Source organism: Vibrio kyushuensis (genome assembly GCF_050337325.1).
In the GTDB taxonomy this organism is placed as follows: Bacteria; Pseudomonadota; Gammaproteobacteria; order Enterobacterales; family Vibrionaceae; genus Vibrio; species Vibrio kyushuensis.
This window is the reverse complement of record NZ_JAKJSV010000007.1, coordinates 113,731-169,628: the sequence shown is the minus strand read 5'-3', so window position 1 is coordinate 169,628 and position 55,898 is coordinate 113,731. Positions and strand designations below refer to the sequence as shown.

Genomic DNA, 55,898 nt, shown 5'->3' with positions numbered 1-55,898 from the left:
GCGCCAACCTGTACCATTCCAACCTGTGCCATTACTCCAGTTACCGCCACCCCAAACGTTGCTGTACATCATCTCACGCATTAAAAATGCGGTTTGTTCAGAAAGAACTTGAGGTGCATATTGCGGCTCTTGTGGGTCAAGACTTGGTTCAACATCTTGCTCCATAAACTCATTATCACTGACATCGGCTTGATGTTGAGTCGGAATATCACAATCTTGACGGCATATGACTTTCGGCGTTGCTTGCCATTCAATGTCACCAAATCGGCTCTCTACTCGGCTGATGTAAAACGGGTCAACGTAGTATCCGCCATTGGCAAAGACAGAGTAACCTTGAGCCATTTTAACCGGCGTTAAGCTACCTGCACCCAGAGCGATGGTTTCAGAACGAGGAAGCTCATCAATTTCAAAACCAAACCGAGTCAGGTACTCTCGCGTCTCATCAAGCCCGACAGCGCGCAGTACACGTACTGCCATGACGTTCTTAGATTGAGCTAAACCAATACGAACACGAGTTGGACCAATATACGTTGGTGGCGAGTTTCTTGGGCGCCATGCAGTACCTTGGCTTTTATCCCACTGGTTAATAGGGGCATCGTTAATCAGTGTTGCCAGTGTCATGCCTTCATCCATCGCCGCAGCGTAGATAAACGGTTTGATGCTCGAGCCTACCTGACGTACCGATTGAGTAGCGCGGTTGAATTTGTTATGAACAAAGTTAAAGCCACCGACCAATGACAAGACAGCACCATTTTCAGGATTCATAGCAACAAAAGCTGTGTTGGCATTAGGAACTTGGCTTAGTCGCCAAACTGCACTCGCTTTTTCAGCTTCTTCTTGTGCTTCTAACTCTTCTAATGTGAGTTCGTTATTTGTTTCAGTACTAATCGCTTCTTCATCTTGAACAGCAATATTACGAACCCAGATTTGTTCACCAATCGCTAAAACATCACTAGCTTCTTTTGGTTCAGGACCTTGACGGTCATCGGTCAAGAAACGGCGAGCCCAGCTTATCTCTTCCCACTTTATCTCTTGTGGACCATAGTTTTTGACCCACACATAAGCCGTGTTATCACGGATATCAGTCACGATAGCTGGAAGTAGAGAACCATACGACGGCTCTCTTGAAAGGTGACGGTTAAACTCTTTTTCAGTAGAAAGTGTTTGTTCATCAGTCCAGATTACTTTTTCTGCACCACGGTAACCATGTCGTTCGTCGTAGGCGATGAGATTATTAATCGCTGCTTCGTTAGCTGCGGCTTGAAGCTTAGAATCTACCGTGGTGTAGATGCTCATGCCTTGTGTATAAGCATCTTCGCCATGTTGCTCAACCATCCAAGCACGTGCCAATTCAGCGACGTATGGTGCTCTTAGCTCTATTTCGGCGCTGTGATAGCGTGATTCAATTTCTTCAGCACGAGCGTCATCAAACTCAGCCTGAGTGATGTATTGCTCATCAAGCATTCGACGAAGAACAACATTACGACGGTGTGTTGCACGTTCTAGTGAATAAATAGGGTTCATGGTCGATGGTGCTTTTGGCATGCCGGCTAAGGTCGCCAATTGACTCAGTGTCAGCTCATCAAGGTTATGACCAAAATAGGTTTGAGCGGCAGCGCCAAAGCCGTAAGAGCGGTGACCTAGGAAGATCTTATTCACGTAAAGCTGCATGATCTCCTGCTTGGTCAAAGACTGCTCAATGTGAAGCGCCAATACGATCTCTTTAACTTTTCGGATGATCTTTTTTTCGTTCGATAAGAAAAAGTTACGCGCAAGCTGCTGCGTAATAGTACTTGCACCTTGCTTCGCTGAACCAGACATGGCGACCACGACTGCAGCACGAGCAATACCAATTGGGTCTATGCCGTAGTGGCTGTAAAAGCGGCTGTCTTCGGTGGCGATAAGCGCTTCGATAAGATGCTGCGGAATTTCATCATATTCCACTGGCACTCGACGTTTTTCACCAAATTGGGCGATGAGTTTGTTGTCTTGGCTAAACACCTGCATTGGCGCAGCGAGTTCAATGTGGCGTAACTTTTCCACATCGAACAACTTATCTTTGATTAATTCATTTTTTGCATAGTAATAGACGCCAACAATCGTACTGACCCCAAGAATCGTGCAAACCAATGTGAATATAAATAGTCGCTTTATGAACTTCACCGAAGAATCCCTGATTAGTAGAGGTGGCAACTATGCAACCCCTTGTATTCTAAAATAAAAAATAACTTAAATTTTAAGTGATGGTGCTAAGGCTAGCAACGAAGTCTATTGATAGCAATGAAACCTATTAATAGTAAATAAAGTCACTGGAGCAAAACACATGGGTAAATCATTAATAACTGGTATAGATATTGGTCACTATAGTATTAAAGCCGTAGTCTTAAAGCCAGTGAGTGATGGATATTCACTAATTAGTTTTACAGAACTACCAATTTCAACAAGCGTATTCTCTGATAATCACACAGTTAATTATCATGAAATTGTAAAGAAACTAAAAGAACTAAGAAAGGCTCTCCCTTTATTTAGTCGTCGTGTCGCGATCGCTATCCCTGATAACGCAGTGATCAGCAAGGTTCTACAGATTGATAGTGACCTTGATGAACGAGAAACTGAATTTGCTATCTATCAAGCGTTTTCCCATCAATCTCCCTTTCCTATTGAAGAGCTTAGTCTTGATTTTGTCCGTAGTGATAAGGCAAGCAAAACGCCAACTGTTGCCTATCAAGTCTATGCCACTAAAAAAGAGGTGATAGATAGCCGCTATAGCGCAGCAAAAAAAGCAGGCTTCACTCCCGTTGTATTTGATGTGCAAGCGCATAGCTTAGTCAGCATGTGGCAACTGGCTGCAAGCCAATCGAATAATCATGATTGGTTGTTGGTTGATATTGGCTATACCCAAACCTCTCTGTGTATGGATTTTTCGAATAAGCCCCCGTTTAGTAAAGAGATCGCGCTGGGGACTCAGTTTATGGATTTAGAGCCCTCCTCAATGAATGCGCAGATTGAAAATAGGAGTGAGCAGTTTATTCAGCTGGTGATTGAAAGGATTCAAAGACAAATGCAGATGTTGTTATCAGTGAGTGGATTACCTGCTGTTCAGGGCATTTGGCTATCGGGTGGTGGCGCTGCAACGCCCAATTTAACGGAAGAGATTGCCCATCGTTTAAAAATCGAGTGCCAGGTTTTTAATCCTTTAAGTTTATTTAGCGGTAAAACGCCTCGAAAGTCCCATCGTCATAATGATCTCAATTGCTTTAGTGCGGCTGCAGGCATTGCGATAAGAGCTAATGACTGGTTGGAGACGACTCATGTTGCATAGTGTGAACCTATTATCTTGGCGAGATGAGAAGCGCGAGAAGCATAAAAGACGCTTTGTAAGCCTTGTCATTTTAGCGCTGTTGATTGCCTTTTTACTCCAATACGCTGTTGGTTGGTATTTCAACGGTGAGCTTCGCAAGCAGCAAGGAAGAATCAACTATTTCACTCACTATATTGAGCAGCTAGATCGGCGTATTGATGATCTAAAGCTAACCGAGCAAGATCATAGCGCTCTGTTAACCCGCTTATCTGTCGTTGAACGTTTGCAGCAGTCACGCAATAAAAGCACCGACTTCATGATTGAAATACAAATGCTTGTGCCAGAAGGGGTGTACGTAGACAAAATAAAACTGAATGGTGATGAAATTGAAATGAAGGGGATCAGTGATAGCACTGCTCACCTTGCGACCATGTTAGATAATTTAGAAAAGTCGTCATTTCTGTCAGATGTTGAGATGCACTCTATTGTTCATGATCAGAAGCGTTTTGAACAAAACTTCCATACCTTCAAGGTCTCGTTTCGAATTGCTGTTAACCCTGATCACCCAGAAGAGGACAATGTGAAGTTAAGTGCTCGGTTATATAACGGTGCATTGTTGAAGAAAGAAGAACGGTTGAGAATGAATCCATCATTAAGGAGGGTACATGGCTAATTTTAAAGATCTTGATATTGATGAGATTGCCGAGTGGCCTTTGATTCCGCAGTTAGGGACGTTAGTGCTGTTGATTTTAGTTTTTCAGGGGGTTGGTGGCTGGTTCTATGTTTTGCCAAAACAAGAGAGTCTTGATGAGCTGAAACGACAAGAGCAAATACTGAAATCCACGTTAAGAATCAAAGCGAATAAAGTTGCGACACTGCCCAAGTTAAAGGTTCAACTTGATGAGCTTCAAGAGCGATATGACTACTTAATGCGGCAATTACCTGAGCAAAAAGAGCTGGCGAGTATGCTGGCATCTGTTAACGAGTTTGGATTAAAGAATTCGCTCACTTTTACTCGAATAGACTGGGGACAGAAACAAAATCAAGAGTTCCTCTATCGTTTACCGCTCAACATCGAATTGACAGGAAGCTACAACAATATCGGTCAGTTCTCAGAAGCGATTGCCAACCTGCCCCGCATTATCGTGTTAGAAGATATTGATTGGCAGCGAGTGAGCCAAGAGAGCAGCACGCTTCACTTTCGAGTGCGCGCTTACACCTACCAATTTAAATCGGAGGTGAAAGATGAAGGTTAACTCATTCTGTTTGTTATTGGGCGCGACTCTACTTGTCGGCTGCAATGCTAATCAAGAGTCTATTGATGAGTATATTCAGACGGTTGAATCTCAGGCTCGTATCGATGTTGAACAGCTCACGCCGATTATCACTTTCCAAGCATCACCCTACCAAAGTAGAGGTCTTCGCGAACCTTTTATTCTTCCCATTGCGGCGCTTGTGCAAGAGCAACCCATCGCTAAAAAAGATTGTTGGCAGCCAAGTAAACGCAATAAGTCTGGGCAGCTCGAACGTTACCCCATTAGCAAATTAAAGCTAAAAGGGGTGATGGGGAGTTCCGGCCAGATCTCGGCCTTAATACAAACCCCAAAAGGTCAGGTGGTTAAGGTTGGTAAAGGGCAGTTTGTTGGCTTGAATAATGGCCGAGTAACAAAGGTTACGTCGAAATACTTACTGATTAACGAAACCTTGCCCGATGGACTTGGTTGTTGGAACAAGCGCAACGTCAGGCTTGCTCTTAAATAGAATTACTTGTTTTGAGATATCATCATGATTAAAGGATTAACGATTAAAATGGCTACAGTTCCTCGTCAGCTCCTATTTGGCTTGTTGGTTATAACATCCATGTTATTTGGTAGTGCCTTAGCAGCAGAAGCCAATCAACTAAAGAACATCGATTTTCGCGTTGATGGCGATAAAAACGCTCGAATTATTATTGAGCTTGCATCGCAATCTTCTGTAGTTGATGTACAAAAAGTACAGGAAGGATTAAGCATTGAGTTATTAAAAACAGATGTGAGTGATGCCCAGCTCTATCTGCTCGATGTGAAAGACTTTGCGACATCGGTTGAAAGCGTTGAAGTGTTTCGCAAAGAACCAAGCACTTTACTGGTGGCATCCATTATCGGTGACTATGACTACAACTACAGTTTGAAAGGCAAATACTTAGAAATAGTGATCAGCCCGTTAAAGGAAGAGCAGGCACCTAACAAGGCGAGCTTGCTTGAAAGAGAAGGCAAGCTAATCTCAATCAACTTCCAAGATATTCCTGTGCGTAATGTGTTGCAGCTTATTGCGGAATACAATGAGTTTAACTTGGTGGTGTCTGATTCGGTCACTGGTAATCTGACATTGCGTCTTGATGGTGTTCCATGGCAGCAGGTGCTGGATATTATCTTGCAAGTTAAAGGGCTGGATAAACGAGTCGATGGCAATGTTATTTTGGTTGCTCCAACCGCGGAGCTTGATTTGCAAGAGCAACAGAAGCTAGAAAAATCTCGCCTAGCAGAAGAGTTAGGCAACCTCTCTTCCGATATTATTAAAATCAACTTTGCCAAAGCATCAGATATCGCCGATATGATTGGCGGTGATGGCACTGTGAGTATGCTCTCTGATCGAGGTTCAATCACAGTTGATGAAAGAACAAACTCACTATTAATGCGTGAACTACCAGAAAACATCGAGATCATTCGAGAGATTATTGCTTCACTGGATATTCCTGTTAAACAGGTTCAAATAGAGGCAAGAATTGTAACGATTAATGAAGGTAATATGGATGAACTAGGCGTACGTTGGGGCTTTACTAATACGAATGGTGATAACACTGTCGGAGGGTCTATTGAGAGTAATTTATGGCAAAAAGGCTTATTAGCAGGGGATGAGCTACCCATTGATGACTTTCTTAATGTGAATTTAGGAGCGACATCAGCCAATGCCTCTTCAATAGCTTTTCAAGTGGCAAAGTTAGGATCGGACATGCTACTTGATTTAGAGCTATCTGCACTGCAAAGAGAATCCAAAGCCGAAATTATTTCCAGCCCACGTCTTATTACAACCAATAAAAAGCCGGCTTATATTGAGCAAGGTACAGAAATTCCCTATTTGGAATCGTCTTCAAGTGGAGCGACGACTATCGCCTTTAAAAAAGCGGTATTAAGTTTAAAGGTGACACCCCAAATAACACCAGACAATCGATTAGTGCTGGACTTGAGTGTGACTCAAGATAGACCGGGAGAAGTTGTTAAGACGGGAACAGGAGAGGCTGTGGCTATCGATACACAGCGAATTGGCACGCAAGTATTGGTTAATAATGGTGAAACAGTGGTGCTTGGGGGAATTTATCAACACAGCACAACGAATTCTGTTGATAAGGTTCCACTACTTGGTGATCTCCCTTTATTAGGGGCTTTATTCCGCCGAACTTATGAGCAAAAAGGCAAAAGCGAGCTGTTAATTTTCGTCACTCCGAAAGTAATTCTTCAGTAGTGGAGAATAAATAATCGCGATCAACAAAAAATAAAGTTGCATTAGTGGCATCAGATCTAGATAATTTCGGGTCTTATCACGAAATATCTGTGAGGAATAGGTGCCACAAGCAAATATAAGGCCTGAGAATATCGGGTTACTCTTGTGGCGATGTCATTGAATTAACGATGTAAAATACTCCTAAAAACATGGCTGAGAAACGCAATATCTTTCTTGTCGGCCCAATGGGCGCCGGCAAAAGTACAATTGGTAGACACCTTGCACAACAACTGCATATGGAGTTTTTAGACTCTGATACAGTTATTGAAGAACGCACAGGTGCTGATATCGCATGGGTTTTTGATGTTGAGGGCGAAGAAGGCTTCCGTACGCGCGAAGAATCTGTCATTAACGATCTAACTGACAAGCAAGGCATTGTTCTTGCGACAGGGGGCGGCTCTGTAAATAGCAAGGATAACCGTAACCGTCTATCTGCACGAGGCATTGTTGTTTATCTTGAAACAACAATTGAAAAGCAACTTGCGCGTACTAATCGCGACAAGAAGCGCCCGCTGCTACAAACAGACAATCCTAGAGATGTATTAGAATCTTTGGCTGGTGAACGTAATAACCTCTATGAAGAAGTAGCGGATTATACGGTTCGTACCGATGACCAGAGTGCAAAAGTAGTAGCCAACCAGATCGTAAAAATGCTAGAAGAACGTTAAGTCGTTTTTTATCGGAGAGCAAACCATGGAACGGATTACGGTCAGTTTGGGCGAACGAAGCTACCCAATCTCTATCGGTGCCGGATTATTTAATAATTCGGCACAACTTTTTTCTTCTTATCTCGATCAAGAATTTTCTGCTTATCAGAAAGTAGTGGTTATCAGTAATGTGACCGTTGCTCCGCTTTATGCTGATCAAATTCTGACTAAGTTTAAAGAGCTTGGTTGTGATACGTCACTATTGGAATTACCTGATGGTGAACAATACAAGAGTCTCGATACCTTTAATCAAGTGATGAACTTCCTACTGGAAGGGAATTACAGCCGCGATGTCGTTGTGGTTGCGCTTGGTGGTGGGGTTATTGGTGATCTTGTTGGATTCTCGGCTGCGTGCTATCAGCGCGGAGTTGATTTTATTCAAATTCCTACCACATTACTTTCTCAAGTTGATTCTTCTGTTGGCGGCAAAACCGCTGTGAACCATCCACTTGGTAAAAATATGATTGGTGCATTTTACCAACCTAAATCCGTCATTATTGATACCAATTGCTTATCGACGCTACCTGAACGCGAGTTTGCGGCCGGCATCGCAGAAGTGATTAAGTACGGTATTATTTATGATGAAGCATTTTTCGTTTGGCTAGAAGATAATCTAGACAAGCTCTATGCTCTTGATAACGATGCACTAAATTACGCTATCTCTCGCTGCTGTGAAATCAAAGCGGAAGTTGTCGCTCAAGATGAAAAAGAGTCAGGCATTCGTGCTTTATTGAATCTAGGTCATACATTTGGTCATGCCATTGAGGCTGAACTAGGGTATGGTAAATGGTTGCATGGGGAAGCAGTTGCATCAGGTACAGTGATGGCCGCAAAGACAGCGCAGCTACAGGGTTTGATCTCTGAGCAGCAAGTTACGCGAATTATTTCTATACTGAAAAATGCCAAGCTACCTGTGCATACTCCTGAAAACATGGCTTTCAGCGATTTCATGAAGCATATGATGAGAGACAAAAAAGTATTGGCCGGAGAGCTTCGACTAGTATTGCCAACCAGTATTGGTACTGCAGACGTTGTTAAAGGCGTTCCAGAGTCTGTGCTTGAACAAGCCATTGATTTTTGTCGTAGCGTATAATTTTATTTGTAGACAGTGATCTGTCAGTAGGACGGCCTAATGAGTTTAACGCATGAATCCCGTGTGTTGGAATTAGAGTCTCAAACCGAGTTACTTGAGCGTTTACAGCTGTTGACTAATTTTGGTTCTAATCTTGTCACCGTTGGTGGTGAGATTGGCGCTGGAAAATCTTGGTTAGCGCAACGTTATTTAGAAGCTTGGGCGCAAGATAAAAATCAGTCGTTATTGATGTGTCATCCTAATCAAGATGATGCACAGCGCCGTTCTACTATTTTAAACCAAGTCATCTCTAATCCCCTTTTTAGTCCTCAAGATTCACTTGTTGATAGCCTGAAACAAATTCTCGACGGTGAGCCCTGTGATCTCGTTATAGTGGTTGATGATGCTCATCAATTAACAGAGTCTTTAATTTCCGAATTGTGGATGCTGGTGCTTGAAGCGCAAGGTAATCCTCATTGGAGTATCAATGTCGTTCTTTTTGCTAAATCCAATAGCATAGAGGGGCTTCTAACTCGTTTAAGTTACGGTCAAGAGCATAAACCTATTGAGCTAGAGGTTGATTCACTTAGCTCTGAAGAAGCAGATCGATTTTTTGAGTTTCTCGTTATTCGTTATGTGGATGACGATTTAGAGAAACGAGTTCGTCAGGTGTATAAAAAGGTGTCACCTTTACCGGGTGCAATCATGGCATTAGGGGATCATAAAGTGGAAAAACGCATCATCATCCGTTCAATTGTTGGCTCTCCTACAAAAATAGCGGCGCTGGTTATTCTACTGCTACTTATCATTGGTGGTGGTTACTACTGGATGATGGGGCAGCCCTCGCCAGATGAAAAAGCCCAGCAGATCACTGATAACCTTGAGCAAACTGTGATTCCAACATTGCCGACGGTCGCTTCTTCGGCAGAATCAAGTCAAGCCACTGGTATGGATGGTCAAGAGTCCGAAATGCTTGACCCAAGTTATCAAGGGGCGGATGACGACAGTATGTCATTACCACAAGATGTGATTGATGAAACAGCCAGCGTAGGTTCAGCCGATGATAATCATCAGCGAGTGGTGATCACTTCTGATGTTGTTGATGCGCTACTCGATGATAAACCAGTCGATACTAGTAGCATTGATAATGCGATTGCAGATGCAAAGCAGCAAGCGTCTGATGTTGTCGAGCCTGAAGCGGCTATTGAAGTAGAAGCGGCGGTTGAAGAGCAACAAGCCCCAACAGATAAGCCCATTACTTTCTCCTTCGCTCGAGAAGCACTACAAGCATTTTCTCCTCGTAGCTACACACTTCAGTTAGCGGCAATGAATTCACTATCTGAAGTCCAAGAGTTTATTGAAAAATACGACCTACACCATAAGGTGCGTGTTTACCCAACCACTCGAAATGAAATCGAATGGTACATCGTGACTTATGAAAACTATCCAACCATTCAAATTGCACGTGACGCAGTAGAAACGCTACCAAAAGCACTAAGTGAGTTAGGTCCATGGGCGAAATCGATGAGTCAAGTGCATCGGGAAATTGAACGTGCGAAATAAGACTGAGGTTAGCGTGAAAATGTGTTACATTCCGCAACCTTATTTTGTGGTGGATAGACTGAGCAGTAGATGAAAAAGCAGCGCGCCTTTTTAAAATGGGCTGGTGGAAAATATGGCCTAGTTGAAAATATTCAACACCACCTACCTCCTGCTCGAAAATTGATCGAACCTTTTGTAGGGGCTGGTTCTGTATTTCTCAATTCAGAATTTGATCATTACCTGCTTGCGGACATCAATCCAGATCTGATCAATCTCTACAACCTACTGAAAGAAGAGCCCGAGCTTTATATTTCAGAAGCTAAGCGTTGGTTTACCCCTCATCATAATCAGAAAGAGGTTTATCTGGACATACGTGTTCAGTTTAATGCAACGGATGACATCATGTACCGTTCATTAGCTTTTCTGTATATGAACCGATTTGGTTTTAATGGCTTGTGTCGTTATAACAAAAAGGGCGGATTTAACGTACCATTCGGGTCTTATAAAAAACCTTATTTTCCTGAAGCTGAATTAGAATTCTTTGCTCAAAAGGCTAAGAAGGCGACGTTTATCTGTGAAGGGTATGTCGAAACATTCAAACGAGCTCGTAAAGGCAGTGTCGTCTACTGCGATCCTCCTTATGCGCCACTGTCGACAACCGCAAACTTTACCTCTTACGCTGGTAATGGCTTTTCACTGGATGATCAAGCTGCGCTAGCGGATGTTGCTGAAAAAGCCGCTTATGAACGTGGCATTCCTGTTTTGATTTCTAATCACGACACAACACTGACTCGCCGCCTTTATCATGGCGCGGAACTTAATGTTGTGAAGGTGAAGCGGACCATCAGCCGAAATGGCGCAGGACGAAATAAAGTCGACGAATTGCTCGCACTATTTTATGACAAGCAAAATCAAGTCACAGACAAATCACTTTAAACACTAGCCTCGCTTAGGTAGAATTGCGCGCGAAACTTGTTCAATGCCAATTTTATTAAAATAGCTGTGCTCGGTTTTTCATCTACCTGAACAGCTGTTTATCCATTTAAGCACTTACTCATTAAAGCTTAATCCATTACAGCTTTATCCATTAAAGAAATAGCACAGAGGCTAGGTATGAAAGATTTTCTTATCGCTCCATCCATTTTATCTGCAGATTTTGCTCGCTTAGGCGAAGACGTTGAGAAAGTACTCGCGGACGGTGCTGATGTTGTGCACTTTGATGTAATGGATAACCACTACGTACCAAACCTAACGTTTGGCGCGCCAATCTGTAAAGCCCTGCGTGACTACGGAATCACAGCACCAATCGATGTACACCTAATGGTGAAGCCAGTTGATAGCATCGTTCCTGAGTTTGCAAAAGCGGGCGCATCGATGATTACTTTCCACGTAGAAGCTTCAGAGCACATTGATCGTACGCTTCAGCTTATCAAAGAGAACGGTTGTAAAGCGGGTGTGGTTCTAAACCCGGCAACGCCATTAACGTGTCTTGATTACATCATGGATAAAGTAGACATGATTTTGCTGATGTCGGTAAACCCTGGTTTTGGTGGACAATCTTTCATTCCAAACACATTGGATAAACTGCGTGCGGTTCGTAAGTTGATTGACGAATCTGGCCGTGATATTCGTTTGGAAATTGATGGTGGCGTTAAAGTCGATAATATTCGTGAAATCGCCGAAGCGGGTGCGGATATGTTTGTAGCGGGTTCAGCTATTTTTAACCAACCAAACTACAAAGAAGTTATCGACGAAATGCGTGCAGAGCTTGCGCAAGTTAATAAGAAGTAAACGCTCAAGTATAATAAGATAGATGTGATATTAAGGGGCCATGATGCCCCTTTCTTTATAAGTATAAGAGTAGGAAGAAAGATGTCGTTAAGCTCAATAAAACTGATTGCCTTCGATTTGGATGGAACTTTGCTAGACAGTGTGCCTGATTTAGCGGTAGCCGCAGATCAAGCGGTTCAAGAATTAGGTTTTCCATCAGTAACGGAAGAGCAAGTTCGTGATTACGTAGGTAACGGTGCCGATATTTTAATTGGCCGCGCGCTAAGTCAAAACTTAACGGTGGACCCTGAACTGAGTGAAGAGACTCGCAGTAAAGCTCGAATCTTGTTTGATGACTTTTACGAGCAAGGCGGTCATAAACTGAGTCACCTCTATCCATCAGTAAAAGAGACGTTAGCAGAATTAGATAAAGCTGGCTTTACGATGGCATTAGTAACCAACAAACCAACCAAATTTGTCCCAGATGTATTAGCTCAACATGATATTGCTAAGTATTTTGTTGATGTGATTGGCGGCGACTCTTTCCCAGAAAAGAAACCCAACCCAATGGCACTTAACTGGCTACTAGAAAAGCATAACGTTAAAGCTGATGAAATGCTGATGGTCGGAGACTCGAGTAATGACATTAAAGCGGCGAAAAATGCAGCTTGTTACTCGTTTGGTCTGACCTATGGCTACAACCATGGCGAGCCAATTTCAGACTCAAACCCTGACTATGTCGCAGATGATATTTCACAATTACTAGAAGTTGTCCTAGTTTCAGCGTAAAGCTCTTGGTTTCAGAACAAAGCATCGAAAACTTACAGAATGCCTCTGGTAATATACTTGCCAATGAGTACACTGCTAAAACCGTATTGATAAATTCGATGCGGTTTTTTTAATCGAATTATATAAGAAGTCAAAGGAATCAGAAGCATGAGCAAACCCATTGTATTGAGTGGCGTTCAACCGTCAGGTGAACTTAGTATCGGTAATTACTTGGGTGCTCTACGTCAATGGCAACAGATGCAAGATGACTACGATTGCCAATATTGTGTTGTAGACCTTCATGCCGTTACGGTTCGTCAAGATCCTAAAGCATTGCATGAAGCCACTCTTGATGCATTAGCAATCTGCCTTGCGGTTGGTGTTGATCCTAAAAAGAGCTCTCTATTTGTTCAGTCACACGTACCAGAGCATGCTCAACTTGGCTGGCTTCTTAACTGCTATACCCAAATGGGTGAACTGAGCCGTATGACTCAGTTTAAAGACAAATCACAGCGTTACGCAAACGACATCAACGTTGGTCTATTTGATTACCCTGTATTGATGGCGGCAGATATCTTGCTATACGGCGCACATCAAGTACCGGTAGGAAGCGATCAGAAGCAGCACTTAGAGCTAGCGCGTGATATTGCAACTCGCTTTAACAATATCTACAGCCCTGAAGCGCCTATTTTTACTGTGCCAGAACCTTACATTCCAACAGTGAATGCACGTGTCATGAGCCTGCAGGATGCAACTAAGAAGATGTCTAAATCAGATGATAACCGTAAGAACGTTATTACTTTGCTTGAAGATCCGAAATCAATCCTGAAGAAGATCAACAAAGCGCAAACTGACGCTGAAACTCCACCACGCATTAAGAGTGATTGGGAAAATAAAGCGGGTATCTCAAACTTGATGAGTTTGTATTCAGCGGCAACAGGCAAGACATTTGAAGAGATTGAAGCGCAGTACCAAGGCGTGGAAATGTACGGCCCATTTAAGAAAGATGTTGGTCAAGCCATTGTTGCAATGCTAGAGCCTGTACAAGCCGAGTACAAGCGTATTCGTGATGATCGTGCGTATCTAGACTCAGTAATGAAAGCGGGCGCTGATAAAGCGTCTGAGCGCGCTGCTGTGACGCTGAAAAAAGCGTACGAAGCGGTTGGTTTTGTTACTCGTCCATAGTAGCGAATAGAGTGGGATGACGTCAGTCTGAGTACTCTTTGTTCTATCTATTTGTAAAGCCCTTAGCGCCAGTTAAGGGCTTTTTCTATTTATAAATCCATCAGTTAGTGCCACTGATAACTCCACCATACTTCTTCTGTTTACTCTGCTTGTTGAAAGTATGCGCCTCATTCAGCTATTTGATTTAGTAATGAGATCGCGATCTCGATATGTCATGTGAATGTTTTTATAACTTACATAAAAGTCCAACACTGAACGCGCAAAATAAAAACGACAATTCAATTAATGTGATATGGAACGCCTTCTGGGATGCAAAGCGACATTTGAGAGGGCATTAGAGGTGGATAATGGAAACCAAATTTACGCGTAACTTGCTTGCCCTTGCAATGAGTTCAACGTTAGCAGCTCCAGCACTGGCCGATGTGGTTATTTCTCAGTATGTCGAAGGTGGTAGTAATAACAAAGCGCTAGAGATCGCCAATACGGGCGATACAGCCGTTAGTCTAGATAACTTTCAGTTGGCGAAATCAAGCAACGGTGGAGGCAGCTGGGATGCCTTGTTACCATTGTCGGGGCGAGTTATTAGTGCGAATGAAGTACTGGTATTTTCGAATTCAAGCGCTTCTCAGGCCATTCTGGATGTGACTGATACAACAAACACTACAGTGATTAATTTTAACGGTGATGATCCGGTTGCTCTGCTTAATATTGATGGCAGTGTTCACGATATGATGGGTGTCATGGGTGATGTTGATTGGGGCAAAGACGTAACCTTAGTTCGCGCTGACTTAACGCCATCATCAAGCTACCAAGCTTCTCAGTGGGTAGCATTAGCCAAAGACAATATCGAAGGATTAGGTTCGTTAGATATTATTGAACCCCCACAACCGTTCGCTTGCAGTCAAGATGGTGCTAATCCTGTCTTCACCTCTATTAAAGAAATCCAAGGCGAAGGTGATACCTCGCCATTTATTGATGGCTACCCATACATTACCGATGAAGAGTACTTTGTTGAAGGTGTTGTAACAGCAGTCACAACAGGGCTAACCAAAGGCTTTTATCTTCAAGCATTAGAGGGCGACTACAATTCAAATACCTCTGATGGTCTGTTCGTTCACACCAACCTTGCTCAGTCAGACCTAGTACCGGGTGACGTCGTCTGTGTGAAGGGGAAGGTTCAAGAATATTACAGCTTAACTCAGCTTAAAGCCGAGAATAACAACTGGGTGAAGACGAGCGAACAAGCAGTGCCAGAAGCTGTCGATATTGAAATACTCGATAGCGATGAAAACTTCGAGCAGACGCTGGAGCGTTACGAAGGCATGCTGGTAAGAACAACTGAAGAGCTTGATATGCGTGTCACGCGCACCTTTGGTTATGATTACTCAGGGCGTCGCAACAATATGGTACTGGCGCAGGGCGAAATAAACATGCAGCCTAACCAACTGTTTGTTGCAGGATCAGAAGAAGCAAAAGAGCAGACAGAGAAAAACAAACTAGCACGCCTATTTGTCGAAACGGATCAAAAAGCACCGAATGGAGAAGTGCCTTATTACCCTGATTTTGGTCGTACTGACATCGATCAAAACGGTTCAACAGAAGATTACATCCGTGTTGACGATACTATTGTCGGATTAGAGGGCGCATTGAGCTACAGCTACAACGAGTATCGCTTAATCGCGACGAATCAGCTGACTAACAAGAACTTTGTTCGCAACTCACCACGTACAGATCGTCCAGAGATGAATCGTGGTGATCTGCGTATCGCTACATTCAATGTTCTTAACTATTTCAACTCGCCATTCGGTGGTGATTCCAACTTGCATGGCGGTAATCGTGGTGCTGACTCGTATGAAGAGTTTGAAATCCAGCAAGAGAAAATCGTTAATGCAATCTTGCTTCTTGATGCTGACATCGTTGGCTTAATGGAGATAGAGAATAACGGTTTTGGTGACAGTGGTGCGATTACTCAGCTTGTTGATCAAATAAATCTACGTATTCCTAAGAAGAAAGATCAGTACTCTTTCGTTGCGGTAGATTCAAATCAAGATGGCGAAACCAATCACTTAGACTCGATTGGCACCGATGTGATCACGACAGGTGTTATTTACCGAGCGAAGGTTGTGAAGTTAAAGACTAGCCGTGTTATCGCGATGCCAAGCCAGCTAGCGCCTGAAGTTATCGATGATGACGGCAAGGTGATTGAAAGTGGTAAAAACTACCAACGTGACTCTTTAGCGCCAACGTTTAAAGTGAAAGGCACTAAAGAGAAAATTACGGTGGCGGTAAACCACTTTAAATCGAAAGGTTCAAAATGTTGGGAAGATGCAGCGCCAGTTGAGCAAGGTGGTCAGGGTGGTGTTGATGCGGATAAACAGGGTTCATGTGAAAACTTTCGTGTTGCTGCAGCCGTTGCACTTGGCGATGCACTGAATGAGATCAAAGGCCATAAGGTAATCCTTGGTGATATGAACTCTTACGGTATGGAAGATCCGATGCTGGTTCTGACGGATTACAGCGCTGAGAAATATGGTAAAGAGATCAAAGCGGCGCGTAATACCTTTATTGCAGGTGAGCCTCAGTTTGGCGATGATGGCGCGGTTATTACTGATAACTATGGGTACATTAATGCTGTTGCAATGATGCACCCTAAAAGCTGGAGCTACTCGTACAATGATGAAGTGGGCGCGTTAGACCACCTACTGATCAGTGAGAGCTTAGAAGATAAAGTGGTTGATGCAACAGATTGGCACATCAATGGCGGTGAGTCGACTCTGTTTGATTACAACGAAGAGTATAAAGGCGACCTGCCGAAGTACCAAGATCACTACCGCTCTTCAGATCATGATCCAGCAGTACTTGAGCTGCAAATGGGTGGTTCGTTTGGTTTAGGGGCACTTATGTCGATGTTTGGGCTTATGATGTGGCGTCGACGTCAATAAGACGAGTAAAGCTAATAACGTCAGTGTAAAAGTAAAATAATAACAACTCGTGTAAACCAATAAGACCAGCAACAGCTGGTCTTATTTTTGTCTTTTTCAGAGTTAATACTTGCCTTTCACTCTTGGTATTGCACAATACCGCCCTCTGAGTGTTTCAATGTTTTGAGCTGTATTGTTGCCATGCTATTGATTATCGATAATTACGATTCATTTACCTATAACCTATACCAGTACTTTTGCGAACTGGGTGTAGAGGTTAAGGTTGTGCGTAACGATGCCATTGATATTGCAGGAATTGAAGCGCTTGATCCAACCCATCTTGTTATCTCCCCTGGACCTTGTACACCCAATGAAGCGGGTATCTCTTTAGCCGCCATCAAACACTTTGCAGGTCAGCTTCCTATTATGGGCGTCTGTCTTGGTCATCAAGCCATTGCACAAGCCTTTGGTGCAAACGTGGTGAAAGCTAGGAAAGTGATGCATGGGAAAACCTCGCCAATTGTTCATACCAATCACAGTGTATTTCAAGGTTTAAATAATCCATTAACAGTGACCCGTTATCACTCCTTAGTCGTGCAAAATGGAACCCTTCCAGATTGTTTTGAACTGACCGCTTGGACTACTCTTGCTGATGGTTCAATGGATGAAATAATGGGCTATCAACATAAGACCTTACCAATCGATGCGGTGCAGTTTCACCCTGAATCGATCAAAACAGAACAAGGGCATCAACTATTGGCTAATTTCTTAGCTCGTAGAGCCAATTAGACAACCTGACCGCGATCACCTTTCTTAACATTTCTTTCATATATTAAGTGCCGTTCAGCGAATGAAAAATTATTCGCAACAGATACTCTGTTAAACCGCATCGCCTTGATACCGCTGAGTTCCCACTACTTCTTTCTCTTCGCATAAAAAAAAAGCTTCATAAAAGCCTCGACTTGATGCATAAATAGTCATGTGAAGTGATTATTGGTGGATGCTTCCGTGCTTGAAAAGAATAAATCACTATTGAAATGGTTAATTAAATGTAAATACAATGCTGCAGCAGTCAAAATGCGAAATAATATATGCCTTCATTATTAGGGGGCTAATACGCTGAACTGCTTGTTGGTCGTGTTAAGAAGGAATGTGCAATGACAATGGAAAACGTTGAAAAAGTAGAACGCAGTTTATTCAATGAGGTGATGGTACCTTGTTATAACCCAATGGAAATGATTCCTGTAAAAGGAGAAGGCGCACGCGTTTGGGATCAAGATGGTCGAGAGTACATTGACTTTGCTGGTGGTATCGCGGTGAGTTGTTTAGGTCATTGCCACCCGGCGATGGTGAATGCACTTACTGAGCAAGGCAATAAGATCTGGCATTTAAGTAATGTGATGACCAATGAGCCAGCACTGCGTCTTGCAAAAAAACTGACGGAAGTGAGCTTTGCTGAAAAAGTCTTCTTTGCTAACTCTGGCGCTGAAGCAAATGAAGCAGCATTAAAGCTCGCTCGTCGCTGGGCTGCCGATGTTCACGGCGAAGAAAAATCTGAAATCATTGCTTTCCAACAAGGTTTCCATGGTCGTACGTTCTTTACTGTAACCGTGGGTGGTCAAGCTGCTTATTCTGATGGCTTTGGTCCTAAACCTGGCGATGTTACTCATCTTCCATACAATGATATTGAAGCTCTAGAAGCGCATATGTCAGAGCGTACCTGCGCCATTATGATGGAGCCACTTCAAGGCGAAGGCGGAATCGTTTCTCCTACCGATGAGTTTGCCAAAAAAGTTCGCGAGCTATGTGATAAACACAATGCACTGCTGATTTTTGATGAAGTACAGACCGGCAATGGCCGTACTGGCGAAATTTATGCGTATCAAGGTCTAGGTGTTACACCTGATATTTTAAGTACTGCAAAATCTTTAGGTGGCGGCTTCCCTGTTGGTGCAATGCTTACCACATCTAAACTTGCCGAGCATTTGAAAGTGGGTACGCACGGTTCGACTTACGGTGGTAACCCATTGGCGTGTGCTGTTGCCGAAGCAGTTGTTGATATTGTTAGTCAGCCTGAAACTCTAGCGGGTGTAAAAGAGCGTGAAGCTATTTTCCGCGAAGGACTGGCTAAGATTAATGATAAGTACCAAATCTTCTCAGAAGTGCGTGGTAAGGGTTTATTGTTGGGCGCAGTACTGAACGATCAGTGGCAAGGTAGAGCACGTGATGTTTTGGTTGCAGCTGGTCAGCAAGGGCTAATGGTCTTGGTGGCAGGCGTGAATATCGTGCGCTTTACACCCTCTTTAGTGATTACCACACAAGAGATTGAGCAGGGCCTTGCTAAGCTTGATGCCGCGATTGCATCACTTACAGCCTAGTCACTCACTTAAAAAACAGTTAGTTGTTCACTTAAAAAATAAAGTTAAGCACTTCTATAATTAATGAGTATTCGAATGAATACCACTCGGGGCTAAGTTTCTATTTAGCCCCACAGCTTTTTAGCTTCACTCGCATCCGGAGGGAATTTCGATGCTGGTAATTCGTCCAATTACAATGTCTGACTACGATGCTTTGCATACTTGCGCTGTTGAGTCTGGTCATGGTTTTACATCTCTTCCTGTTAATGAAGAACTCCTTACTAATCGTATACAACACTCTGAATATAGCTTTACTAAAGATGGCGTTACCGAGCCGGGTGATGAAGGCTACCTGATGGTCGGCTTTGATAGTGAAACCGAAGAGGTAGCCGGGTGTACCGGAGTTGAGGCATCAATTGGCTGGGATGTTCCATTTTATTCTTACCACATCAGCACCGTTGTACACGCCTCACCAAAACTGGGTGTGAACAATGTGGTTAAATTGCTGACGTTTGGTAATAACTACACGGGTTGCAGCGAAATATGTACTCTGTTTTTACGCCCAAGCTTTCGTGGCGGTCTTAATGGTCGCTTGATGTCTAAGTGCCGATTCTTAATGTTGGCTGAGCATCCACATCGTTTCTCTAAAACTATCTTTGCCGAGATGCGTGGTGTTTCAGATGAAGAAGGTAATTCTCCTTTTTGGCAGTGGCTACAAGAGCACTTTTTCTCCATTGATTTCACCATGGCAGATTACTTAACCGGTATCGGTAAGAAAGGTTTTATTGCTGACCTCATGCCTAAGCTTCCAATCTACGTAAACTTGTTGAGCAAAGAGGCTCAGGCCGTCATTGGACAAGTGCACGAGAACACTCTACCTGCGCTTAAATTGCTAGAGCGAGAAGGTTTCACTTGTCGAAACTATGTCGATATTTTTGATGCAGGCCCGACGGTTGAATGTGATGCGCGAAATATTGATTCAATCAGAAATTCTTTTAGATCAAAAGTCGTTATTGCTGAGCACACTAGTGCAGATCACTACCTAATTTCAAATACGTCATTTGAGAACTTTAGAGCGACTGCGGCAAAGGCTGCGTATGACCAAGCCAGCGACAGCGTTATTTTAGCGCCAGATGTAGCAAAGGCATTGCAAGTTGCTCAGGGCGACTATGTACGGATGCTTGCTCAGTAATAGGCTGCTTAAAGGTGGTCAGTTCAGAAGTAGAAAACTCTATAAACAATTTTCCACGTGGAAAGTTTTGCAGTAACAAGAAAAGGATTTATTTATGACTCATTGGATTGGTGGAGAATGGATTGCAGGACAAGGCGATGCGATGATTTCAACGAGCCCGTACAACAATCAGCAGATTTGGCAAGGCGATAGTGCTACGCCAGCTCAAGTCGAATCGGCCGTTAGTGCTGCTCGAAAGGCGCTTGTTGAGTGGAAGAAAACAAGTTTCGCAGAGAGAGAACAGGTCGTTCTAAGGTTTGCTGAAAAAGTAAAAGAGAACAGCGAAGAAATCGCTGAAATCATTGCTAAAGAAACGGGCAAGCCAATCTGGGAAACTCGTACGGAAGCGGGTGCAATGGCCGGTAAAATAGCCATCTCTATTCGTGCTTATCATGAGCGAACAGGTGACGCGAGACGCGAAGCCGCAGGTAACCAAATTGTTCTTCGTCATAAGCCGCTCGGTGTTATGGCGGTCTTTGGCCCGTACAACTTTCCTGCCCATCTACCCAATGGTCATATTGTTCCAGCATTACTAGCTGGAAATACTGTGGTATTTAAACCTTCAGAGCAGACGCCGTGGATAGGTGAATTTGCTATGAAGTTGTGGCAACAAGCCGGTTTACCTGCAGGCGTGCTTAACCTTGTTCAAGGCGCTAAAGAGACAGGTATTGCGTTAGCCGATGCGAAAGGCATTGATGGCGTATTGTTTACTGGCAGCGCGAATACAGGACATGTGTTGCATCGTCAGTTTGCTGGGCAGCCGGGTAAAATGCTTGCGCTTGAGATGGGTGGCAATAATCCGATGGTTATCTCAAACGATTATGGTGACTTAGACGCTACAGTGTATACGATTATACAGTCTGCCTTTATCAGTGCAGGTCAACGCTGTACGTGTGCTCGTCGCCTTTATGTACCTCAAGGTGAAAAGGGTGACGCACTGTTGGTTGCACTAGTTAAAGCAACTCAGAAAATCAATGTTGACCAGCCGTTTGCAGAGCCTGCTCCATTCATGGGCCCGCAGATCTCGATGGCGGCAGCAAAAGTGATACTTAATGCTCAAAGCGAATTGCAATCGCTTGGCGGTGAGAGCCTTGTTGAAGCAAGAGCCGGAGAAGCGGCTTTTGTCACTCCGGGTATTATCGATGTGACAGCGATTGATGAACTGCCAGATGAAGAGTATTTCGGCCCACTGCTACAAGTCGTTCGCTATCAAGGTATCGAAAGCGCTGTAGAAATGGCAAATGATACGCGATTTGGTTTATCGGCTGGCTTAGTCTCTACCGATGATAGTGAGTGGAATTACTTTGTTGACCATATTCGTGCGGGTATCGTTAATCGAAATCGCCAGTTAACAGGAGCAAGCGGGGATGCACCATTTGGTGGTCCGGGTGCTTCCGGTAACTTAAGACCAAGCGCTTACTACGCCGCAGATTACTGTGCGTACCCAATGGCTTCAATGGAAGGCGATGAAACGCTTCTTCCTGCGACCTTCAGCCCTGGCATTGAATTGTAACTCGAACTCTAAACAAGGACACGTTATGACACCGGATACTCTATTTGGCGCTTTATGGAATGATTATATTGAGCGTTTGTGCCCATCGGCAGAAAAAGTTCATCAATTACTGCGTGAGAACGACGAATTAATTAATGACCATATTGCGTTGAGAACATTCAATTTAGCGCCTCTTGGTATTGAGACGTTGGCTAAGCCGTTTTTGGATGTGGGATATGTTGCTTGTGGTGATTATGAGTTTGAGAGCAAAAAACTTGTGGCAAAACACTATGAGCATCAAGACCCTAATCAGCCGAAAGTGTTCATCAGCGAACTCAAGGTTGATGAGTGTTCTGTTGAACTGCAGCAGATCGTCGCCAAGCTTGTAGAGCAATTGGATCATAGTAACCTAAAAGGTCATGAGTTCTTATCCGGTGGCCGACTTTGGGACTTGAGTTATGCTGATTTCCAAGTGTTAGCAAAAGAAAGTGAGTATGCGGCTTGGTTAGCCGCTCATGGCTATGGTGCGAATCACTTTACCGTGAGTGTGAATCAGCTTAATGAATTCGATGAAGTGAAGCAGGTCAATGACCATTTACGTACTTCTGGTTTTGTCATTAATGAAGCGGGTGGTGAAGTGAAAGGCTCGGCTGATGTACTGCTTGAGCAGTCGTCGACCATGGCCGATAAAGTAGCGGTTAGCTTTACTGAAGGGATAGAAATTATTCCGGGCGGATTTTATGAATTTGCTAAGCGATATCCGATGGCAAATGGTTCGCTATATACCGGTTTTGTTGCGGCTTCAGCGGATAAAATCTTTGAAAGTACGGATAGCTAACGTTAGTTAAAACTTTTCATTAGCTCTACGGCTAAGAAACGAAAAAGCCACCAACTTTCGCAGCTGGTGGCTTTAATATTTTTCTTAATCTCTAATTAGTTAGAAATTAACGAGTACCGTAAACAACGATAGTCTTACCGTGGGCAGAAATCAGATTCTGCTCTTCTAGCATCTTCAAGATACGACCAACGGTTTCACGAGAACAGCCAACGATTTGACCAATCTCTTGACGAGTGATCTTAATCTGCATGCCATCTGGGTGAGTCATTGCATCAGGTTGTTTCGCTAGGTTAAGTAGCGTTTGTGCAATACGGCCTGTAACGTCAAGGAACGCTAGATCACCTACTTTTTGGCTTGTCACTTGTAGGCGGTTAGCCATCTGTGACGAAAGACGCATTAGGATATCTGGGTTAACTTGGATAAGTTGGCGGAATTTCTTGAAAGAGATTTCAGCTACTTCACAAGGAGACTTAGCACGAACCCATGCGGTACGTTCTTGGTCTTCTTCGAATAAGCCTAGTTCACCAATAAAGTCACCTTGGTTTAGGTAAGAAAGAATCATCTCCTTACCTTCTTCATCCTTGATTAGTACCGCTACAGAGCCTTTAACGATGTAGTACAACGTCTCAGCTTTTTCACCCGCGTGAATTAGCGTGCTTTTTGAAGGGTACTTATGAATATGACAGTGTGAAAGAAACCACTCTAGTGTTGGATCTGTTTGAGGTTTGCCTAAAACCATAATATCTCACTTCCTCTGAAGGTGTACTGGTAGCTTTCCATTTATGCAGCTAAGCATAATAAGCCTGCTTTGGATATGCGCACGTTACTTGTGCTGCAAGCTATCTTGTATTTCGGTTAAGAATAGTATCCTTTTTTGCACAGGATTTCTTGATTTTAATCGGGTCTAAACGAGGATATTTTACGCAAAAACGTGCACATGATCACGGTATGAAAAGTAATCGGTCGCTCCGGTGAGAGTTTATCCGATTTTCCCGGTCTCAATTAGCTGCTGCAAGATTGGTCTTGCAATGAGTTCCATAGCGAAGCTCATCTTCCCCCCCGGTACAACCAGAGTATTGTGTCGCGACATAAATGAACCATCAATCATTGCCAGAAGATATGGGAAGTCGACATTCTTAATACCACGCAATCGTATCACTACGAAGCTTTCGTCAAGACTAGGGATACCTTTTGCGTTTAACGGGTTCGAAGTATCAACAGTTGGGACTCGTTGGAAGTTGATATGAGTACGAGAAAATTGCGGCGTAATGTAATTTAGGTAGTCATCCATTGAACGAACAATCGAGTCCATAACCGCTTCGCGTGAGTGACCACGATCTCGGGTATCTCGAACGAATTTTTGAATCCACTCAAGGTTTACAATCGGTACCATGCCAATCAATAGGTCAACATGCTGGGCGACATTGACATCCCCATCAACCACACCACCATGTAAGCCTTCGTAGAACAGCACATCGGAGTCTTCGGGTAGATCTTGCCAAGGAGTAAATGTGCCGGGCATTTGGTTGTAAGGGACCGCTTCATCAAAGGTATGCAGGTAGCGACGAACTTGCCCTGAGCCTTCATTACCATAAGTACGGAAAAACTCTTCAAGAGTCGGGAAGTCATTGGCTTGTGGACCAAAGTAGCTGATGTGCTTTCCTTGCTCTCTAGATTTACGGATTTCAACATCCATTTCTGGTCTGGTAAAGCGGTGGAAACTATCGCCCTCAACCCATGCAGGTTTCACGCTCATCATATTGAACATTTTGCGAAACGCTTCTGATGTGGTGGTCGTTCCTGCTCCTGAAGAGCCGGTTACCGCGATAATTGGATGTTTTGCTGACATGACAAACCTTGTCGTAGATGTAACGTACTTGTTTAGAGCTTGAAGCTTCATATTGATTGAAGCCCCTAAGCCAGTTTTTCACTATAGCATGCAAAATAGAAAGGTCTACGTTGAGCAAAGGAGTGAAGTGAAAAGCGAGAAGGCTATAGCGAATTGCGTAATTTTATGTCCACTGTTTCATGTAACTCTGAGAACACAACCGTCGCTTCGCCGCTTTTTAACAGATTTTTCACCTGCTCGATTTTATCTTGTAATGAACATTCATGTTCACCGTAATCGGTCCCTTCACGAAGGACAAATTCTTTGATGAGGTTTTCTAGTGTCTCGTTTTCTATCTGTTGCCAAGGAATAATCATAGTGCTCTTTCTAGTCGCTCAATTTTGTTTTTAGTGTGTCTTTTTGTTTTAGGGATTCATAGTAAGCCGGTAGCATTTGCTCTAGCCAGAAACTAGGGTTGGTTAAGCTGCCGGATATAAAACCAACATGGCCACCATGATCGAGGAGTCGATAGTCGATGTTATCGGGAAGAATAAAACTAGGGATGACATCGTGAGTCATGAACGGGTCGTCTTTGGCATGAATAATCTGCAATGGAAGCTTAATTTCTTGCAGTCGATGTATACCAGAACAGCGTTGGTAATAGTTCTGTGCACTCTCGAATCCATGCAGAGGTGCGGTGATGAGCTCGTCAAATTCATACAGCTTTGAGATACGCTTGATACGCTTATAAGAAAGCCCTAGTTCTCCTTTTAGCAAACGGTGTTTATGCAATGCGCTCTTTTTCAACGATGAGACTAAGTAACGGCGATAAATCTTGGAAAACCCCTGTTCAATACGTTTAGAGCAGGATGATAGATCCAGCGGTGCAGAGACAATCGTTGCGGCGTCTAACATAGGCTGCTCTTTATAGTGAGCAAGATAGTTTGCTAGCATGTTGCCACCAAGAGAAATACCAACAGCAACCTTAGTATTATTTGGAAAGCGCATATTGAGGTAGTTTAAGAAGTAGCGAGCATCTTCAATTTCACCTGAGTGGTAAGCTCTTGCTAGATTATTCGGTTTACCGCTGCAGCCACGAAAGTGCATCATGACGGATAACCAACCTTGTTTGGCGAATGCTTGCATTAAACCGTTGGCATAAGGGCTATAAAAACTGCCTTCTAAACCATGGAATAGGACAAAAATAGGTTTATTAGCAGCTTGCTCAGATATTGGGTCTTCACTCCACGCTAGATCGACAAAATCGCCATCAGCTGTATCGAGCGTTTGCCAAACGGGTTCGAAAAGCGCTTTTTTACGCATAAAACGCGGCGCAAGTGTTTGTAAGTGCGGGTTTTTAATTCCCGTCGCTGCAATAAATTGAGTCATGATAAACCGTTAATGTTTGTGGCTGTTATTGTTTTCTATCGTCATTTTTGTAAGGTGCTGGCGCTGAAAAAGCTTGATAAAGGTGTTCGCCGCCAAGTTGACGGCAGTAACGCTGCGTTAGTGAAAGGTGAGCGTTATTGTTTGATGACAGCTGACTGGTTAAAGGAAGCCCATTGATGCATTCGACAAGATCGGATTGTTGTTGCCTCTCAAGCTGAAGTTCGAATTGCAGTGATTCGCGGTAAAGCGTATCTGGAAGGTGCAATTTGAGTTTACGTCTTAGTTCTCGGTAGCTATGGAGCAGTGCTTCGGAGCGGCCAAGGCACTCTTCGACTTTGTGCCAATCTTCATCAAGAAAACAGACTTGCTGCTCATCAAGCCATTTTAGCAGTAGCAGCAAGTTTACGTTTCCATGATATTGATTCTGCAACTCTAAACACGCCTGTTTCACTTCCCGCACACCGTAATATTGAAGACTAAATTGCCATAGCCTTTCAAGTGTTAGAGAGAGTTCAGCGTGCATTTGAGTCATTATCGATTAAATTCCTCTTCCATCTGCTCCAGAGCTTCTTGCTCTGCCATCCATTCCATTTCGACCTCTTCAAGTTTTGACTTACTGGTCGCTTGAAGCGCTAATACTTCAGTAAGCTTAGCTTTATTTTCAGCTTCATACAGTGAAGTATCTGATAATTGCTCTTCAGCTTGAGAGATCGCTTCACTAAACTTATCCATCTGTTTCTCTAATTTGGTTAAGTTTTTACGTAGTGGGGCGGTGAGCTTTCTGAATTCGGCTTCTTTGCGCTTCTGCTCTTTTTTCGCCATTGCGCTGTTGCTGCCATCTTTTGATGGTTGTTGAGATTGCGCCTCTTTACGTTCAATTTTTTGTTGTTCGGTTAGCCACTTATAGTAATCGTTCAAATCACCATCAAATGGAGCAACTTGGCGGTCATGAACCAAATAGAGGTCATCCGTTGTTGCGCGTAATAGGTAGCGATCGTGACTGACAATAACCATTGCGCCTTCGAAGGTTTGTAGGGCAAAGGTGAGCGCTTGACGCATATCGAGATCAAGGTGGTTAGTTGGTTCATCAAGTAGCAATAGGTTTGGCTTTTGCCATACTACGAGAGCTAAAACTAATCGTGCTTTCTCTCCACCAGAAAACGGCGCCACTTTATCGAGAGCTTTTTCTCCTTGGAAACCAAAGCTACCCAAATAATCTCTTAGTTGTTGTTCGGTTTTGCCCGGAGCAATCTGCATCATGTGTTGCAGAGGCGTTTCGTCAGGGTGTAGCGTTTCGAGCTGATGCTGAGCAAAGTAGCCAATTTTAACGCCTTGCGAAAAGCCTAAATCGCCCGACTGAGGCTTAAGTTCACCAGAAAGTAGTTTAATTAATGTCGATTTACCTGCGCCGTTACGACCAAGCAAACCAATACGACTTCCCGGAACAAGATTAAGGCGAATTTTTTCTAAGATGAGTGTGTCATCGTAGCCTGCACTAACGTCATCCATCATCAAAATTGGATTCGGCAACGCAGCGGGTTCTTTGAACTCAAAGCTGAATGGGTTATCAAACTGAGCTGGAAGCACTTTTTCCATTTTTTCCAAGGCTTTGATTCGGCTTTGAGCCTGCTTTGCTTTGGATGCTTTATAGCGGAAGCGATCAATATAGCTCTGCATGTGGTTCACTTGCTTCTGCTGTTTGTGATACATCGCTTGTTGCAGTACGAGCTTCTGTGCACGCTGCGTTTCAAAAGAGGAGTAGTTACCGGTGTACTCGTTGAGCTGCTGATTTTCTACATGAATAATTCGACCCACAATAGGGTCAAGAAAATCTCGGTCATGGGAAATCAGGATCAGTGTGCCAGGATAGTTTTGTAGCCAACGCTCTAACCACATAACGGCATCTAAATCTAAGTGGTTGGTCGGTTCATCAAGAAGTAACAGATCTGAACGACAAAGTAGCGCTTGGGCTAAGTTGAGTCTCATTCTCCAACCACCAGAGAACTGGGTCAGGTTCCAGCTCATCTGCTCTTGGGTAAATCCTAAGCCATCTAATAACTCTGCGGCACGAGATTTAATTGTATAACCACCAATGGTTTCTATCTTTCCATGCAGCTCAGCCACCAAAGTGCCGTTATCAGCTTCTTCTGCCTTAATTAAGTCATTTTCTAGTGAACGGTATTCGCGATCGCCGTCGATAACATATTCTAGTGCGCCACGCTCAAGTGCTGGCGTCTCCTGAGCAACCCAAGCGAGCTCCCAATGCGAAGGTTGGCTAAATGAACCTGCATCAATAGACAGCTCATCTTTGAGTAGAGCAAACAAGGTTGACTTACCGCAGCCATTTTTTCCCACAAGGCCGACTTTGTCGCCAGGGTGGATGGTTGCGGATGCTTGATCTAAAAGAGGCTTACCACCTCTGAGTAACTGGATGTCAGAAAAGATAATCATAGAATGTTAACTAGCACGTGGTGGCATTTATGGCGACAAATAGTAGGGGGAATAAGGATAAATGTCGATCATTATACAAATTGCGTTATGATGCTAAAAAAGAATAACAACTTTATAACACGTTAGGATGCTTGCTCTCGAAATGACGGAACTTAATAAGCAGAACCAACAATCCCCAAAAGTATTAGTGATTTATGCTCACCCAGAGCCTGACAACTCAATCGCTAACCAAGTGATGATTAAAAAAATTGAGTCACTTAATCATGTGACGATCCACGACTTATACGCCCACTATCCTGATTTCTTCATTGATGTCGCTGCAGAGCATCAGCGCCTTCTTGACCATGATGTGATTGTTTTTCAGCACCCTCTTTATATGTACTCATGCCCATCTCTGCTTAAAGAGTGGTTTGATCGCGTGTTAAGTAAGGGGTTTGCCTTTGGTAGTGCAAGCGAACTAAAGGACAAGGTTTGGCGTAATGTGATCACCACGGGCGGTAAAGAAGTCGCTTTTGGAGATAAAGGTTATAACAAGTATCCGTTAGAACAAATTCTCCAACCCTTTGAGTTGATGGCGGCGCTTTGTCAGATGCAATGGGTTGAACCTTTAGTGTTGTATTGGTCTCGCAATGCTACGGATATGGATCGCTATCAACATGCTGAATGTTATCGTCAGTGGCTGCTATCACCGATGAAGGAGCTTTCTTCTACTAACGAACACGCTTCTATTACAGAACAATCTCCGTTAGAAAATGAATCTTCAACGACCCAGAAAGGGGAAAGCAATGGCGCTTGAATATGACTTTCTACAAAGCAGCGTCATCTTTCTAACTGCCGCTGTAGTTGCTGTCCCGTTAGCTCAAAGAATCGGGTTAGGGTCAGTGTTAGGTTACTTGTTAGCAGGCGTGGCGATTGGTCCCTGGGGACTTGGATTGATCAGTGATGTTGAGGATATTCTACATTTTGCCGAGTTTGGTGTGGTCCTACTGCTGTTTTTAATTGGCCTAGAGCTTAATCCTAAAAAACTGTGGCAAATGAGAGGCCCCATCTTAGGTTTAGGTGGTGCTCAGGTTTTGATTACTACCGTTATCATTTCTCTCATTGTCAGCGCTTTTGATTTAAGTTGGCAGACTAGTCTTGTTATCGGTATGGGATTAGCACTCTCTTCCACGGCGATAGCGTTACGAGTCATTGAGGAGCGAGGGCTTGCTGGCGGGGAAACAGGACAATCTGGTTTTGCCGTTTTGCTCTTTCAAGATGTAGCAGTTATCCCAATGTTAGCTATTCTACCGATACTCGCGGGAAACACCGCCGGGGATTGGCTTGATGCAATATGGATGCTAGGCGGGGTGACGGCACTGCTTGTCATTGGCCACTTCTTACTTCGGCCTCTATTTCGGTATGTTGTACTCAGCGGAGTAAGAGAGCTATTTACCATTGCGGCGCTGTTACTAGTCATTGGTATTGCGTTAGTCATGAAGCAGCTTGGTTTATCAATGGCGTTGGGAACCTTCCTCGCAGGCGTTCTCTTAGCGGAAAGCGAATACCGTCATGAATTAGAGATTGCGATAGAACCATTTAAGGGATTATTACTTGGATTGTTCTTTATATCTGTTGGTATGGCAGCGAACTTAGGTTTACTAGCTTTAGAGCCGATGAAGGTACTGTTGGCAGTCGCAGCATTGGTTTTTGTCAAAGGGTGGGTGCTCTATTTATTGGCGCGCTCTTTTGGTATTCGTGCAAAGGCACGTAGTAAAATGTCAGCTATTTTGAGCCAAGGTGGTGAGTTTGCCTTCGTTATTTTTACCGCGGCTACCGCTGAAGGTTTGTTATCGCCAGAACAGCTCTCTTTTCTATTGGTCGTAGTGAGCTTATCAATGGTCACTACGCCAATTCTACTGATGCTACAAGCTAAGTGGTTTGCCAAATATCTGAATCAACAAGAGTCGAGTACGTTATCGTCAGACATTATTAATAAAGAGCCTCGAGTGATTATTGCAGGCTTTGGTCGTTTCGGTCAGGTTATCGGTCGATTAATGTATGCGAATAAAATCAAAATCACGGTATTGGAAAGTGATGCCAGCCAAATAAAGCTGTTAAGAAAGTTTGGTTATAAAGTGTTTTATGGCGATGCTACTCAGCTTGATTTATTGCGTGCAGCGGGCGCAGATAAGGCCGAGGCGATTATCATTTGCACCGATACACCTGATGAAATAATCAAAATCGTCGATCTATGCAAACAGCACTTTCCTAAACTTAAGGTGTTGGCGCGTGCTCGTAGCCGTGTGGAAGCGTATCAATTACTCAGTCATGGCGTTGATAATTACTCACGTGAAACCTTTCTAGGGGCGTTAGATTTAGGGAGACAAGCGTTGACGGAGTTAGGCATGCACCCGTATCAAGCAAAACGTGCCGAAGCCCACTTTAGAAAATTGGATAACGCGATGCTAAAAGAACTATTGCCGCAGCATAGTGAAGATAAGCAACTCGCATTAAGAGCTAAAGAGGCTCGTAAAGAGTTAGAAGAGATCTTTGGGCGAGAAATGGATAACGATCGTCAATCTCATAATTATTGGGAAAAGTAAGACTGGTGGATTTAGTTAACCAGTGACCAAAGGAGTTTTTTATGAGTAATCGGGAACATAGAGTGAAAAAACGATTTATTGCAGGGGCAAGCTGCCCTAAGTGTCAGGCACAAGATGCGTTACGTTGGTGGATTGAAAACAATATTGAAATGGTTGAATGTGTTGAATGTCAACACGTTGACCAGCGTAAACCTAAGTCTGTAGACACCAGTGAACATGCTTCACAAGAAATGATTGGAATTTTTAAGCCGGAATAATTGAGTTTCATTATTTGATCCCCATAATATATCCAACTGACTTGGGGTAAGACTCAAGAGAATAATTTTTGCTTGAGGATAGTCTCAAGCCCAAACTGCCTCGGAGCAAATATGAAAATTGAAAAGAACGTTGTCGTTAGCTTGGCATATGAAGTAAAAGTTGAAGGTGCTGTTGTAGACCAATCTACTGTTGATGCACCACTTGATTACCTTCACGGTCACAACAACCTAGTGACAGGCCTTGAGAGCAAGCTTGAAGGTAAAGTTGCTGGCGATAAGTTCTCTGCAACTATTTCTCCTGAAGACGGTTACGGTGAGCACAATGACGCACTAGTTCAACGCGTTCCTGCTGATGTATTCCAAGGTGTAGAAGAGATTGAAGTAGGTATGCGTTTCCTAGCGGATACTGACCAAGGTCCTATCCCTGTAGAAGTAACAGAAGTTGATGGCGATGAAGTTGTTGTTGATGGAAACCACATGCTTGCTGGTCAAACTCTAGTATTTGATGTTGAAGTTGTTGCTGTTCGTGAAGCGACTGCTGAAGAAGTTGAGCACGGCCATATTCATAAAGACGGTGGTAGCTGTGGTCACGACCATGATCACGAAGGTGGTTGTTGTGGTGGCGAAGGCCATGAAGAGAAAAAAGAAAAAGAAGGTTGCTGCGGTGGCGGTGGCTGTAGCTCTCACTAATTGAGCACAAATTTTTCTGAGTTAGTTCCCATGTAAGCTTATTACATTGGATGCTTATTCTAAATAGAACGCTACTCATACATTGAGTAGCGTTTTTGTTTCTAGGTTTAGAAAATACCGAGCGCAAGTCACCTGTTTAGTAGCAATGAGGCTGTTGTATCTTTCTCTAGCAGCTCAATGACTTAGTTTGTGTTTGCATAGTTATGGTTAGAAAATGACTGCACGAAGTGTGATTCGGTGCTAGAATCCATTTTTAACTAGCTATTAGAATTGGAAAGATGGGAAATAACGTAGTCGTTCTTGGCACCCAATGGGGTGACGAAGGTAAAGGTAAAATTGTTGACCTTTTAACTGAAGATGCAAAATATGTGGTTCGCTATCAAGGTGGTCACAATGCAGGTCACACTCTAGTCATTGACGGTGAAAAAACCGTTCTTCACTTAATTCCATCAGGTATCCTTCGCGATAACATCAAATGTGTTATTGGTAACGGTGTTGTACTTTCTCCTGAAGCTCTGATTCAAGAAATGAAACCTCTAGAAGCACGTGGCATTCCTGTCCGTGAGCGTCTGTACGTTTCTGAAGCTTGTCCATTAATTCTTCCTTACCATATTGCTATCGACCAAGCGCGTGAAATCGCACGTGGTAAGAAAGCAATTGGTACAACAGGTCGTGGTATCGGTCCAGCATACGAAGATAAAGTTGCACGTCGCGGTCTTCGCGTTGGTGACCTTTTCGATATGGAAGCCTTTGCAGAAAAGCTAAAAGAAGTGATGGAATTCCATAACTTCCAACTAGAGCATTTCTACAAAGCTGAGACGATTAGCTACGATGAAGTTCTTGAGCAATGTAAAGGCTACGCAGACATGCTAACCGCTATGGTTATGGATGTAACTGACGAGCTAGACGCAGCACGCAAACGTGGCGACAAAGTTATGTTTGAAGGCGCTCAAGGTACTCTACTAGATATCGACCACGGTACTTACCCATACGTAACGTCTTCTAACACGACTGCTGGTGGTGTTGCTGCGGGTTCTGGTTTTGGTCCTCGCCACATTGGTTACATCCTTGGTATCACTAAGGCTTACTGTACTCGTGTTGGTTCAGGTCCGTTCCCAACAGAACTATACGACGGTCTAGATAAGCAAGACCCTGTAGGTAAACACCTAGGTGATGTTGGCCACGAGTTTGGCGCAACTACTGGTCGTCTACGTCGTACCGGTTGGTTTGATGCTGTCGCTATGCGTCGTGCAATTCAAATCAACTCTTTATCTGGCATGTGTCTAACTAAACTAGACGTACTAGATGGCCTAAAAGAGCTGAAAATCTGTACTGGTTACAAGATGAAAGACGGTTCTATCTTGGAAGTTTCTCCAATGGCTGCTGAGTCATTTGAAGAAGCAACGCCAATGTACGAAACAATGCCAGGCTGGTCTGAAAATACTTTTGGTGCACAATCTCTAGACGCGCTTCCACAAGCGGCGCTAGATTACATCAAGCGTATCGAAGAACTAACAGGCGTACCGATTGATATCGTATCAACAGGCCCTGATCGTAATGAAACAATTGTGAAGGTTCACCCATTTAACGCTTAGTAATAAGTAAATGGTTGAAATATAAGCTTTTGTATAAACCGACCTAAATGGTCGGTTTTTTTATGCCCTAATTGATGTTATTTTGCTCGCTCGGTGGCAATAAATTGCCGATCTCGGCAAGTTTTGCCTAAAGAGTTTATCTCTGTTGCCGATAAAGAAATCATGCCCATGCCCTTGATGTGAAATTTCACTATACTTAAGGGGCTATCGGAATTGATAAAGAGTGCAGATATGAAGCTACGAACGGTAGCAGCTTCGTTATTAGTGGTATTGAGTTCATCATTGAGTCATGCAAATGTGGCAGAAGTGGGTGAACCTATTCCCATATATTCTGAAGCTGAGCTAATTAAACTGATAGAACAAAACAGACACCTAGAGCGTGTCAAAGCTGATAAGTGCCAGTTAGTGGAAGATATTGTGGCGCGTGCGACTCGTATTAGCCTGCCTTCTTATGAATTCCTTTATGGTGACATGTTGGCGTGGGGCGTTTGTGTCGAGCAAGACGTAGAGCTCGGCATCTATTATATGGAAAACGCTGCGCATCAAGGTTTACCTTCAGCACTAGAACAGTTAGGTAGTTACTACTCTCGTGGCACACTGGTACAGCAAGATAAAGAACGAGCGATTCCTTATCTTCGCGAAGCCGCCGCAATGGGTAATCTAGATGCACGTATTCATCTAGCGGAACTACTATTGCGTGATTATGGTAGCCCGCTTGATTATGAAGACGCTTACCGATGGCTATATAACTCGGTAACCACCGATCAACGAACACACCGCCGTATTTCGGTACTGCGGCAAAGTCTGGGAAATCGAATGCCAGACAATATTATTGCCAGAGCCAAACGGCGTGACACATTCTGGTAAAAATGAATTACTTCTGAAATGCCTAGCAATTGATTGCTAGGCTTTTTGTTTCTTTATCTTAAAAGCAATTCTGTAGCTTGGCTTGGGAGTCAGATATACTAAAGTTAATCCCTCCTTGCTTCAGTAGGCGAGTATATGTCAGAAAAAATCAATAACGATCCGTTTGCCGATCGTGAATCAAAGAACTATGAAAACCCAGTGCCAAGTCGAGAGTTTATTATTGAGTTCTTAAGAGAGGCCAACGTGCCTATGAACCGTAACGACTTGTTTGAAGCGCTAAAGTTGCAAGGGGAAGAGCAATACGAAGGGCTTCGCCGCCGTCTTCGTGCCATGGAGCGAGATGGTCAGCTTATCTTTACTCGCCGTCAATGTTACGCGTTACCTGAAAAACTAGAACTTGTTAAAGGTTTAGTGATTGGTCATAAAGATGGCTTTGGTTGGGTGAGACCAGAAGGCAGCATCGGTAAAGACAATGATGTACTGCTACCACATCACCAGATGCGTCATATTATCCACGGCGATCTCGTTTTAGTTCAGCCAGCAGGCACAGACAAACGTGGCCGAAAAGAGGGGCGTTTGGTTCGAGTATTAGAAGAGCGTAAAACACCACTCGTTGGCCGCTTCTTTCTAGAGTACGGCCACTCGTTTGTCGTAACTGATGACTCGCGTATTACTCAAGATATTCTTATCCCGAACGATCACAAAGGTGGCGCTCGAATGGGTAACGTCGTGGTGATTGAACTGACAGACCGTGGCACACGTAGCCGTGGCATGATGGGTAAAGTAACGGAAGTACTTGGCGAAAGTATGGCACCTGGTATGGAAACGCAAATAGCGATTCGTACTCATCAAATTCCAAATGTATGGCCTGATGCTGTTGATAAACAGATTGCTAACTTAGGCGAGCACGTGCCTGAAGAAGCAAAGCAAGATCGTGTCGATCTTCGTGATTTGCCATTAGTCACCATCGATGGTGAAGATGCTCGCGATTTTGATGATGCTGTTTACTGTGAAGCGAAGAAAGGTGGTGGTTGGCGTCTTTGGGTAGCGATTGCTGATGTAAGTTATTACGTTCGCACGGATACTGCTCTAGACAAAGAAGCCATTAACCGCGGTAACTCGGTTTACTTCCCATCTCAAGTTGTCCCTATGCTACCGGAAGTGCTATCGAACGGTTTGTGTTCGTTGAATCCACAAGTGGATCGTTTGTGTATGGTTTGTGAAATGACCATCTCAGCAAGCGGTAAGCTGTCGGGTTACAAGCATTATGAAGCGGTGATGAACTCTCATGCTCGTCTTACTTATAATAAAGTAGGTTCGATTCTTGATGGCGATGAAGAGCTCCGCCAGCGTTATGAGAAAGCAGTTCCTCACTTAGAAGAGCTTCATAAGATGTATAAAATTCTTAAGCAAACGCGTGATAAGCGTGGTGCGATTGAATTTGAAACGGTTGAAACCAAATTTGTTTTCAATGCGGATCGTAAGATTGACCGTATTGAACCTGTGATTCGTAACGACGCACATAAGATCATCGAAGAGTGTATGATTTTAGCCAATATCGCTTCCGCCTCTCTGGTTGAGAAAGCGAAAGAAGCGGCGTTATACCGTATTCACGAAACTCCAGGAGAAGAGCGCCTTACTGGATTTAAGAGCTTCCTTAGCGAGCTAGGCTTAACCTTAAATGGTGGGTTACAACCATCGCCAACCGACTACGCAGAATTAATGCATCAAATCGGTGAGCGTGAAGATAAAGAGCTGATTCAAACCATGTTGCTGCGTTCGATGAAGCAGGCCGTTTACAATGCGGATAACTGTGGTCACTTTGGTCTAGCGCTCAAGCGTTATGCGCACTTTACCTCGCCGATACGTCGTTACCCAGATCTACTGCTGCACCGTGCAATCAAATACCTGATCGCAAAAGGCGAAGGGCGTAATACCGATCGCTGGACACCAACGGGTGGTTACCACTACTCATTTGATGACATGGACTTTTACGGCGAGCAATGTTCAATGACAGAGCGTCGTGCTGATGATGCCACTCGTGAAGTGAATGATTGGCTTAAATGTGAATACATGCAGGATCATGTTGGCGAAGAGATGGATGGTGTGATTGCTAATGTCACTGGCTTCGGTTTCTTTGTTCGCTTAACAGAGCTTCATATTGATGGTCTAGTACATATCTCTTCACTCGCGAATGACTATTACCAATTTGATGCAATGGGGCAACGCCTTGTTGGTGAAAGTGGCGGTATGATTTATCGCTTAGGCGATTCAGTAAAAGTGACAGTTAAAGCCGTTAACTTAGACAGCCGCCAAATTGACTTTGAGCTGGTTGGTACTGAACGTAAAGTACGTGGTAAAGGCAAAACAACCAAAAAGCGTGCAGCCGAAGCTCAAGAGAAAGCGAAGAATAAACGTCGCAGCTCTAGTAAAGGTAGAAAGCCGGGCGCTAAAGCTCAAGCGATGGTCGAACCAACCAAACGCCCTGATGGTAGTAATGAAGATACTTCGAACAAGGGCGAAAAGAAAAAGAGTAAGGCTAAAGGCCGTAAGAAAAAACCTCGCGTAGGCACAGATAAACCCCGCGCTAAAAAGTAAGTACTGGATTATATAATGAGTAACGAATTTATTTATGGCATTCATGCTGTCAAAGCGGTGCTAGAGAAAGACCCTGCAAGATTAATTGAAGCGTATGTATTAAAAGGACGCCAAGATGATCGTATGTTGCCACTACTGAATGAGCTGAACGTTTGTGGCGTTTCTATTCAGCAGATGGGTCGTAAAGCATTAGATGACAAAGCTCAAGGTGCGAATCACCAAGGGCTGATTGCGAAAGTTAAAGCAGCTAAGCAACTCAATGAACAAGATCTTGATGCGATTTTAGCGCAACATGAACAACCGCTACTATTGGTTCTTGATGGTGTGACTGATCCACACAACCTTGGCGCGTGTTTACGAAATGCAGATGCAGCTGGCGCGGCAGCGGTGATTGTCCCTAAGGACAGATCTGCTCCGTTAAGTGCAACAGTAAGTAAAGTTGCTTGTGGCGCTGCTGAAACGGTTCCACTAGTACGAGTAACTAATCTAGCGCGTACAATGCGAGCACTGCAAGAGCAGGGCATTTGGTTTGTTGGCACCGCGGGCGAAGCAACTCATGATATTTATCAAGCTAAGCTGGCTGGCCCACTTGCCATTGTTATGGGAGCGGAAGGGGATGGCATGCGTCGTCTAACCCGTGAAACTTGTGATGATCTGATCAAAATCCCAATGGCCGGTAGCGTATCAAGTCTGAACGTATCGGTCGCTTCGGGCATTTGCTTGTTTGAAGCGGTTCGTCAGCGCTTAGCTTAATTTGTAAAGATAAGATGAAAAGAGGCCACGTAACCCTCTTTTCATCTTCTTACCATCCTCGTTTATCCTCTACGCCTCTTTGTTGTTGCCCCCTTTCGATTAATATTCAAACACCCCTTGCAAGTGAAACTGTGATCTGTATAATGCACCGCACTGGTTAAGCCAGTTGTGAACCAATGAGCGTCGAGGAGCTAACTTTTCGTTAGATTAGTTAGGTAATGTAGACTCAGCTTATGTTCGCAGTTAATACAATTAACTATCTATTTTTAAAGAATAACTGTACCAAAGGTGACTTTGTCTACGGGGCTAGTTAATCGAAAATTAACTGACAATGCGTCCTAATCTTGGATGCTACGGTTTCACATAAATCAATCGGCATTCTCTCGTCTTAACGAGCTTGAGTGGCGATATTGTTTGTGTAATATTTAATTATTGGAGCTCTGTCTCATGCAGAACCAACGTATCCGAATCCGCCTTAAAGCATTTGATTACAAGTTAATCGATGCTTCTACTGCGGAAATCGTAGAAACAGCAAAGCGTACCGGCGCACAGGTTCGTGGTCCTATTCCACTACCTACTCGTAAAGAGCGTTTCACTGTTCTTGTCTCTCCACACGTCAACAAAGATGCACGTGACCAGTACGAAATTCGTACTCACAAGCGTTTGATCGACATCGTTGAGCCAACAGATAAAACTGTTGATGCTCTAATGCGTTTAGATCTTGCTGCAGGCGTTGATGTACAAATCAGCCTAGGTTAAGGGAGATTAGAATAATGATTGGTCTAGTCGGACGTAAAGTGGGTATGACCCGCGTATTTACCGAAGAAGGCGTTTCTATCCCAGTAACTGTTGTTGAAGTTGAAGCTAACCGTGTTTCTCAAGTACGTACTATTGAGAACGACGGCTACGCAGCAATCCAAGTAACAGCTGGAACTAAGAAAGCTAACCGCGTATCTAAGCCAGAAGCTGGTCACTTTGCGAAAGCAGGTGTTGAAGCTGGTCGTGGTCTTTGGGAATTCCGTTTAGAAAACGGAGAAGAGTTTGAAGTTGGCGCTGAGCTAAACGTAGAACTATTCAATGAAATTAAGAAAGTAGACGTTACTGGTACTTCTAAAGGTAAAGGCTTCCAAGGCGCTATCAAGCGTTGGAATTTCTCTACTCAAGATATGACTCACGGTAACTCTTTGTCTCACCGTGCACCGGGTTCAATTGGCCAATGTCAAACTCCAGGTCGCGTATTCAAAGGCAAAAAAATGGCAGGTCACATGGGTGCTGAGCGTGTAACGACTCAAAACCTAGAGATCGTACGTGTTGACGCTGAGCGCAATCTTCTCCTTATTAAAGGTGCGGTTCCGGGCTCAACAGGTGGCAACGTGATCGTAAAACCAGCTATTAAAGCATAACGTCTAGGAGTAAGTAATGGAATTGATGGTTAAAGGTGCTGATGCACTAACTGTTTCCGAAACTACTTTCGGACGTGAGTTCAACGAAGCCCTTGTTCACCAAGTAGTTGTTGCATTTGCAGCAGGTGCTCGTCAAGGTACTCGTGCTCAAAAGACGCGTTCAGAAGTTTCTGGCGGTGGTGCTAAGCCATGGCGTCAAAAAGGTACTGGCCGTGCGCGTGCTGGTACAATTCGTAGCCCAATCTGGCGTACAGGTGGTGTTACTTTTGCTGCGAAACCACAAGATCACAGCCAAAAAGTAAACAAAAAAATGTACCGCGGTGCTATGAAAAGCATTCTTTCTGAGCTTGTTCGTCAAGAGCGTTTAATCGTTGTTGATAACTTCTCAGTAGAAGCACCAAAGACAAAAGAACTAGTAGCTAAACTTAATGAACTTGAGTTAAGTGATGTTCTTATTGTGACTGCCGAAGTAGATGAGAATCTATTCTTAGCTGCTCGTAACCTATATAAAGTTGATGCGCGTGACGTAGCTGGTATTGATCCAGCAAGCCTAATCGCTTTCGACAAGGTTCTAATAACTGCTGAAGCAGTTAAGCAAGTTGAGGAGCTTCTAGCATGATCACTGAAGAGCGTCTACTAAAAGTTCTACGTGCTCCACATATCTCTGAAAAAGCAACTATGGCTGCTGAGAAAGCGAACACTATCGTTTTCAAAGTATCTATCGATGCAACTAAGAAAGAGATCAAAGCAGCTGTAGAGAAGCTATTTGAAGTTGAAGTTAAGTCTGTAAATACTCTTATTACTAAGGGTAAGACCAAACGTCAAGGACTACGCCAAGGTCGCCGCAGCGACGTTAAGAAAGCGTACGTAACCTTGAACGAAGGTCAAGATCTTGACTTCGTTGGCGGTGCTGAGTAACAGGAGTAGTTAAAAATGGCTATTGTTAAATGTAAGCCGACTTCCCCTGGTCGTCGTCACGTTGTTAAAGTTGTTAACGCTGACCTACACAAGGGTAAGCCATACGCACCACTTCTAGAGAAAAACTCTAAGAATGGTGGTCGTAATAACAACGGTCGTATTACAGTACGTCACATCGGTGGTGGTCATAAACACCATTACCGTGTAGTTGACTTCAAACGTACTAAAGACGGTATTCCAGCGAAAGTTGAGCGTCTAGAATACGATCCAAACCGTAGCGCTAACATCGCTCTAGTTCTGTACGCAGACGGTGAGCGTCGTTACATTATCGCACCTAAAGGTGTTAACGCAGGTGACCAGATTCAATCTGGTGCTGATGCGCCAATCAAAGCAGGTAACACTCTGCCGATGCGCAACATTCCAGTAGGTTCTACTGTACACTGTGTTGAACTTAAGCCTGGTAAAGGTGCACAGCTAGCTCGTTCGGCTGGTGCTTATGCTCAAATCGTCGCTCGCGACGGTGCATACGTAACTATCCGTCTACGTTCTGGCGAAATGCGCAAAGTACTTTCTGAAGGCCGTGCAACGGTCGGTGAAGTTGGTAACTCTGAGCATATGCTACGTGAATTAGGTAAAGCTGGTGCTAGTCGCTGGCGTGGTGTTCGTCCAACCGTTCGCGGTGTGGTAATGAACCCGGTTGATCACCCACACGGTGGTGGTGAAGGTCGCACATCTGGCGGTCGTCACCCAGTTTCACCATGGGGCCAACCTACCAAAGGCTTCAAGACTCGTAAAAACAAACGCACCGACAAGTACATTGTACGTCGTCGCACTAAATAATCTATAAAGAGGAATCGCCATGCCACGTTCTCTCAAGAAAGGTCCTTTTATTGACCTACACTTGCTGAAGAAGGTAGAGAAAGCGGTGGAAAGCGGAGACAAAAAGCCTATTAAGACTTGGTCCCGTCGCTCAATGATCATCCCAACAATGATTGGTTTGACCATCGCTGTCCATAATGGTCGTCAGCACGTACCAGTATTTGTTACCGAAGAAATGATCGGTCACAAACTGGGCGAATTCGCACCAACACGTACTTATCGCGGCCACGCTGCAGATAAGAAAGCTAAGAAGCGTTAGGAGTAGATGATGGAAGCACTAGCTAAACATAACTTTGCTCGCATTTCGCCTCAGAAAGCTCGCTTAGTTGCAGACCAAATTCGCGGTAAATCTGTTGATCAGGCTCTAGAAATCTTAACGTTCAGCAACAAAAAAGCTGCTGAACTAATTAAGAAAGTTCTTGAATCAGCAATCGCTAACGCGGAACACAACGAAGGTGCAGATATCGACGATCTAAATGTCGCTAAAATCTTCGTAGACGAAGGCCCTATCATGAAGCGTATTATGCCTCGTGCTAAAGGTCGTGCGGATCGTATCTTGAAGCGTTCAAGCCACATCAGTATTGTTGTAGCTGATCGCTAGACTAGGAGAGTAAGCAATGGGTCAGAAAGTACATCCTAATGGCATTCGTCTTGGCATTGTAAAGCCTTGGAATGCTACATGGTTTGCTAATACCAAAGATTTCGCTGACAACCTAGACGGCGACTTCAAGGTACGTCAGTTCTTAACTAAAGAACTGAAAAAAGCATCTCTATCACGTATCGTTATCGAGCGTCCTGCTAAGAGTATTCGTGTGACTATTCACACTGCTCGTCCAGGCGTAGTAATCGGTAAGAAAGGTGAAGACGTAGAAAAACTACGCGCAGCTGTAGCTAAAATCGCAGGTGTACCAGCGCAAATTAACATCGCTGAAGTACGTAAGCCTGAGCTTGATGCTCAACTTGTGGGTGATAGCATCGCGTCTCAACTAGAGCGTCGCGTAATGTTCCGTCGTGCTATGAAGCGCGCGGTACAGAATGCTATGCGTCTAGGCGCTAAAGGCATCAAAGTGCAAGTAAGCGGTCGTCTTGGCGGCGCTGAAATCGCACGTGCTGAGTGGTACCGTGAAGGCCGTGTGCCTCTACACACTCTACGTGCAGACATTGATTATGCAACTTCTTCGGCTCACACCCAATACGGTGTGATCGGCATTAAAACTTGGATCTTCAAAGGTGAGATTCTAGGTGGTATGCCAGCAGCTAACGCTGTTGAGCCAAAAGGCGACAAGCCTAAGAAGCAGCGTAAAGGCCGTAAGTAAGGAGTCGACAGATGCTACAACCTAAACGTACTAAGTTCCGCAAGGTTATGACTGGTCGCAACCGTGGTCTAGCTAAAGGCACAGATGTAAGCTTCGGCACATTTGGTCTTAAAGCTGTTGGCCGTGGTCGTCTGACTGCTCGTCAAATTGAAGCGGCACGTCGTGCAATGACGCGTCACGTTAAGCGTCAAGGTAAAATCTGGATCCGTGTGTTCCCAGACAAGCCTATCACTGAAAAACCACTTGAAGTTCGTCAGGGTAAAGGTAAAGGTTCAGTTGCGTACTGGGTTGCCCAAATCCAACCTGGAAAGGTTATGTACGAAATGGACGGTGTACCTGAAGAATTGGCTCGTGAAGCGTTCCGTCTTGCGGCTCGCAAACTGCCGTTCAAAACTACATTTGTAACTAAGCAGGTGATGTGATGAAAGCACAAGATCTACGCGAGAAAAACGTTGAAGAGCTTAATGCTGAGCTATTAGAATTGCTACGTGAACAGTTTAACTTGCGCATGCAAGCTGCAACTGGTCAACTACAGCAAACTCATACTCTTAAAGCTGTACGCCGTGACATCGCACGTGTGAAAACTGTTTTGACTGAAAAGGCAGGCGCATAATGAGCGAACAGAAACGTACCCAGCAAGGTCGTGTTATTAGTGACAAGATGGACAAGTCTATCGTTGTTGCTATCGAACGCACAGTGAAACACCCGATTTACGGTAAGTACACTAAGCGCACGACTAAAGTACACGCACACGACGAGAACAACACTTGTGGCCTAGGCGACAAAGTTGAGATCGCTGAGTGTCGTCCTCTGTCTAAGACTAAGTCTTGGACATTGGTATCAATCCTAGAAAAAGCGAAAGGTTAATTTCAATTTTTCTTTGATTATCAAGCGGCTCCAGACTATTTTTGGGGCCGCTTGTTTTTTGTCTATCCAATCGAAAGAAAGGGTGGTACAATTCGCGTCCCTCATATAGGGGGAGCCCGACCCGAGAGGGTCTAGTATTAATATTTAGCGGAGCACTAACATGATCCAAATGCAAAGTACACTCGAGGCTGCGGATAACTCCGGCGCTCGTAGAGTAATGTGTATTAAGGTCCTGGGTGGTTCACATCGCCGTTATGCACATATCGGAGACGTCATTAAAGTTACTGTTAAGGAAGCAATTCCTCGCGGTAAAGTTAAGAAAGGTGACGTTCTGAAAGCGGTGGTCGTGCGCACTCGTAAAGGCGTTCGTCGTCCAGACGGTTCTGTCATTCGCTTCGACCGAAATGCTTGCGTACTGTTGAATGACACTACTGAGCAACCAGTCGGCACACGTATCTTTGGTCCTGTGACTCGTGAACTTCGTAATGCGAAATTCATGAAAATTGTGTCACTTGCACCAGAAGTTCTGTAAGGAGCGGCAACATGGCAGCTAAAATCCGTCGTAATGACGAAGTAATCGTTCTTGCTGGTAAAGATAAAGGCAAGAAAGGTAAAGTAACTAAGGTTCTGGTTACTGGTAAACTAATCGTTGAAGGTATCAACCTTGTTAAAAAACACCAAAAGCCTGTACCGGCTCTAGGTCAACAAGGTGGCATCGTTGAACAAGAAGCAGCTATTGATGCTTCTAACGTTGCAGTCTTTAACACGGCTACTGGTAAAGCAGACCGTATCGGTTTCCGCATTGAAGATGGTAAGAAAGTTCGTTTCTTTAAGTCTAACGGCGAAATCGTTTCTAACTAATTAGAATGTAATTTGGAGTTCTACTATGGCGAAACTGCATGATTACTACAAGTCGTCTGTAGTCGCTGAGCTTACCAAAGAGTTCAGCTACTCAAGCGTCATGCAAGTCCCTAGGATTGATAAAATCACCCTAAACATGGGCGTTGGTGAAGCAATCAACGATAAGAAACTGCTTGAAAACGCAGCTGCTGATATGGCAACGATCTCTGGTCAAAAGCCACTTATCACTAAAGCGCGTAAATCTGTTGCAGGTTTCAAAATTCGTGAAGGCTACCCAATTGGTTGTAAAGTAACCTTACGTGGCGAGCGTATGTGGGAGTTTCTTGAGCGTTTAATCTCAATTGCTCTTCCGCGTGTACGTGACTTCCGTGGTGTTAGCGCTAAGTCTTTTGACGGACGCGGTAACTACAGCATGGGCGTTCGCGAGCAAATCATCTTCCCGGAAATCGACTACGATAAAGTAGATCGAGTACGTGGTCTTGATATTACTATCACGACAACTGCTAAATCCGATGAGGAAGGGCGCGCTCTGCTGACTGCATTTAACTTCCCATTCCGTAAGTAAGGTGAAGGGTTACTGTTATGGCTAAACAATCAATGAAAGCACGTGAAGCTAAACGTGCAAAACTTGTTGCTCAGTTCGCTACTAAGCGTTCTGCGTTAAAAGTTATCATTAGCGATGTAAACGCATCAGAAGAAGATCGTTGGAATGCAGTTCTTAAATTGCAATCTCTTCCACGTGATTCAAGTGCATCTCGTCAGCGCAACCGTTGCAACCAAACTGGTCGTCCACACGGTTTCCTGCGTAAGTTCGGTCTAAGCCGTATTAAGGTTCGTGAAGCTTGCATGAAAGGCGAGATTCCGGGTCTTCGTAAGGCTAGCTGGTAATTGCCACTTAATCATTTGGAGTAAATCTTATGAGCATGCAAGATCCGATCTCGGATATGCTGACCCGAGTACGTAACGGTCAGGCAGCAAATAAAGTTGCTGTTACAATGCCTTCTTCAAAGCTTAAAGTTGCAATTGCTGCACTACTGAAAGCTGAAGGTTACGTTGCTGATTTCGCTGTAAACAGCGAAGCAAAACCAGAGCTAGAAGTTACTCTTAAGTACTTCCAAGCTAAACCAGTAATTGAGCAAATCCAACGTGTTTCACGTCCTGGCCTGCGCGTCTACAAGAATAAAGACTCGCTTCCGTCAGTGATGGGTGGCCTTGGTGTTGCTGTAGTTTCCACTTCCAAAGGTCTTATGACCGATCGCGCTGCACGTAAAGCCGGTCTTGGTGGTGAAATCATCTGTTACGTCGCTTAAGGAGTAGACTATGTCTCGTGTTGCTAAAGCACCTGTCGCTATTCCAGCTGGCGTAGAGGTGAAACTAAATGGCCAAGAAATCACTGTAAAAGGTGGTAAGGGTGAGCTGACTCGCGTTCTAAACAACGCTGTAGTTATCGCACAGGAAGAAAACAACCTAACTTTCGGTCCACGCGAAGGTGTTTCTAAAGCTTGGGCACAAGCAGGTACTGCTCGTGCACTAGTTAACAACATGGTTGTTGGTGTTACTGTAGGCTTCACTAAGAAGCTAACTCTTAAAGGTGTAGGTTACCGTGCTGCTATGAAAGGCAACTCTGTAGGCCTAACCCTTGGCTTCTCCCATCCGGTAGAGCATGCTCTTCCAGAAGGTATTAAGGCTGAATGTCCTAGTCAAACTGAGATCGTTATTACTGGTTGCGACAAGCAACTAGTAGGTCAAGTTGCGGCTGATATTCGTTCTTATCGTGAACCTGAGCCTTATAAAGGCAAGGGTGTTCGTTACGCCGATGAAATCGTGCGTACTAAAGAAGCTAAGAAGAAGTAAGGTAACACTATGGATAAGAAAGCATCTCGCATCCGTCGTGCTACACGCGCACGTCGTAAGATTGCAGAACTGGGTGCAACTCGCCTAGTAATACACCGTACTCCTCGTCACGTGTATGCTCAGGTTATCGCATCTAATGGATCTGAAGTTATTGCTGCAGCATCTACAGTAGAAAAAGCGGTCCGTGAGCAAATTACGAATACTGGTAACATCGATGCAGCTAAAGCAGTAGGTAAAATTATTGCTGAGCGCGCTCTTGAAAAAGGCGTAGCTTCAGTTGCATTTGATCGTTCTGGTTTCCAATACCACGGTCGAGTAGCGGCGCTAGCAGATTCTGCTCGCGAAGCTGGTCTGAAATTCTAAGGTAGGGTTGGAAGATGGCTAAAGAACAACAACAAGCTAGTGATTTGCAAGAAAAGCTAATCGCAGTTAACCGTGTTTCTAAGACGGTTAAAGGTGGTCGAATCATGAGCTTCACTGCACTAACAGTAGTTGGTGACGGTAATGGTCGCATTGGTTTCGGTTACGGCAAAGCACGTGAAGTACCAGCTGCGATTCAAAAAGCAATGGAAAAAGCGCGTCGTAACATGGTTACTATCGCACTTAACGAAGGCACTCTTCACCACGCGGTGAAAGGTCGTCACTCGGGCTCTAAAGTTTACATGCAACCTGCAGCAGAAGGTACTGGTGTTATCGCCGGTGGTGCTATGCGTGCAGTGCTTGAAGTTGCTGGTGTACATAACGTACTTGCGAAAGCGTACGGTTCTACAAACCCAATCAACGTTGTTCGCGCAACTGTTGCTGGTCTAGTAGATGTTAAGTCGCCAGAAATGGTTGCTGCTAAGCGTGGTCTAACTGTTGAAAGTATTTCGGAGTAGAACACAATGGCAACTATTAAAGTAACTCAAACTAAAAGCTCAATTGGTCGCCTACCTAAGCACAAAGCGTGCTTAAAGGGTTTAGGCCTTCGTCGCATCAACCATACAGTAGAACTTGAAGATACTCCGTGTACACGCGGTATGATCAACAAGGTTTACTACATGGTTAAGATTGAGGAGTAATCAGAATGCGTTTGAATACTCTATCACCGGCTGCTGGCTCTAAACCTTCTAAGAAGCGTGTAGGTCGTGGTATCGGTTCTGGCACTGGTAAAACAGGTGGCCGTGGTCACAAAGGTCAAAAGTCACGTTCTGGCGGCTCTGTTCGTCCAGGTTTTGAAGGCGGTCAAATGCCTTTGAAACAACGTCTACCAAAATTCGGTTTCACTTCTCGTAAGAGCCTAGTGTCTGCTGAAGTTCGTCTAGGTGAACTAGCGAAAGTAACTGGTGACGTTGTTGATCTTAACAGCCTTAAAGCTGCTAACATCATCACTAAGAACATCGAATTTGCAAAAATCGTTCTTTCTGGTGAAATTGGTAAAGCGGTAACTGTTAAAGGTCTACGCGTGACTAAAGGCGCTAAAGCTGCAATCGAAGCTGCAGGCGGTAAAATCGAGGAATAATCTCGAGGAACGAGGTACAGATGGCTAAGAAACCAGGACAAGATTTTCGTAGTGCTCAGAGCGGCTTAAGTGAACTAAAGTCGCGCTTATTATTCGTAATTGGTGCACTTTTAGTATTCCGAGCCGGCTCTTTTGTGCCGATTCCTGGTATTGACGCAGCTGTACTTGCCGATTTGTTCGATCAGCAAAAAGGTACCATCGTAGAGATGTTTAACATGTTCTCCGGTGGTGCTCTTGAGCGTGCATCTATATTAGCGTTGGGCATCATGCCGTATATTTCGGCATCTATTGTTGTCCAATTGCTAACTGTAGTTCATCCAGCGTTAGCCGAACTCAAGAAAGAGGGTGAAGCAGGCCGTCGTAAGATAAGCCAATATACGCGTTATGGCACGCTTGTACTTGCAACATTCCAAGGCATAGGTATTGCAACTGGCCTTCCAAACATGGTCGATAATCTGGTTGTTATCAACCAAACCATGTTTACGCTAATTGCTACCGTAAGTTTAGTAACCGGCACCATGTTTTTGATGTGGTTAGGTGAACAAATTACAGAGCGTGGAATTGGTAATGGTATTTCGATACTAATATTTGCAGGTATTGTTGCTGGGTTGCCTTCGGCAATCGGACAAACAATTGAGCAAGCGCGTCAAGGTGAATTGCACGTACTTCTTCTATTGTTAATTGCAGTATTATCTTTTGCTGTTATTTACTTCGTAGTTTTCATGGAGCGTGGTCAACGTCGTATCGTCGTTAACTATGCAAAGCGTCAACAAGGTCGTAAAGTTTTTGCAGCGCAAAGTTCTCACTTGCCACTTAAGATTAATATGGCAGGTGTAATACCAGCGATTTTTGCATCAAGCATCATTTTGTTCCCAGGAACATTAGCACAATGGTTTGGTCAAAATGGCGAGAGCAGCGCATTCGGTTGGTTAACTGATGTGTCTTTGGCTCTTAGTCCAGGTCAGCCTTTGTACGTAATGCTTTATGCAGCAGCGATAATTTTCTTCTGTTTCTTTTACACGGCATTGGTTTTCAATCCCCGTGAAACAGCAGATAATTTGAAGAAGTCTGGTGCATTCGTACCCGGTATCCGCCCAGGTGAGCAGACAGCAAAATATATTGATAAAGTAATGACGCGTTTAACCCTCGCGGGTGCGTTATACATTACCTTTATTTGTCTGATTCCTGAGTTCATGATGGTCGCGTGGAACGTACGTTTCTACTTCGGCGGCACATCACTACTAATCGTAGTGGTAGTTATCATGGACTTTATGGCACAGGTACAGACTCATCTGATGTCACAACAGTATGATTCTGTGTTGAAAAAAGCAAATCTGAAGGGCTACGGTCGTTAAATCGACGGTAGACTGAAGATTTCATTTACGGAGTTTAGCAATGAAAGTTCGTGCTTCCGTTAAAAGAATCTGCCGTAACTGTAAAGTTATCAAGCGTAACGGTGTCGTTCGCGTGATTTGCAGTGAGCCAAAGCATAAACAACGCCAAGGCTAATTAGCAGAATTTTTTACTTGTAAAACTAGGTAGTGTCGAGTATATTCCTCGGCCTACCTTTTGCGTGCAAAAGAAGTAGTATGCCGCAGCGTATCCTCACGGGCTCTGCTGCGGATAATTCTTTATCAAAGTACTAGGAGTGAATAGTGGCCCGTATAGCTGGCATTAACATTCCTGATCAAAAACACGCTGTAATCGCTTTAACAGCAATTTACGGCATCGGTAAAACCCGCTCTCAAGCTATCCTAGCTGAGTCAGGTATTGCTGAAGATGTTAAGATCAGTGAACTAACTGAAGAACAGATCGATCAACTGCGTGATGGTGTAGCTAAATACACTGTAGAAGGTGATCTACGTCGTGAAGTATCGATGAACATCAAGCGTCTTATGGACCTTGGCTGTTACCGCGGTCTTCGTCATCGTCGCAGTCTACCACTACGTGGACAGCGTACTAAAACCAACGCTCGCACCCGTAAGGGTCCGCGCAAGCCGATCAAGAAATAGTCGGATAAGGTAGAGTACAATGGCAAAACAACCAACTCGCGCGCGTAAGCGCGTACGCAAGCAAGTAGCTGATGGCGTAGCGCACATTCATGCTTCTTTTAATAATACAATCGTAACTATCACAGATCGCCAAGGCAATGCTCTTGCTTGGGCTACTGCTGGTGGTTCTGGTTTCCGCGGTTCTCGTAAATCTACTCCGTTCGCTGCACAAGTTGCTGCTGAACGTTGTGCTGAAATGGCTAAAGAATACGGTCTTAAGAACTTGGAAGTTATGGTTAAGGGTCCAGGTCCAGGTCGTGAATCTACTGTTCGCGCACTGAACGCTGCTGGTTACCGCATCACAAACATTGTTGATGCTACGCCAATCCCTCATAACGGTTGTCGTCCACCTAAGAAACGTCGCGTTTAAGTTTCGTTTTTAGGAATATTGGAGAAGAATCATGGCAAGATATTTGGGCCCTAAGCTTAAGCTTAGCCGTCGCGAAGGCACTGACTTATTTCTTAAGTCTGGTGTACGTGCGATCGATACCAAGTGTAAAATTGATAACGCACCAGGTGTACACGGCGCTCGTCGCGGTCGTCTATCTGAGTATGGCGTTCAGCTTCGTGAGAAGCAAAAAGTTCGTCGTATCTACGGCGTTCTAGAAAAACAATTCCGTAACTACTACAAAGAAGCTGCTCGCCTTAAAGGCAACACAGGTGCAAACCTACTTCAGCTTCTAGAAGGTCGTCTAGACAACGTAGTTTACCGTATGGGCTTTGGCGCTACTCGTGCTGAATCTCGTCAACTAGTTAGCCATAAAGCTATCCTAGTTAACGGAAACGTTGTAAACGTTCCTTCGTTCAAAGTTGCGGCTAACGACGTTGTTTCAATTCGCGAGAAAGCTAAAAAGCAAGCTCGTGTAACTGCTGCTCTAGAAGTAGCTGGACAACGTGAGAAACCAACTTGGATTGAAGTAGATGCTGGCCAAATGGAAGGTACATTCAAGCGTATGCCTGAGCGTTCTGACCTATCAGCTGACATCAACGAACAATTGATCGTCGAGCTTTACTCTAAGTAAGGTTTAAAATAAAGAGAGGACACAATGCAGGGTTCTGTAACAGAATTTCTTAAGCCACGTCTTGTTGACATCGAACAGATCAACACGACACACGCAAAAGTAACTCTTGAGCCGTTAGAGCGTGGTTTTGGCCACACTCTAGGTAATGCTCTTCGCCGCATTCTTCTATCTTCTATGCCAGGTTGTGCTGTAACAGAAGTTGAGATTGAAGGCGTATTACACGAATACAGTACCAAAGAAGGTGTACAAGAAGATATCCTTGAGATTCTTCTTAACCTGAAAGGTCTAGCTGTTCGCGTTGCTGAAGGCAAAGATGAAGTGTTTATAACACTGAATAAATCAGGCTCAGGCCCTGTGGTTGCAGGTGACATCACCCATGATGGTGATGTAGAGGTCGTAAATCCTGAACACGTTATTTGTCACCTAACGGATGACAACGCTGAGATCGCTATGCGTATCAAAGTTGAACGTGGTCGTGGTTATGTTCCAGCTTCCGCTCGCATTCATACCGAAGAAGATGAGCGTCCAATTGGTCGTTTACTCGTTGACGCTACATACAGCCCAGTAGACAAAATTGCCTACTCTGTTGAAGCGGCACGTGTTGAACAACGTACTGACTTGGACAAACTTGTTATCGATATGGAAACGAACGGTACTCTTGAACCTGAGGAAGCTATCCGTCGTGCAGCTACAATTTTAGCTGAACAACTGGATGCATTCGTAGATCTTCGTGATGTACGTGTTCCTGAGGAGAAGGAAGAGAAGCCAGAATTCGATCCTATCCTACTTCGTCCTGTAGACGATCTTGAACTAACAGTTCGCTCTGCTAACTGTTTGAAAGCAGAAGCGATTCACTACATCGGTGATCTTGTACAGCGTACTGAGGTTGAGCTACTTAAAACGCCTAACCTTGGTAAAAAATCTCTTACAGAGATTAAAGACGTACTTGCATCACGTGGTCTTTCTCTGGGCATGCGCCTAGAAAATTGGCCGCCAGCGTCTATCGCTGAAGATTAATCGATATTAGTTAGAAGGATTAGGTCATGCGCCATCGTAAGAGTGGTCGTCAACTCAACCGCAACAGCTCACATCGTAAAGCGATGTTTAGCAATATGGCATGCTCTCTAGTTAGTCATGAAGTTATCAAGACTACTTTGCCAAAAGCAAAAGAGCTTCGCCGCGTCGTTGAGCCTTTGATTACGCTAGCTAAAACGGATAGCGTTGCTAACCGTCGTTTAGCATTTGCACGTACTCGTGATAACGAAGTAGTTGCAAAACTGTTCAACGAACTAGGTCCACGTTTTGCTACCCGCCAAGGCGGTTACACTCGTATCCTAAAAGCTGGTTTCCGTACTGGTGATAAAGCTCCAATGGCTTACATTGAGCTTGTAGATCGCCCAGTAGCAGAAGAAGCAGCTGAGTAAAAGTTCGAATGAACTTAAAAAGCCGAGCGAAAGCTCGGCTTTTTTGTGCCTGTCATTTACTGTTATTGATAATCACATATTATTGCGGTAAATTTTGGGCACAAAAAAGGTTAGCTAATTAGCTAACCTTTTTAATATCTACTCTACCGTAAGCGGTAGTAGATGCTATAGATTAAAGAATCGCTAGAAGCTCAACTTCAAATACTAGTGCAGCAAATGGTGGGATTGCAGCGCCAGCGCCACGCTCACCGTATGCAAGATCTTGTGGGATGTATAGTTTCCACTTAGAACCTACAGGCATTAGTTGAAGAGCTTCAACCCAACCTTTGATTACGCCAGTTACTGGGAACTCAGCAGGTTCGCCACGAGATACAGAGCTGTCGAATACAGTACCGTCAGTTAGCTCACCGTGGTAGTGAACACGTACTTGCTTATCTGAAGTTGGTACTTCACCAGTACCTTCAGTAAGGATTTCGTATTGTAGACCAGACTCAAGAACCGTTACTTCTGAACGTAGAGCGTTGTCAGCTAGGAATACTTCACTGTCAGCAGATGCCGCTTTAGCAGCTTCAGCGCGTGCGCCTTCAGCGCGAGTGTGTAGTTCTTGAAGAGCGTTGTTGATTTCATCAATCTCAATAGCTGGCATGTCACCAGTTAGAGCTGTAGCAATACCAGCAGCGATAGCGTCAACGTTAAGACCTTCTAGACCACTACCTGCTAGTTGTTGACCCATTTGTAGACCAATACCGTAGCTTGCTTTTTGCTCAACAGTTTCGAATTTTACTTCAGACATGAATGTTACTCTTAGTTAAAGAAATTTAAGGCGTACAGGATACCAGTTAACCAATCAGGTTTAAACGGCTTAAAGAAATCGACACAGCCAAGCAATGACAATGTGAGCTTTATCTTACATCGATACAAAAATCGTAAGATTTTACTGCTCAATGACGTTGAATCTAGAATTAATATATACTCAAGCGCTGATGGTTTTTATACTATGAAGTATTGAGTTTAGGAGACGGATATTAATGAATCGTCGTAAGAAGAAGCCACAAAAGACTGATTACGTGGAACTGGCCAAGAGTCGATTAAATGCTATCGATTGGCAAGCACATATTCAAAGGGCAAAACTCCTTTGGCAAAAGCTCCCGCAGCTCCATCGACGTGCTTTGATGGTGTTGATCCCTGTGGTTGGTGTTTTATTGCTACTTCCTAATTCTAAAGAAGAGAAGCCGACGATAACCGCGCTTAACGAAAGGGTTGAGATCGCAATTAATACCCAAGGCCTGAGTGAACAGTCAAAACAGAAAGCCGCTTCGCCAACGTCGGATATTTGGAATGAGTATACGGTTAAAACTGGAGACACTCTTTCTAAGGTTTTTCGTACTAATGGTTTACCAATGACAGACCTAAACGCGTTAGTTCAAGTGGAAGGTACAGACAAGCCACTTAGCCATATAAAACAAGGTCAGCTGGTTCGGTTTAAACTCGCAGACGACGGAAAATTGGATATTTTACAGCTTGAAAAGAGCAAAAATTCAGTGATGTTTTTCCGTTTATCTGACGGTGGTTTTGGTCGCAGTAAATAGCATTTAGATTTAATTATGTGAGCAATTAAGCTCCTGACAGAGATAAAGCGAATACGAACTAACGTTTAATCAGTCTCTTAATTGGCATTAAGGGCAGTACAATTAGGCCAATGCCAACCAAGGTTAGTAAGTTTGGTGTTTCATCAAACCACCAGATGCCGAAAAGGGTGACAAAAACCAACCCCGAATATTCTGCAATAGCAATTTGATAAGCGTGAGTTTTTTTGTACGCCATTACTGCAAGTCCGTTGTAGGTCAATATAAGTAGTGCACTGACCGCAACCCACCCAAGCTCCATTAATTCAATGGGCTGCCAAAATATCCAAGCAAGAACCCCCGATGCTGGTAATGACAGTAGAGTTGTCCACATTAATGTGCTGATGACCGGTTGTTCTTTGGGAATCTTACGAACCAGAATATTAAACAACGCCAGAGTTAATGCTGTTCCTACGGCAAATATCGCGGCCCAATGAAACTCTGATGGACGCAAAACGATCAGTACCCCAACAAACCCAATAATGGTAGCGAAAACTTTCCCTCTATTTGGTCTCTCTTGTAGCAACCAGATCGATAAAGGCAGCATTAATAGAGGGGCCGCGTAGAACACGGCATTGGCAGTTGCTAAAGGTAAGTGAGTGATTGCTACCATCATGCAGCCACTGCCAACGATAACCAGCTTTGCACGAACTAGGGTTAGGTAGGGGTTGGTTAGACCTCTTTGGGGTTTTGTCAATTGAAGCCAGAAAGGAACCAATACGATCAGAGATATCAGTTGCCTAAGGAAAATATATTGAAACGGTGAAATCCCCCCTTCAAGCATTTTTACCGCAACGTCTGATAGTGAAGCTGTTAGGTTGCCTAATACGAGTAATAGGATACCCAGAGACGTTGCTGACAGCTTGAACACGCTACTTCTCACATCTCATGTCAATATGAGGGATATCATCTTCCAAGTACATTTCAGAAATCTTTGTAAAGCCGTGAGAAGCGTAAAAATTGGCTAAATGCTCTTGTGCACCAATTGTGATGGATTGGCCTGGCCATAAAGTTTGGCAATTGGCTAATGCAGTATGTACCAGCAAGTTACCCAACCCTGTCCCGCGAACTTTGCTTGAAGTTGCAATGCGGCCGATACTGACATCGGCGTAGCTAATATTACGAGGAAGAAGCCGAGCGCAGGCAACTAAACGATCATCGATATAGCCTAATAGATGATGTACTCCTTGCTGGATGTCTTTGTTATCGAGTTCTGGATACGGGCAATTTTGTTCAACGACAAACACATCGACACGCAGTTGCAGTAATTGGTAGAGCTGTAATGTTGTTAGCTGATCGAATCGAAGAGTGTGCCAGATAATTTGTTTCATTATTATTTTGGGCCTAGGGATAAAGTTCGCTCACTATAGCTATTTTTTATTCAGATCAGCATTAACAATTGTTAATTATGTGGTTCGATTTTTAATTCGGCTTAGGCTTATTGCGGTAATTCCTAGATAAGCGGCAATTTGATAATCATTTAAACGCGAAAGCAGTTCAGGGTAGTGCTCACAGAAAAGTTGATAGCGTTCTTGAGGCGTGAAGAGAAGCATGAATCGCTCTTTGTTCTCTTTATACATCAATTGAGCTTCAAGCAGCTTTAGGTAGATGGTGTGTTTCTCGTCTCGCCAGTAGTGCAATGTATTAAGCGGAAGGTAGATGAGAGTCACCGAGGTTAACGTCTCTAAAAGATAGGGAGAAGGTTGGTTCTTTATAACGCTTTCAAACCCTATCATCCAATCTTGTTCCCAATAGAACTCTTTGCTGTACTCTTTCCCTTTTTCAGTCAAATAACTTGCGTGACAAATACCATCAAGAACAAAGTAAATGCCGTCGGCATGCGCACCCTGGTTAACGAGGATATGCCGAGTTGGCAGTTCCATAAGAGCACTTGATTCATCAATCGCTTCTACTTCAGATGGAGAAAACCCATACTCTGCTAGATATTTTAAGAACCGTTCAGTCATATTTTCTCCATAAAAAAAGCCGCAGCGAAAGGCTACGGCTTGTTACTGTATCTAACTGTTATCTACTTTTGTAGATCAATCTTGTAAACAGCAAAGCCAACATCATCTGTTGCGACTTTCTGCATTGGGTATTGACCTTTTTCTTTGATAAATTGCGCAGCTTTTTCACTTGGCGATGTTTCAAAGCGGATATCTAACGCTTTATCCGATTTGATTGGCGCAAATGACCAGTTGTTATCAGCACTTGGTGTTACTTCACCTTTCTCTTGGCTTACACGAGAGATGTAGTTAGCAACAACAGTACGGTTTTCATCTGGTGCTTCAAAGGCAATGTAATCAGCCCCCGTACCTGGGAATTTGTTACTGAAGGCACGGTAGTTGTTGGTTGCAATGATGAACGTTTGGTTCATGTTAATTGGCTTACCTTGGTAAGTCAGGTCAACAATACGCTGCGAACCAGCATTGATAACTTT

General features: G+C 44.0%; 67 protein-coding genes (2 of these 67 only partly in view). 55 read left to right on the top strand and 12 right to left on the bottom strand.

Going from position 1 to position 55,898, the window contains the following annotated elements; all coding sequences use genetic code 11:
- Positions 1-2,163 carry the 5' portion of a penicillin-binding protein 1A gene (locus tag L4D20_RS16550; protein ID WP_428802693.1) on the bottom strand. 453 nt of this gene lie to the left of the window's left edge, so the window shows 2,163 of its 2,616 coding nt (coding positions 1-2,163); its start codon is at positions 2,161-2,163; the stop codon falls past the left edge of the window.
- A 160-nt stretch (positions 2,164-2,323) separates the two neighbouring features.
- Between L4D20_RS16550 and pilM the strand changes: the two genes are divergently transcribed.
- The 18 genes from pilM (at position 2,324) to L4D20_RS16460 (ending at position 22,724) form a co-directional block, all read left to right on the top strand.
- Complete coding sequence (pilM, locus tag L4D20_RS16545) at positions 2,324-3,322, top strand: type IV pilus assembly protein PilM (RefSeq protein ID WP_428802692.1); 999 nt, start codon at positions 2,324-2,326, stop codon at positions 3,320-3,322.
- Positions 3,312-3,974: a PilN domain-containing protein gene (locus L4D20_RS16540; protein WP_428802691.1), complete on the top strand. Its 663-nt coding sequence runs from the start codon at positions 3,312-3,314 to the stop codon at positions 3,972-3,974. The genes pilM and L4D20_RS16540 overlap by 11 nt, the downstream gene beginning before the upstream one ends.
- Positions 3,967-4,557 carry a type IV pilus inner membrane component PilO gene (locus L4D20_RS16535; RefSeq protein ID WP_428802690.1) on the top strand — a complete coding sequence of 197 codons (591 nt, stop codon included), beginning with the start codon at positions 3,967-3,969 and terminating at the stop codon, positions 4,555-4,557. Before L4D20_RS16540 ends, L4D20_RS16535 begins: the two co-directional genes overlap by 8 nt.
- Positions 4,547-5,062 carry a pilus assembly protein PilP gene (locus L4D20_RS16530; RefSeq protein ID WP_428802689.1) on the top strand — a complete coding sequence of 172 codons (516 nt, stop codon included), beginning with the start codon at positions 4,547-4,549 and terminating at the stop codon, positions 5,060-5,062. The genes L4D20_RS16535 and L4D20_RS16530 overlap by 11 nt, the downstream gene beginning before the upstream one ends.
- Before the next feature lie 99 nt (positions 5,063-5,161).
- Positions 5,162-6,802, top strand: a complete 1,641-nt coding sequence (locus L4D20_RS16525) for a type IV pilus secretin PilQ (RefSeq protein WP_428802884.1) — start codon at positions 5,162-5,164, stop codon at positions 6,800-6,802.
- Between the two features lie 188 nt (positions 6,803-6,990).
- Positions 6,991-7,509, top strand: a complete 519-nt coding sequence (gene aroK, locus L4D20_RS16520; RefSeq protein WP_428802688.1) for a shikimate kinase AroK — start codon at positions 6,991-6,993, stop codon at positions 7,507-7,509.
- A gap of 25 nt (positions 7,510-7,534) precedes the next feature.
- Positions 7,535-8,641 carry a 3-dehydroquinate synthase gene (aroB, locus tag L4D20_RS16515; RefSeq protein WP_428802687.1) on the top strand — a complete coding sequence of 369 codons (1,107 nt, stop codon included), beginning with the start codon at positions 7,535-7,537 and terminating at the stop codon, positions 8,639-8,641.
- 39 nt (positions 8,642-8,680) lie between these two features.
- On the top strand, positions 8,681-10,183 hold the full coding sequence (locus L4D20_RS16510) for an SPOR domain-containing protein (RefSeq protein ID WP_428802686.1): 1,503 nt from the start codon (positions 8,681-8,683) through the stop codon (positions 10,181-10,183).
- A 69-nt stretch (positions 10,184-10,252) separates the two neighbouring features.
- The gene (locus L4D20_RS16505; protein WP_428802685.1) at positions 10,253-11,098 is read left to right on the top strand and encodes a Dam family site-specific DNA-(adenine-N6)-methyltransferase; all 846 of its coding nucleotides are present in this window, start codon (positions 10,253-10,255) and stop codon (positions 11,096-11,098) included.
- Positions 11,099-11,275: 177 nt separating this feature from the next.
- Positions 11,276-11,953 carry a ribulose-phosphate 3-epimerase gene (rpe, locus tag L4D20_RS16500; RefSeq protein ID WP_428802684.1) on the top strand — a complete coding sequence of 226 codons (678 nt, stop codon included), beginning with the start codon at positions 11,276-11,278 and terminating at the stop codon, positions 11,951-11,953.
- 81 nt (positions 11,954-12,034) lie between these two features.
- On the top strand, positions 12,035-12,721 hold the full coding sequence (locus L4D20_RS16495) for a phosphoglycolate phosphatase (protein WP_428802683.1): 687 nt from the start codon (positions 12,035-12,037) through the stop codon (positions 12,719-12,721).
- A gap of 147 nt (positions 12,722-12,868) precedes the next feature.
- Complete coding sequence (gene trpS / locus L4D20_RS16490) at positions 12,869-13,885, top strand: tryptophan--tRNA ligase (protein WP_428802682.1); 1,017 nt, start codon at positions 12,869-12,871, stop codon at positions 13,883-13,885.
- A 347-nt stretch (positions 13,886-14,232) separates the two neighbouring features.
- A complete protein-coding gene (locus L4D20_RS16485; RefSeq protein WP_428802681.1) occupies positions 14,233-16,827 on the top strand; it encodes an ExeM/NucH family extracellular endonuclease in 2,595 nt (864 codons plus the stop codon).
- Between the two features lie 180 nt (positions 16,828-17,007).
- Entirely contained in the window at positions 17,008-17,595 is a 588-nt protein-coding gene (locus L4D20_RS16480; RefSeq protein ID WP_428802680.1) for an aminodeoxychorismate/anthranilate synthase component II, read from the top strand.
- A gap of 368 nt (positions 17,596-17,963) precedes the next feature.
- Positions 17,964-19,184 (top strand): aspartate aminotransferase family protein, encoded by a 1,221-nt coding sequence (locus tag L4D20_RS16475; protein WP_428802679.1) that lies wholly within the window; start codon positions 17,964-17,966, stop codon positions 19,182-19,184.
- A 151-nt stretch (positions 19,185-19,335) separates the two neighbouring features.
- Positions 19,336-20,355: an arginine N-succinyltransferase gene (gene astA / locus L4D20_RS16470; protein ID WP_428802678.1), complete on the top strand. Its 1,020-nt coding sequence runs from the start codon at positions 19,336-19,338 to the stop codon at positions 20,353-20,355.
- A 94-nt stretch (positions 20,356-20,449) separates the two neighbouring features.
- Positions 20,450-21,907 carry a succinylglutamate-semialdehyde dehydrogenase gene (gene astD, locus L4D20_RS16465; protein WP_428802677.1) on the top strand — a complete coding sequence of 486 codons (1,458 nt, stop codon included), beginning with the start codon at positions 20,450-20,452 and terminating at the stop codon, positions 21,905-21,907.
- 25 nt (positions 21,908-21,932) lie between these two features.
- A complete protein-coding gene (locus L4D20_RS16460; protein ID WP_428802676.1) occupies positions 21,933-22,724 on the top strand; it encodes a DUF1338 domain-containing protein in 792 nt (263 codons plus the stop codon).
- Positions 22,725-22,830: 106 nt separating this feature from the next.
- Here the strand turns inward: L4D20_RS16460 and crp are convergent, their stop codons facing one another.
- From crp to L4D20_RS16430, 6 genes are all read right to left on the bottom strand, one after another.
- Positions 22,831-23,463 (bottom strand): cAMP-activated global transcriptional regulator CRP, encoded by a 633-nt coding sequence (crp, locus tag L4D20_RS16455; RefSeq protein ID WP_017036097.1) that lies wholly within the window; start codon positions 23,461-23,463, stop codon positions 22,831-22,833.
- A gap of 240 nt (positions 23,464-23,703) precedes the next feature.
- Positions 23,704-24,573: a phosphoribulokinase gene (locus tag L4D20_RS16450; RefSeq protein ID WP_428802675.1), complete on the bottom strand. Its 870-nt coding sequence runs from the start codon at positions 24,571-24,573 to the stop codon at positions 23,704-23,706.
- Positions 24,574-24,716: 143 nt separating this feature from the next.
- Entirely contained in the window at positions 24,717-24,929 is a 213-nt protein-coding gene (locus L4D20_RS16445) for a YheU family protein (protein ID WP_428802674.1), read from the bottom strand.
- A 10-nt stretch (positions 24,930-24,939) separates the two neighbouring features.
- Positions 24,940-25,941, bottom strand: a complete 1,002-nt coding sequence (locus tag L4D20_RS16440) for a hydrolase (RefSeq protein WP_428802673.1) — start codon at positions 25,939-25,941, stop codon at positions 24,940-24,942.
- A 25-nt stretch (positions 25,942-25,966) separates the two neighbouring features.
- Entirely contained in the window at positions 25,967-26,473 is a 507-nt protein-coding gene (locus L4D20_RS16435; RefSeq protein ID WP_428802672.1) for a TIGR02444 family protein, read from the bottom strand.
- Positions 26,473-28,392 (bottom strand): ABC transporter ATP-binding protein, encoded by a 1,920-nt coding sequence (locus L4D20_RS16430; protein WP_428802671.1) that lies wholly within the window; start codon positions 28,390-28,392, stop codon positions 26,473-26,475. Before L4D20_RS16430 ends, L4D20_RS16435 begins: the two co-directional genes overlap by 1 nt.
- A 142-nt stretch (positions 28,393-28,534) precedes the next feature.
- Between L4D20_RS16430 and kefG the strand changes: the two genes are divergently transcribed.
- From kefG to rplQ, 36 genes are all read left to right on the top strand, one after another.
- Positions 28,535-29,188 carry a glutathione-regulated potassium-efflux system ancillary protein KefG gene (gene kefG / locus L4D20_RS16425; protein WP_428802670.1) on the top strand — a complete coding sequence of 218 codons (654 nt, stop codon included), beginning with the start codon at positions 28,535-28,537 and terminating at the stop codon, positions 29,186-29,188.
- On the top strand, positions 29,178-30,977 hold the full coding sequence (gene kefB, locus L4D20_RS16420; RefSeq protein WP_428802669.1) for a glutathione-regulated potassium-efflux system protein KefB: 1,800 nt from the start codon (positions 29,178-29,180) through the stop codon (positions 30,975-30,977). Before kefG ends, kefB begins: the two co-directional genes overlap by 11 nt.
- A gap of 41 nt (positions 30,978-31,018) precedes the next feature.
- On the top strand, positions 31,019-31,234 hold the full coding sequence (locus tag L4D20_RS16415) for a YheV family putative zinc ribbon protein (RefSeq protein ID WP_428802668.1): 216 nt from the start codon (positions 31,019-31,021) through the stop codon (positions 31,232-31,234).
- A gap of 111 nt (positions 31,235-31,345) precedes the next feature.
- Positions 31,346-31,924, top strand: coding sequence for a peptidylprolyl isomerase (gene slyD, locus L4D20_RS16410; RefSeq protein ID WP_428802667.1), 579 nt, complete (start codon positions 31,346-31,348; stop codon positions 31,922-31,924).
- A gap of 278 nt (positions 31,925-32,202) precedes the next feature.
- A complete protein-coding gene (locus tag L4D20_RS16405; RefSeq protein WP_428802666.1) occupies positions 32,203-33,519 on the top strand; it encodes an adenylosuccinate synthase in 1,317 nt (438 codons plus the stop codon).
- A gap of 231 nt (positions 33,520-33,750) precedes the next feature.
- Entirely contained in the window at positions 33,751-34,386 is a 636-nt protein-coding gene (gene motX / locus L4D20_RS16400; RefSeq protein WP_428802665.1) for a flagellar protein MotX, read from the top strand.
- Between the two features lie 135 nt (positions 34,387-34,521).
- Positions 34,522-36,984: a ribonuclease R gene (gene rnr / locus L4D20_RS16395; RefSeq protein WP_428802664.1), complete on the top strand. Its 2,463-nt coding sequence runs from the start codon at positions 34,522-34,524 to the stop codon at positions 36,982-36,984.
- A gap of 15 nt (positions 36,985-36,999) precedes the next feature.
- Positions 37,000-37,737 (top strand): 23S rRNA (guanosine(2251)-2'-O)-methyltransferase RlmB, encoded by a 738-nt coding sequence (gene rlmB, locus L4D20_RS16390; RefSeq protein ID WP_428802663.1) that lies wholly within the window; start codon positions 37,000-37,002, stop codon positions 37,735-37,737.
- 447 nt (positions 37,738-38,184) lie between these two features.
- The gene (gene rpsJ, locus L4D20_RS16385) at positions 38,185-38,496 is read left to right on the top strand and encodes a 30S ribosomal protein S10 (RefSeq protein WP_102406620.1); all 312 of its coding nucleotides are present in this window, start codon (positions 38,185-38,187) and stop codon (positions 38,494-38,496) included.
- 14 nt (positions 38,497-38,510) lie between these two features.
- Positions 38,511-39,140 (top strand): 50S ribosomal protein L3, encoded by a 630-nt coding sequence (gene rplC / locus L4D20_RS16380; RefSeq protein ID WP_017036083.1) that lies wholly within the window; start codon positions 38,511-38,513, stop codon positions 39,138-39,140.
- A gap of 16 nt (positions 39,141-39,156) precedes the next feature.
- A complete protein-coding gene (gene rplD / locus L4D20_RS16375; RefSeq protein WP_017036082.1) occupies positions 39,157-39,759 on the top strand; it encodes a 50S ribosomal protein L4 in 603 nt (200 codons plus the stop codon).
- Positions 39,756-40,058 carry a 50S ribosomal protein L23 gene (rplW, locus tag L4D20_RS16370; protein WP_017036081.1) on the top strand — a complete coding sequence of 101 codons (303 nt, stop codon included), beginning with the start codon at positions 39,756-39,758 and terminating at the stop codon, positions 40,056-40,058. The genes rplD and rplW overlap by 4 nt, the downstream gene beginning before the upstream one ends.
- A 15-nt stretch (positions 40,059-40,073) precedes the next feature.
- Positions 40,074-40,898, top strand: coding sequence for a 50S ribosomal protein L2 (gene rplB / locus L4D20_RS16365; RefSeq protein ID WP_428802662.1), 825 nt, complete (start codon positions 40,074-40,076; stop codon positions 40,896-40,898).
- A 19-nt stretch (positions 40,899-40,917) separates the two neighbouring features.
- Positions 40,918-41,196 (top strand): 30S ribosomal protein S19, encoded by a 279-nt coding sequence (gene rpsS, locus L4D20_RS16360; RefSeq protein WP_005435078.1) that lies wholly within the window; start codon positions 40,918-40,920, stop codon positions 41,194-41,196.
- Between the two features lie 9 nt (positions 41,197-41,205).
- Entirely contained in the window at positions 41,206-41,538 is a 333-nt protein-coding gene (gene rplV, locus L4D20_RS16355; protein WP_290324412.1) for a 50S ribosomal protein L22, read from the top strand.
- A 16-nt stretch (positions 41,539-41,554) separates the two neighbouring features.
- Positions 41,555-42,253, top strand: coding sequence for a 30S ribosomal protein S3 (gene rpsC / locus L4D20_RS16350; RefSeq protein ID WP_428802661.1), 699 nt, complete (start codon positions 41,555-41,557; stop codon positions 42,251-42,253).
- An 11-nt stretch (positions 42,254-42,264) separates the two neighbouring features.
- Positions 42,265-42,675: a 50S ribosomal protein L16 gene (rplP, locus tag L4D20_RS16345; protein WP_248008229.1), complete on the top strand. Its 411-nt coding sequence runs from the start codon at positions 42,265-42,267 to the stop codon at positions 42,673-42,675.
- Positions 42,675-42,866 (top strand): 50S ribosomal protein L29, encoded by a 192-nt coding sequence (gene rpmC, locus L4D20_RS16340; protein WP_017036076.1) that lies wholly within the window; start codon positions 42,675-42,677, stop codon positions 42,864-42,866. The genes rplP and rpmC overlap by 1 nt, the downstream gene beginning before the upstream one ends.
- The gene (gene rpsQ / locus L4D20_RS16335; RefSeq protein WP_428802660.1) at positions 42,866-43,120 is read left to right on the top strand and encodes a 30S ribosomal protein S17; all 255 of its coding nucleotides are present in this window, start codon (positions 42,866-42,868) and stop codon (positions 43,118-43,120) included. The genes rpmC and rpsQ overlap by 1 nt, the downstream gene beginning before the upstream one ends.
- Positions 43,121-43,280: 160 nt before the next feature.
- Entirely contained in the window at positions 43,281-43,652 is a 372-nt protein-coding gene (gene rplN, locus L4D20_RS16330; RefSeq protein ID WP_248008227.1) for a 50S ribosomal protein L14, read from the top strand.
- 11 nt (positions 43,653-43,663) lie between these two features.
- A complete protein-coding gene (rplX, locus tag L4D20_RS16325; RefSeq protein WP_428802659.1) occupies positions 43,664-43,981 on the top strand; it encodes a 50S ribosomal protein L24 in 318 nt (105 codons plus the stop codon).
- A 25-nt stretch (positions 43,982-44,006) separates the two neighbouring features.
- The gene (gene rplE, locus L4D20_RS16320) at positions 44,007-44,546 is read left to right on the top strand and encodes a 50S ribosomal protein L5 (RefSeq protein WP_428802658.1); all 540 of its coding nucleotides are present in this window, start codon (positions 44,007-44,009) and stop codon (positions 44,544-44,546) included.
- A gap of 17 nt (positions 44,547-44,563) precedes the next feature.
- The gene (rpsN, locus tag L4D20_RS16315; RefSeq protein ID WP_428802657.1) at positions 44,564-44,869 is read left to right on the top strand and encodes a 30S ribosomal protein S14; all 306 of its coding nucleotides are present in this window, start codon (positions 44,564-44,566) and stop codon (positions 44,867-44,869) included.
- A gap of 29 nt (positions 44,870-44,898) precedes the next feature.
- Positions 44,899-45,291 carry a 30S ribosomal protein S8 gene (gene rpsH, locus L4D20_RS16310; protein WP_428802656.1) on the top strand — a complete coding sequence of 131 codons (393 nt, stop codon included), beginning with the start codon at positions 44,899-44,901 and terminating at the stop codon, positions 45,289-45,291.
- A gap of 10 nt (positions 45,292-45,301) precedes the next feature.
- Positions 45,302-45,835 (top strand): 50S ribosomal protein L6, encoded by a 534-nt coding sequence (gene rplF / locus L4D20_RS16305; RefSeq protein WP_428802655.1) that lies wholly within the window; start codon positions 45,302-45,304, stop codon positions 45,833-45,835.
- A gap of 9 nt (positions 45,836-45,844) precedes the next feature.
- Positions 45,845-46,198: a 50S ribosomal protein L18 gene (gene rplR / locus L4D20_RS16300; RefSeq protein ID WP_428802654.1), complete on the top strand. Its 354-nt coding sequence runs from the start codon at positions 45,845-45,847 to the stop codon at positions 46,196-46,198.
- Between the two features lie 14 nt (positions 46,199-46,212).
- Positions 46,213-46,713 (top strand): 30S ribosomal protein S5, encoded by a 501-nt coding sequence (gene rpsE, locus L4D20_RS16295; RefSeq protein WP_017036067.1) that lies wholly within the window; start codon positions 46,213-46,215, stop codon positions 46,711-46,713.
- A gap of 6 nt (positions 46,714-46,719) precedes the next feature.
- A complete protein-coding gene (gene rpmD, locus L4D20_RS16290) occupies positions 46,720-46,896 on the top strand; it encodes a 50S ribosomal protein L30 (protein ID WP_017036066.1) in 177 nt (58 codons plus the stop codon).
- 5 nt (positions 46,897-46,901) lie between these two features.
- Positions 46,902-47,336 (top strand): 50S ribosomal protein L15, encoded by a 435-nt coding sequence (gene rplO / locus L4D20_RS16285; protein ID WP_428802653.1) that lies wholly within the window; start codon positions 46,902-46,904, stop codon positions 47,334-47,336.
- Positions 47,337-47,356: 20 nt separating this feature from the next.
- The gene (gene secY, locus L4D20_RS16280) at positions 47,357-48,691 is read left to right on the top strand and encodes a preprotein translocase subunit SecY (RefSeq protein ID WP_017036064.1); all 1,335 of its coding nucleotides are present in this window, start codon (positions 47,357-47,359) and stop codon (positions 48,689-48,691) included.
- Positions 48,692-48,731: 40 nt separating this feature from the next.
- Positions 48,732-48,845 carry a 50S ribosomal protein L36 gene (gene rpmJ / locus L4D20_RS16275; RefSeq protein WP_082768678.1) on the top strand — a complete coding sequence of 38 codons (114 nt, stop codon included), beginning with the start codon at positions 48,732-48,734 and terminating at the stop codon, positions 48,843-48,845.
- 146 nt (positions 48,846-48,991) lie between these two features.
- Entirely contained in the window at positions 48,992-49,348 is a 357-nt protein-coding gene (gene rpsM, locus L4D20_RS16270) for a 30S ribosomal protein S13 (protein ID WP_428802652.1), read from the top strand.
- Positions 49,349-49,367: 19 nt separating this feature from the next.
- Positions 49,368-49,757 carry a 30S ribosomal protein S11 gene (gene rpsK / locus L4D20_RS16265; RefSeq protein WP_005597095.1) on the top strand — a complete coding sequence of 130 codons (390 nt, stop codon included), beginning with the start codon at positions 49,368-49,370 and terminating at the stop codon, positions 49,755-49,757.
- 31 nt (positions 49,758-49,788) lie between these two features.
- A complete protein-coding gene (gene rpsD / locus L4D20_RS16260) occupies positions 49,789-50,409 on the top strand; it encodes a 30S ribosomal protein S4 (protein WP_428802651.1) in 621 nt (206 codons plus the stop codon).
- Between the two features lie 24 nt (positions 50,410-50,433).
- Positions 50,434-51,426, top strand: a complete 993-nt coding sequence (locus L4D20_RS16255; protein WP_017036062.1) for a DNA-directed RNA polymerase subunit alpha — start codon at positions 50,434-50,436, stop codon at positions 51,424-51,426.
- A gap of 26 nt (positions 51,427-51,452) precedes the next feature.
- On the top strand, positions 51,453-51,833 hold the full coding sequence (gene rplQ / locus L4D20_RS16250; RefSeq protein ID WP_428802650.1) for a 50S ribosomal protein L17: 381 nt from the start codon (positions 51,453-51,455) through the stop codon (positions 51,831-51,833).
- A gap of 172 nt (positions 51,834-52,005) precedes the next feature.
- Here rplQ and bamJ read toward each other — a convergent pair whose 3' ends face one another.
- Positions 52,006-52,626: a BamJ family beta-barrel-assembly machinery protein gene (gene bamJ, locus L4D20_RS16245; RefSeq protein WP_428802649.1), complete on the bottom strand. Its 621-nt coding sequence runs from the start codon at positions 52,624-52,626 to the stop codon at positions 52,006-52,008.
- Between the two features lie 235 nt (positions 52,627-52,861).
- Between bamJ and L4D20_RS16240 the strand changes: the two genes are divergently transcribed.
- Entirely contained in the window at positions 52,862-53,422 is a 561-nt protein-coding gene (locus L4D20_RS16240) for a LysM-like peptidoglycan-binding domain-containing protein (RefSeq protein ID WP_428802648.1), read from the top strand.
- Positions 53,423-53,480: 58 nt separating this feature from the next.
- Here L4D20_RS16240 and L4D20_RS16235 read toward each other — a convergent pair whose 3' ends face one another.
- The 4 genes from L4D20_RS16235 to cpdB all read right to left on the bottom strand — a co-directional run.
- A complete protein-coding gene (locus L4D20_RS16235; RefSeq protein ID WP_428802883.1) occupies positions 53,481-54,320 on the bottom strand; it encodes a DMT family transporter in 840 nt (279 codons plus the stop codon).
- A gap of 10 nt (positions 54,321-54,330) precedes the next feature.
- Positions 54,331-54,789 carry a GNAT family N-acetyltransferase gene (locus L4D20_RS16230; protein WP_428802647.1) on the bottom strand — a complete coding sequence of 153 codons (459 nt, stop codon included), beginning with the start codon at positions 54,787-54,789 and terminating at the stop codon, positions 54,331-54,333.
- A gap of 75 nt (positions 54,790-54,864) precedes the next feature.
- Positions 54,865-55,425, bottom strand: a complete 561-nt coding sequence (locus L4D20_RS16225; RefSeq protein ID WP_428802646.1) for a Crp/Fnr family transcriptional regulator — start codon at positions 55,423-55,425, stop codon at positions 54,865-54,867.
- A 62-nt stretch (positions 55,426-55,487) separates the two neighbouring features.
- Positions 55,488-55,898, bottom strand: the 3' end of a protein-coding gene (gene cpdB, locus L4D20_RS16220; RefSeq protein ID WP_428802645.1) for a 2',3'-cyclic-nucleotide 2'-phosphodiesterase. 1,551 nt of this gene lie beyond the right edge of the window; the window shows 411 of its 1,962 coding nt (coding positions 1,552-1,962); the start codon falls outside the window, past its right edge; the stop codon is at positions 55,488-55,490.

Coding starts and splice junctions, on each gene's coding strand:
- pilM (WP_428802692.1), top strand. CDS start 2,324: ATGGGTAAATCATTAATAACTGGTATAGATATTGGTCACTATAGTATT.
- L4D20_RS16540 (WP_428802691.1), top strand. CDS start 3,312: ATGTTGCATAGTGTGAACCTATTATCTTGGCGAGATGAGAAGCGCGAG.
- L4D20_RS16535 (WP_428802690.1), top strand. CDS start 3,967: ATGGCTAATTTTAAAGATCTTGATATTGATGAGATTGCCGAGTGGCCT.
- L4D20_RS16530 (WP_428802689.1), top strand. CDS start 4,547: ATGAAGGTTAACTCATTCTGTTTGTTATTGGGCGCGACTCTACTTGTC.
- L4D20_RS16525 (WP_428802884.1), top strand. CDS start 5,162: ATGTTATTTGGTAGTGCCTTAGCAGCAGAAGCCAATCAACTAAAGAAC.
- aroK (WP_428802688.1), top strand. CDS start 6,991: ATGGCTGAGAAACGCAATATCTTTCTTGTCGGCCCAATGGGCGCCGGC.
- aroB (WP_428802687.1), top strand. CDS start 7,535: ATGGAACGGATTACGGTCAGTTTGGGCGAACGAAGCTACCCAATCTCT.
- L4D20_RS16510 (WP_428802686.1), top strand. CDS start 8,681: ATGAGTTTAACGCATGAATCCCGTGTGTTGGAATTAGAGTCTCAAACC.
- L4D20_RS16505 (WP_428802685.1), top strand. CDS start 10,253: ATGAAAAAGCAGCGCGCCTTTTTAAAATGGGCTGGTGGAAAATATGGC.
- rpe (WP_428802684.1), top strand. CDS start 11,276: ATGAAAGATTTTCTTATCGCTCCATCCATTTTATCTGCAGATTTTGCT.
- L4D20_RS16495 (WP_428802683.1), top strand. CDS start 12,035: ATGTCGTTAAGCTCAATAAAACTGATTGCCTTCGATTTGGATGGAACT.
- trpS (WP_428802682.1), top strand. CDS start 12,869: ATGAGCAAACCCATTGTATTGAGTGGCGTTCAACCGTCAGGTGAACTT.
- L4D20_RS16485 (WP_428802681.1), top strand. CDS start 14,233: ATGGAAACCAAATTTACGCGTAACTTGCTTGCCCTTGCAATGAGTTCA.
- L4D20_RS16480 (WP_428802680.1), top strand. CDS start 17,008: ATGCTATTGATTATCGATAATTACGATTCATTTACCTATAACCTATAC.
- L4D20_RS16475 (WP_428802679.1), top strand. CDS start 17,964: ATGACAATGGAAAACGTTGAAAAAGTAGAACGCAGTTTATTCAATGAG.
- astA (WP_428802678.1), top strand. CDS start 19,336: ATGCTGGTAATTCGTCCAATTACAATGTCTGACTACGATGCTTTGCAT.
- astD (WP_428802677.1), top strand. CDS start 20,450: ATGACTCATTGGATTGGTGGAGAATGGATTGCAGGACAAGGCGATGCG.
- L4D20_RS16460 (WP_428802676.1), top strand. CDS start 21,933: ATGACACCGGATACTCTATTTGGCGCTTTATGGAATGATTATATTGAG.
- crp (WP_017036097.1), bottom strand. CDS start 23,463: ATGGTTTTAGGCAAACCTCAAACAGATCCAACACTAGAGTGGTTTCTT.
- L4D20_RS16450 (WP_428802675.1), bottom strand. CDS start 24,573: ATGTCAGCAAAACATCCAATTATCGCGGTAACCGGCTCTTCAGGAGCA.
- L4D20_RS16445 (WP_428802674.1), bottom strand. CDS start 24,929: ATGATTATTCCTTGGCAACAGATAGAAAACGAGACACTAGAAAACCTC.
- L4D20_RS16440 (WP_428802673.1), bottom strand. CDS start 25,941: ATGACTCAATTTATTGCAGCGACGGGAATTAAAAACCCGCACTTACAA.
- L4D20_RS16435 (WP_428802672.1), bottom strand. CDS start 26,473: ATGACTCAAATGCACGCTGAACTCTCTCTAACACTTGAAAGGCTATGG.
- L4D20_RS16430 (WP_428802671.1), bottom strand. CDS start 28,392: ATGATTATCTTTTCTGACATCCAGTTACTCAGAGGTGGTAAGCCTCTT.
- kefG (WP_428802670.1), top strand. CDS start 28,535: ATGACGGAACTTAATAAGCAGAACCAACAATCCCCAAAAGTATTAGTG.
- kefB (WP_428802669.1), top strand. CDS start 29,178: ATGGCGCTTGAATATGACTTTCTACAAAGCAGCGTCATCTTTCTAACT.
- L4D20_RS16415 (WP_428802668.1), top strand. CDS start 31,019: ATGAGTAATCGGGAACATAGAGTGAAAAAACGATTTATTGCAGGGGCA.
- slyD (WP_428802667.1), top strand. CDS start 31,346: ATGAAAATTGAAAAGAACGTTGTCGTTAGCTTGGCATATGAAGTAAAA.
- L4D20_RS16405 (WP_428802666.1), top strand. CDS start 32,203: ATGGGAAATAACGTAGTCGTTCTTGGCACCCAATGGGGTGACGAAGGT.
- motX (WP_428802665.1), top strand. CDS start 33,751: ATGAAGCTACGAACGGTAGCAGCTTCGTTATTAGTGGTATTGAGTTCA.
- rnr (WP_428802664.1), top strand. CDS start 34,522: ATGTCAGAAAAAATCAATAACGATCCGTTTGCCGATCGTGAATCAAAG.
- rlmB (WP_428802663.1), top strand. CDS start 37,000: ATGAGTAACGAATTTATTTATGGCATTCATGCTGTCAAAGCGGTGCTA.
- rpsJ (WP_102406620.1), top strand. CDS start 38,185: ATGCAGAACCAACGTATCCGAATCCGCCTTAAAGCATTTGATTACAAG.
- rplC (WP_017036083.1), top strand. CDS start 38,511: ATGATTGGTCTAGTCGGACGTAAAGTGGGTATGACCCGCGTATTTACC.
- rplD (WP_017036082.1), top strand. CDS start 39,157: ATGGAATTGATGGTTAAAGGTGCTGATGCACTAACTGTTTCCGAAACT.
- rplW (WP_017036081.1), top strand. CDS start 39,756: ATGATCACTGAAGAGCGTCTACTAAAAGTTCTACGTGCTCCACATATC.
- rplB (WP_428802662.1), top strand. CDS start 40,074: ATGGCTATTGTTAAATGTAAGCCGACTTCCCCTGGTCGTCGTCACGTT.
- rpsS (WP_005435078.1), top strand. CDS start 40,918: ATGCCACGTTCTCTCAAGAAAGGTCCTTTTATTGACCTACACTTGCTG.
- rplV (WP_290324412.1), top strand. CDS start 41,206: ATGGAAGCACTAGCTAAACATAACTTTGCTCGCATTTCGCCTCAGAAA.
- rpsC (WP_428802661.1), top strand. CDS start 41,555: ATGGGTCAGAAAGTACATCCTAATGGCATTCGTCTTGGCATTGTAAAG.
- rplP (WP_248008229.1), top strand. CDS start 42,265: ATGCTACAACCTAAACGTACTAAGTTCCGCAAGGTTATGACTGGTCGC.
- rpmC (WP_017036076.1), top strand. CDS start 42,675: ATGAAAGCACAAGATCTACGCGAGAAAAACGTTGAAGAGCTTAATGCT.
- rpsQ (WP_428802660.1), top strand. CDS start 42,866: ATGAGCGAACAGAAACGTACCCAGCAAGGTCGTGTTATTAGTGACAAG.
- rplN (WP_248008227.1), top strand. CDS start 43,281: ATGATCCAAATGCAAAGTACACTCGAGGCTGCGGATAACTCCGGCGCT.
- rplX (WP_428802659.1), top strand. CDS start 43,664: ATGGCAGCTAAAATCCGTCGTAATGACGAAGTAATCGTTCTTGCTGGT.
- rplE (WP_428802658.1), top strand. CDS start 44,007: ATGGCGAAACTGCATGATTACTACAAGTCGTCTGTAGTCGCTGAGCTT.
- rpsN (WP_428802657.1), top strand. CDS start 44,564: ATGGCTAAACAATCAATGAAAGCACGTGAAGCTAAACGTGCAAAACTT.
- rpsH (WP_428802656.1), top strand. CDS start 44,899: ATGAGCATGCAAGATCCGATCTCGGATATGCTGACCCGAGTACGTAAC.
- rplF (WP_428802655.1), top strand. CDS start 45,302: ATGTCTCGTGTTGCTAAAGCACCTGTCGCTATTCCAGCTGGCGTAGAG.
- rplR (WP_428802654.1), top strand. CDS start 45,845: ATGGATAAGAAAGCATCTCGCATCCGTCGTGCTACACGCGCACGTCGT.
- rpsE (WP_017036067.1), top strand. CDS start 46,213: ATGGCTAAAGAACAACAACAAGCTAGTGATTTGCAAGAAAAGCTAATC.
- rpmD (WP_017036066.1), top strand. CDS start 46,720: ATGGCAACTATTAAAGTAACTCAAACTAAAAGCTCAATTGGTCGCCTA.
- rplO (WP_428802653.1), top strand. CDS start 46,902: ATGCGTTTGAATACTCTATCACCGGCTGCTGGCTCTAAACCTTCTAAG.
- secY (WP_017036064.1), top strand. CDS start 47,357: ATGGCTAAGAAACCAGGACAAGATTTTCGTAGTGCTCAGAGCGGCTTA.
- rpmJ (WP_082768678.1), top strand. CDS start 48,732: ATGAAAGTTCGTGCTTCCGTTAAAAGAATCTGCCGTAACTGTAAAGTT.
- rpsK (WP_005597095.1), top strand. CDS start 49,368: ATGGCAAAACAACCAACTCGCGCGCGTAAGCGCGTACGCAAGCAAGTA.
- rpsD (WP_428802651.1), top strand. CDS start 49,789: ATGGCAAGATATTTGGGCCCTAAGCTTAAGCTTAGCCGTCGCGAAGGC.
- L4D20_RS16255 (WP_017036062.1), top strand. CDS start 50,434: ATGCAGGGTTCTGTAACAGAATTTCTTAAGCCACGTCTTGTTGACATC.
- rplQ (WP_428802650.1), top strand. CDS start 51,453: ATGCGCCATCGTAAGAGTGGTCGTCAACTCAACCGCAACAGCTCACAT.
- bamJ (WP_428802649.1), bottom strand. CDS start 52,626: ATGTCTGAAGTAAAATTCGAAACTGTTGAGCAAAAAGCAAGCTACGGT.
- L4D20_RS16240 (WP_428802648.1), top strand. CDS start 52,862: ATGAATCGTCGTAAGAAGAAGCCACAAAAGACTGATTACGTGGAACTG.
- L4D20_RS16230 (WP_428802647.1), bottom strand. CDS start 54,789: ATGAAACAAATTATCTGGCACACTCTTCGATTCGATCAGCTAACAACA.
- L4D20_RS16225 (WP_428802646.1), bottom strand. CDS start 55,425: ATGACTGAACGGTTCTTAAAATATCTAGCAGAGTATGGGTTTTCTCCA.